At 46.6% G+C, this 57,671-nt stretch carries 41 protein-coding genes and 3 riboswitches (1 of these 44 running past the window's edge); of the genes, 37 read left to right on the forward strand and 4 right to left on the reverse strand.

Annotation, left to right across the window (positions count from 1 at the left end; genetic code table 11):
* The first annotated feature begins 377 nt into the window (after positions 1-377).
* The 16 genes from HGO97_RS09995 (at position 378) to HGO97_RS10070 (ending at position 31,045) form a co-directional block, all read left to right on the forward strand.
* A complete protein-coding gene (locus tag HGO97_RS09995) occupies positions 378-1,118 on the forward strand; it encodes a LytR/AlgR family response regulator transcription factor (protein WP_168866509.1) in 741 nt (246 codons plus the stop codon).
* Positions 1,118-2,404, forward strand: a complete 1,287-nt coding sequence (locus HGO97_RS10000) for a sensor histidine kinase (RefSeq protein ID WP_246597402.1) — start codon at positions 1,118-1,120, stop codon at positions 2,402-2,404. Before HGO97_RS09995 ends, HGO97_RS10000 begins: the two co-directional genes overlap by 1 nt.
* A gap of 298 nt (positions 2,405-2,702) precedes the next feature.
* Positions 2,703-14,216, forward strand: a complete 11,514-nt coding sequence (locus HGO97_RS10005; RefSeq protein WP_216241166.1) for an MSCRAMM family protein — start codon at positions 2,703-2,705, stop codon at positions 14,214-14,216.
* A gap of 215 nt (positions 14,217-14,431) precedes the next feature.
* On the forward strand, positions 14,432-16,486 hold the full coding sequence (locus tag HGO97_RS10010; RefSeq protein WP_216241167.1) for an oxidoreductase: 2,055 nt from the start codon (positions 14,432-14,434) through the stop codon (positions 16,484-16,486).
* A gap of 26 nt (positions 16,487-16,512) precedes the next feature.
* Positions 16,513-17,223, forward strand: a complete 711-nt coding sequence (locus HGO97_RS10015) for a MurR/RpiR family transcriptional regulator (RefSeq protein ID WP_216241168.1) — start codon at positions 16,513-16,515, stop codon at positions 17,221-17,223.
* 185 nt (positions 17,224-17,408) lie between these two features.
* Complete coding sequence (locus tag HGO97_RS10020) at positions 17,409-19,271, forward strand: beta-glucoside-specific PTS transporter subunit IIABC (protein ID WP_216241169.1); 1,863 nt, start codon at positions 17,409-17,411, stop codon at positions 19,269-19,271.
* A gap of 13 nt (positions 19,272-19,284) precedes the next feature.
* Complete coding sequence (locus tag HGO97_RS10025) at positions 19,285-20,718, forward strand: 6-phospho-beta-glucosidase (protein ID WP_216241170.1); 1,434 nt, start codon at positions 19,285-19,287, stop codon at positions 20,716-20,718.
* Positions 20,719-20,907: 189 nt separating this feature from the next.
* Positions 20,908-21,007: riboswitch (glycine riboswitch) on the forward strand.
* A 120-nt stretch (positions 21,008-21,127) separates the two neighbouring features.
* Positions 21,128-22,216: a glycine cleavage system aminomethyltransferase GcvT gene (gene gcvT / locus HGO97_RS10030; RefSeq protein WP_216241171.1), complete on the forward strand. Its 1,089-nt coding sequence runs from the start codon at positions 21,128-21,130 to the stop codon at positions 22,214-22,216.
* 32 nt (positions 22,217-22,248) lie between these two features.
* Positions 22,249-22,629, forward strand: a complete 381-nt coding sequence (gene gcvH / locus HGO97_RS10035) for a glycine cleavage system protein GcvH (protein ID WP_216241172.1) — start codon at positions 22,249-22,251, stop codon at positions 22,627-22,629.
* A 19-nt stretch (positions 22,630-22,648) separates the two neighbouring features.
* Positions 22,649-23,959 (forward strand): aminomethyl-transferring glycine dehydrogenase subunit GcvPA, encoded by a 1,311-nt coding sequence (gene gcvPA / locus HGO97_RS10040; RefSeq protein WP_216241173.1) that lies wholly within the window; start codon positions 22,649-22,651, stop codon positions 23,957-23,959.
* Between the two features lie 3 nt (positions 23,960-23,962).
* Positions 23,963-25,393 carry an aminomethyl-transferring glycine dehydrogenase subunit GcvPB gene (gene gcvPB, locus HGO97_RS10045; protein WP_216241174.1) on the forward strand — a complete coding sequence of 477 codons (1,431 nt, stop codon included), beginning with the start codon at positions 23,963-23,965 and terminating at the stop codon, positions 25,391-25,393.
* An 18-nt stretch (positions 25,394-25,411) separates the two neighbouring features.
* Complete coding sequence (locus tag HGO97_RS10050; protein WP_216241175.1) at positions 25,412-26,410, forward strand: lipoate--protein ligase; 999 nt, start codon at positions 25,412-25,414, stop codon at positions 26,408-26,410.
* 11 nt (positions 26,411-26,421) lie between these two features.
* Entirely contained in the window at positions 26,422-27,828 is a 1,407-nt protein-coding gene (lpdA, locus tag HGO97_RS10055) for a dihydrolipoyl dehydrogenase (protein WP_216241176.1), read from the forward strand.
* Positions 27,829-27,849: 21 nt separating this feature from the next.
* Positions 27,850-29,529, forward strand: a complete 1,680-nt coding sequence (locus tag HGO97_RS10060) for a formate--tetrahydrofolate ligase (protein WP_216241177.1) — start codon at positions 27,850-27,852, stop codon at positions 29,527-29,529.
* Between the two features lie 16 nt (positions 29,530-29,545).
* Positions 29,546-30,169, forward strand: a complete 624-nt coding sequence (locus tag HGO97_RS10065; RefSeq protein WP_216241436.1) for a cyclodeaminase/cyclohydrolase family protein — start codon at positions 29,546-29,548, stop codon at positions 30,167-30,169.
* A gap of 18 nt (positions 30,170-30,187) precedes the next feature.
* Positions 30,188-31,045 carry a bifunctional 5,10-methylenetetrahydrofolate dehydrogenase/5,10-methenyltetrahydrofolate cyclohydrolase gene (locus HGO97_RS10070; protein ID WP_216241178.1) on the forward strand — a complete coding sequence of 286 codons (858 nt, stop codon included), beginning with the start codon at positions 30,188-30,190 and terminating at the stop codon, positions 31,043-31,045.
* A 96-nt stretch (positions 31,046-31,141) separates the two neighbouring features.
* On the opposite strand, the gene HGO97_RS10075 is transcribed toward HGO97_RS10070, so the two are convergent.
* Positions 31,142-32,068 (reverse strand): alpha/beta fold hydrolase, encoded by a 927-nt coding sequence (locus tag HGO97_RS10075; protein WP_216241179.1) that lies wholly within the window; start codon positions 32,066-32,068, stop codon positions 31,142-31,144.
* A gap of 208 nt (positions 32,069-32,276) precedes the next feature.
* Here HGO97_RS10075 and HGO97_RS10080 point away from each other — a divergent pair, with 208 nt between their 5' ends.
* The 13 genes from HGO97_RS10080 to HGO97_RS10140 all read left to right on the forward strand — a co-directional run bounded on the left by HGO97_RS10080 (position 32,277) and on the right by HGO97_RS10140 (position 45,808).
* Complete coding sequence (locus tag HGO97_RS10080) at positions 32,277-32,603, forward strand: cysteine-rich small domain-containing protein (protein WP_216241180.1); 327 nt, start codon at positions 32,277-32,279, stop codon at positions 32,601-32,603.
* A gap of 40 nt (positions 32,604-32,643) precedes the next feature.
* On the forward strand, positions 32,644-33,828 hold the full coding sequence (locus tag HGO97_RS10085) for a ThiF family adenylyltransferase (RefSeq protein WP_216241181.1): 1,185 nt from the start codon (positions 32,644-32,646) through the stop codon (positions 33,826-33,828).
* Between the two features lie 176 nt (positions 33,829-34,004).
* Positions 34,005-34,137, forward strand: a riboswitch (molybdenum cofactor riboswitch).
* A 43-nt stretch (positions 34,138-34,180) separates the two neighbouring features.
* Positions 34,181-34,660, forward strand: a complete 480-nt coding sequence (locus HGO97_RS10090) for a 4Fe-4S dicluster domain-containing protein (protein ID WP_216241182.1) — start codon at positions 34,181-34,183, stop codon at positions 34,658-34,660.
* A complete protein-coding gene (locus HGO97_RS10095; protein ID WP_330654229.1) occupies positions 34,657-36,459 on the forward strand; it encodes an aldehyde ferredoxin oxidoreductase family protein in 1,803 nt (600 codons plus the stop codon). Before HGO97_RS10090 ends, HGO97_RS10095 begins: the two co-directional genes overlap by 4 nt.
* Before the next feature lie 58 nt (positions 36,460-36,517).
* On the forward strand, positions 36,518-36,793 hold the full coding sequence (locus tag HGO97_RS10100; protein ID WP_216241183.1) for a MoaD family protein: 276 nt from the start codon (positions 36,518-36,520) through the stop codon (positions 36,791-36,793).
* Positions 36,794-36,798: 5 nt separating this feature from the next.
* Positions 36,799-37,281, forward strand: coding sequence for an NADH-quinone oxidoreductase subunit NuoE family protein (locus HGO97_RS10105; protein ID WP_287841234.1), 483 nt, complete (start codon positions 36,799-36,801; stop codon positions 37,279-37,281).
* Positions 37,282-39,102 carry an NADH-ubiquinone oxidoreductase-F iron-sulfur binding region domain-containing protein gene (locus tag HGO97_RS10110; protein WP_216241185.1) on the forward strand — a complete coding sequence of 607 codons (1,821 nt, stop codon included), beginning with the start codon at positions 37,282-37,284 and terminating at the stop codon, positions 39,100-39,102. It abuts the gene before it with no gap.
* Complete coding sequence (locus HGO97_RS10115) at positions 39,099-39,851, forward strand: 2Fe-2S iron-sulfur cluster-binding protein (protein ID WP_216241186.1); 753 nt, start codon at positions 39,099-39,101, stop codon at positions 39,849-39,851. The genes HGO97_RS10110 and HGO97_RS10115 overlap by 4 nt, the downstream gene beginning before the upstream one ends.
* 202 nt (positions 39,852-40,053) lie before the next feature.
* Positions 40,054-40,177: riboswitch (molybdenum cofactor riboswitch) on the forward strand.
* A gap of 260 nt (positions 40,178-40,437) precedes the next feature.
* On the forward strand, positions 40,438-41,361 hold the full coding sequence (locus HGO97_RS10120; RefSeq protein ID WP_216241187.1) for a substrate-binding domain-containing protein: 924 nt from the start codon (positions 40,438-40,440) through the stop codon (positions 41,359-41,361).
* A 17-nt stretch (positions 41,362-41,378) separates the two neighbouring features.
* Positions 41,379-42,062: an ABC transporter permease gene (locus HGO97_RS10125; protein ID WP_216241188.1), complete on the forward strand. Its 684-nt coding sequence runs from the start codon at positions 41,379-41,381 to the stop codon at positions 42,060-42,062.
* A complete protein-coding gene (locus HGO97_RS10130) occupies positions 42,049-42,654 on the forward strand; it encodes an ATP-binding cassette domain-containing protein (protein ID WP_216241189.1) in 606 nt (201 codons plus the stop codon). The genes HGO97_RS10125 and HGO97_RS10130 overlap by 14 nt, the downstream gene beginning before the upstream one ends.
* Positions 42,651-43,883, forward strand: coding sequence for a molybdopterin molybdotransferase MoeA (locus HGO97_RS10135; RefSeq protein WP_216241190.1), 1,233 nt, complete (start codon positions 42,651-42,653; stop codon positions 43,881-43,883). The genes HGO97_RS10130 and HGO97_RS10135 overlap by 4 nt, the downstream gene beginning before the upstream one ends.
* 17 nt (positions 43,884-43,900) lie before the next feature.
* Positions 43,901-45,808, forward strand: coding sequence for a molybdopterin biosynthesis protein (locus tag HGO97_RS10140; protein ID WP_216241191.1), 1,908 nt, complete (start codon positions 43,901-43,903; stop codon positions 45,806-45,808).
* Positions 45,809-45,957: 149 nt separating this feature from the next.
* Here the strand turns inward: HGO97_RS10140 and HGO97_RS10145 are convergent, their stop codons facing one another.
* A complete protein-coding gene (locus HGO97_RS10145) occupies positions 45,958-46,575 on the reverse strand; it encodes a TlpA disulfide reductase family protein (protein WP_216241192.1) in 618 nt (205 codons plus the stop codon).
* 256 nt (positions 46,576-46,831) lie between these two features.
* Between HGO97_RS10145 and HGO97_RS10150 the strand changes: the two genes are divergently transcribed.
* From HGO97_RS10150 to HGO97_RS10165, 4 genes are read left to right on the forward strand one after another with little or no spacing between them, the layout of a single operon-like run.
* On the forward strand, positions 46,832-47,770 hold the full coding sequence (locus HGO97_RS10150; RefSeq protein WP_216241193.1) for a ketopantoate reductase family protein: 939 nt from the start codon (positions 46,832-46,834) through the stop codon (positions 47,768-47,770).
* Positions 47,771-47,782: 12 nt separating this feature from the next.
* The gene (gene udp / locus HGO97_RS10155; protein ID WP_216241194.1) at positions 47,783-48,559 is read left to right on the forward strand and encodes a uridine phosphorylase; all 777 of its coding nucleotides are present in this window, start codon (positions 47,783-47,785) and stop codon (positions 48,557-48,559) included.
* Between the two features lie 54 nt (positions 48,560-48,613).
* Positions 48,614-49,027 (forward strand): cytidine deaminase, encoded by a 414-nt coding sequence (locus tag HGO97_RS10160; RefSeq protein WP_216241196.1) that lies wholly within the window; start codon positions 48,614-48,616, stop codon positions 49,025-49,027.
* Between the two features lie 47 nt (positions 49,028-49,074).
* A complete protein-coding gene (locus tag HGO97_RS10165; protein WP_216241198.1) occupies positions 49,075-50,268 on the forward strand; it encodes a phosphopentomutase in 1,194 nt (397 codons plus the stop codon).
* An 82-nt stretch (positions 50,269-50,350) separates the two neighbouring features.
* Here the strand turns inward: HGO97_RS10165 and HGO97_RS10170 are convergent, their stop codons facing one another.
* A complete protein-coding gene (locus HGO97_RS10170) occupies positions 50,351-50,836 on the reverse strand; it encodes a CarD family transcriptional regulator (protein WP_216241200.1) in 486 nt (161 codons plus the stop codon).
* A gap of 259 nt (positions 50,837-51,095) precedes the next feature.
* Here HGO97_RS10170 and HGO97_RS10175 point away from each other — a divergent pair, with 259 nt between their 5' ends.
* From HGO97_RS10175 to HGO97_RS10190, 4 genes are all read left to right on the forward strand, one after another.
* Positions 51,096-51,533, forward strand: a complete 438-nt coding sequence (locus tag HGO97_RS10175) for a MarR family winged helix-turn-helix transcriptional regulator (protein ID WP_216241202.1) — start codon at positions 51,096-51,098, stop codon at positions 51,531-51,533.
* Positions 51,526-52,884, forward strand: a complete 1,359-nt coding sequence (locus tag HGO97_RS10180) for an MATE family efflux transporter (RefSeq protein WP_216241204.1) — start codon at positions 51,526-51,528, stop codon at positions 52,882-52,884. Before HGO97_RS10175 ends, HGO97_RS10180 begins: the two co-directional genes overlap by 8 nt.
* 123 nt (positions 52,885-53,007) lie before the next feature.
* Positions 53,008-53,688, forward strand: coding sequence for a response regulator transcription factor (locus tag HGO97_RS10185; protein WP_216241206.1), 681 nt, complete (start codon positions 53,008-53,010; stop codon positions 53,686-53,688).
* The gene (locus HGO97_RS10190) at positions 53,685-54,905 is read left to right on the forward strand and encodes a sensor histidine kinase (protein ID WP_216241208.1); all 1,221 of its coding nucleotides are present in this window, start codon (positions 53,685-53,687) and stop codon (positions 54,903-54,905) included. The genes HGO97_RS10185 and HGO97_RS10190 overlap by 4 nt, the downstream gene beginning before the upstream one ends.
* Positions 54,906-55,004: 99 nt before the next feature.
* On the opposite strand, the gene HGO97_RS10195 is transcribed toward HGO97_RS10190, so the two are convergent.
* A protein-coding gene (locus tag HGO97_RS10195; RefSeq protein ID WP_216241210.1) for an ABC transporter permease crosses the window boundary here: on the reverse strand, positions 55,005-57,671 show its 3' portion. Its footprint extends 15 nt past the window's final position; only the last 2,667 of its 2,682 coding nucleotides appear in the window; the start codon falls outside the window, past its right edge; it ends in the stop codon at positions 55,005-55,007.

Raw genomic sequence — 57,671 nt, forward strand, 5'->3', positions numbered from 1 at the left:
TCTATCACATGCTTGATGACCTGGGCTGAACTGCGACCAGCCTTTGCTAAACGGCGATACCCATGCGCTGAACGCGCTTCAGCGCATGGGCTAATCGCCCGGAATAATCAAGAAACTGTATTTACAGCCGTCCCAGGGATTCCTATTCCAAACATATGTAATTATTCGTCTGCAGCTTATCGGAAAGAAAATCCATAAAATAATGTCTGGTATTTCACGATTCTGTATCAAAATGTTTACAGGAGGATTTTTCCTGTGTTAAACTATAGACATCCAACCTTGTCAAATTTTGTCGGATAACGAATTCGGTACTATGATATCTGTACTATGAATTCCTGATTACGAATTTGAGGGGAGAGAACTCAGGAGGCATAGTGATGTTGGAGATTGCTATATGTGATAATGACGAGGCAGATTTGGAACTGCTTGATCAGTATGTGACGGGATATTTCAAAAAGAATCGGGATAGGAACGGGAATATTGAGACTTTTCTTTCTTCGGAGAAGTTGAAAAGCAGACTGGAAGAGAAGCGTTTTGACATTTTTGTGCTGGACATTATGATGCCTCAAATCAATGGAATTGAATTGGGAAGGTTGATTCGGGAATCAGATGATCAGGCAGAGATTATCTATACGACCTTTTCTAAGGAATTTGCCTTTGATGCCTATGGAATCCATGCCCTCCGTTATCTGGAAAAACCTATCGTACCGGAGAAGCTAGAGGAAGCTATGAATGTCGGAATATTGTCTGTCGAGCGAAACAAGATTCAGAAGGTAAGTGTGAATGCAAAGAACGGGCTGATTGCAGTTAAGGTCTCCGATATTATTTATATTGAAAATATTTCCCGATGTGCAGTCTATGTGCTAAAGGATGGGACGGAGATTGTTGGTACCTATAATCGTAAGACCTTTGAAGACAGTATCTATCCGTTGAACGAACATCCAGATTTTTTGCAGCCGCATAAATCATTTTTTGTAAATATGAAATATATACAGGCAATACAGGGCGGGACATTGTCACTGGATAATGGAAGGCAGGTATTCATCAGCAGGAACCGGTCTGCCGAAACCAAAAAACGCTACCTGAAATACCTGTCACAGAGGGGGGCGGGAGTTTGATGTACCAATTGTCATTCATGCGGGCACAGGTTTCCATGGTTTTTATGCAGATATTTATCTGGTACTTTGTTCCCACTAATCTGCGGCTTTCACGCAGGATTATCATCATGGCGGAAATTTATGTGGGCTGTATATTTTTAGACTATATGCAGTATTTTGTTGTAAAACAGGATATTACACAGATTCTGCAGGCGTTCTTTGGAGCGGTTATCGTGCAGGGGTCTCTCTATAGACTGTGCAAATATAAAGATTTTCGTGCATTGTTTTCCGGTCTGACAACGGCTGTGGTTCTAATTGTCGGGGATACGCTAGGAATGATCGCATTTTTGGCAACCAAAAGTATAATCGTGTCCCTGGCGAGTCAGATTCTGGTACATAGTTTGGTCATCTTGATTCTGGTTCATTTCTGCCGAGAGAACTGGTTATGGCTGTTGGAAGGAAAATGGAAGTTCTGGGGAGTTCTGTGCCTGATTCCCTTCCTGTTCTGGCTGGTTACCTATGCATTGACGATATGGCCTCAGAGTGTATGGAACGGGGATAATTACAGGAATCTGCTGGGAGTCATGATTTTGCTGATTCTGTTGGAGACTTCTTATTTCATTATACTGGCAGGGGTTGCGCACCAGTTTAAAATGGGAGAAATAGAGCAGGAAAATGCATATCTTGAGACTTATGCATCCCGATTAAAGAATGAAGCAGAACGTTTAAGAGAGCACGAGGCCGAAACAGCGGTATTTCGTCATGATCTGCGGCATTATTTTAGACAGATTCAGTCCTACGCTGCCGAGGGAGACATAGAGGAAATAAATAAAGTCATGGGGCAGTTGGACCAGAAGGTGTTGGAAATCACACCCAAACGGTACTGCGATAACCTTGCAGTCAATGGTGTCATTACACATTGTAATACCGTTGCCGAGCGGGAGGGGGTAAGTCTGACAATAGAGACAGAAGTTCCCAGGAAGATTTCAATCAATGAATTTGAATTCGCTACGGTCGTTTCCAATCTTTTGGAAAATGCTGTACAAGCTGCCGCTAAGGTGCCCAATCCAGACAGACGCAGGGCAGCTATTTCCATGCATGGAGTCAAAGGGAAGCTGATGCTGGAAATCAGCAACAGTTATGTGGGAGACTTGGAGATTTCCCCGGATACAGGGGTGCCTGTTTCGAAAGAGGAAAAAGGACACGGTTATGGAGTGAAAAGCGTGCTGGCATTCGCAAGAAAGAATCACGCTATATTCGATTATGAGGTGGAAAAGGAGACTGTGTCAGTCAGATTATTAGTATAAAGATGTCTATAAAGGTATCCCTATGCGGTATCCTGCAACGCATGGCCTGCGGGAGGGTCTGCAGTTTTGCTGCAAATAAAGATAGATAGAAAAGAAAAAATAGAATCAATAAATGGAACAGACTGCGGTAATGCGGTCTGTTTTTTTGACGCCTGAAAGCGGGACATTTTAGATGCGAAAAAATGGTGATTTTTTGAGAAAAGGTGGAAATTAAGAAGTCTTACCACATGATATAATTAATTTTAATCAAGGAAGAACCTATGATGTGATTCTCAGATTATAATAGAGGGAGGTAGTTATGTTTAACAAATATTACAAAGGGATAAAAAAACGTGTGGTGCCCTTTATCCTGATATTGGCTATGCTGATGCAGACTGGTGTGGGAGAGGTGGTCCTGGCCAGTGATACAAAGGGGAATACGGCTGTGGACCAGACCGATAAGGTGTCTGTTCCGGTTAAGACGAATGATCTGCCAGATAAACAGACAGAGGACACAGCATCCAAAGGTGCACAGGAGTCTTTGACAGGAGCCGGCAAAGAGGAGGAACAGCAAGAAGTACAAGATAAAGGTGCTGCAAATCCATCTCAAGAGCCATCGGTGCAGCCGGCCCCGGAGAATACAGGGCAGGAATCTGAACAGGCTGAAGACCCAAAACAGACCGGTGAAGAAAATGGACAGCCTGATTTAGAAAAGAGAGCGCCCATTGACTGGACGCAGAGGCTGGAGAGTCTTTCGTTAGCTCTCGATAAGATTGTTTATCAGGAAGAAGGACAGCAAGCAGTTACGGTGAAGAATATGGACAACAGGCTGGATCTGTCTAAAGTGAAATCGGATACAGTAAAGGCACAGCAGTTATTCATACGGTTTGCTTTTGACCAGGCTAAGATGGATGACCAACTAAAAGAGGGAGATACATTTTCCTTTTATGTTCCACGTGAGTATATGGCGCTGACGGATACAGGAGGCCCGGCGGCAGTGTCTGTATGCACCCGGGAAGCATACGAAGCAGAGCCGTCAGAATACAGAGATACCGAGAGTTTTGGAACTTATGAGATCCGGGATAATGTGGTGACATTTACGGTGACAGAGCTTCCAGCTTCCGGGAATCTGTTTGGTGTGATCGCCCTCGATTTCCAGTGGAAACAAGAGAATATTACGGAAGAAGGGACCGTCTGCGCTCTGACGCTCCAGGAAGGAATCAAGACGGAGGTACTGCTTCCAAAGATGTCTGTGGAGGTCAAGGAAGAATCCAATCAGTCGGATGGAACGAAAGCAGATTCAAAAGAAGAGGAAAAGCATCAGAATGCACAGGAGAGCAACGATAAAGAACAGGATAGTCAGAAGGAGGATGTAAAATCCCAGGACGTTCAAAAGGACCATACGCAGAGCAGTCAGAAGGAGGACACCATCCTCAATTTGGAGGGAAAGCATGATGAGAAGGAGAATGTCATAGAGGACGGTAATATATTCAAACGTCTTTACAGAAGTGTTGTCAGCTTTTTCACTGGTGAAGGAAAGGAAGCAGAGCAGAATTATGCAGGCGGACATTCCTTTAGTCACACGTTCAATGCAGAAGACCTTCCAGAGGGATTTTCCCGGGTTCAGGTGACTGCTTCGAATAAGAATGGGGGCTACAAAAAGGGAGATGATCTCAGAGTCCATTTCAAGTTCAATATCACACTGGATGAGGATCATCTTTATAAGACTTTAGAAAATGAGATTATGAAGCGGCCGGATTATCCGGTACAGGGAAGCCTGTCTGATAAGGAATATGAAGACAAGGTAACTGCGTATCTGAATCAGCTTGAGGAAAGCGGTGAGTTGGCAGCGTTGGAGTATCGCTTTGATCTTGGACAAGATTTCAGAAATTATTCGAGTGCTGAGGATATAGAACTGACGGATGATGCAGGTGATCCATGCGGAAAGGTCATAGTGAAGGATGGAACCGTAACCTTCCACTTTTATGGCTCTTGCTATTATTATGAAGGCATTGTGGCCTTATATAGTATGGAAGCAATGTTAAATGCAGATGCAGTTAGTGACGACCCGATCGATGTGGCGTTCGGGGATCATGGGGAATTGATTCACCAGTCAGCAGGAGGCATTGACGATGGAACAGGCGGAACGGAGGATTCTAACTATTATATAGAAAAGGAAGCGCCTGCGCGTGTCTCTAATTCAGAAATTACTTATACAGTCAAGTCAGGAGTCCTGAAAGATGGGAAGATGCTGAACGGCCTTTTGGTGACAGATACATTGCCGGAAGGGCTGGAATTGAAATCGGTCACTTACCAAGACAGGGAGCTGGCATTAAAAAATGTCTATGATGATGCCACACGTACATTCCAATATCAGTTTCCAGCGTTGAATGATAAGAAGACCAATCAGGTCACAGAGGCAGAATTCACGCTTCAGACAAAATTAACAGATGTCAGATATCAGGACGTAATTCTTGCAGGTGAGATGAATGAAGCGTTCAAGAATCAGGCAGAGTTAAGAAAAAAGGACGATCCGAATCCTCTGAACATATCGGATGAAGTCACGACCAATATGAAGTTTACGTTTCTGAGCAAACAGGGACAGCAGGAGCAGTTGAATGGAGCCCGGTATTCATGGACCATTACGGCCAATACACAGCTTCCTTATCTGGAATATGGATATCTGGTGGATACACTCTGCTGGACAGATCATCAGTATGATTTTAACAGCGGAATCACGGTCCATACATCAAATGGGGATATCGTATATAAGAGCGGAGATATTAAGCCAGTAACCGGCGGACCAAAATGGGAGGATCTGTCGGCAGAAGGATTGAAGTCCTTCCTTGATACGGCGGGAATTACAGGACCATGTTACTATCTTTATGATACAGCCGATGCCAATCCATTTTATGTGAGTGAGGAGGCAACACCGGATGAACCAGAGATGAAACAGATGGCTCTTTTGGTGCTTCCTTTCGGTTCGGGAGATGGATGGACTGGTTCGGACACACAGATACCTCTGCGGGTAAAATATTTTACAGATTTAAATCTGCATGGACTGAGCGTGGATGACTATCTGGTGAAAGTACAGACGGATAAAACGCTCAATCCGGAAATCACGAACCGGGCAACGCTGCTTTGGTATAACAGAGACGGAAAAGGTCCTGGACCAGCTCTTCCAGAGAATATTACATGGGATAAGACCGGGACCTCCCATGTAAAAGCAATGAGCAAAAAGGGGGTGTCTTATAAGGAAAGCACCCAGGAACTGACCTGGCGAATGGATGTCAACCATTATGGCGCAAGTCTGCAGAATGTCGTGATTGAGGATGTGCTTTCGGATACCTATGACCTGGATGTGGATCAGGGCCTGACGATCAATATGAGAAGGTATAACCAGGAAAATTCTGTTGAGGAAGCAGATTCTCCGACGGTATTAAAAAGGGTACAAGACTTGGATCAGATGGTTCCGGGGACTTACATGGTCTACCAGAATGCAGAAAAGAAAAAGGTCATTCAGATTGCTTTGGGAGATCTGGTTACCTGGGAGAACGGTACGGCTGAACATATTTACTGCGTCCTGGATTTTAAACTAAAATTAAAAGATCCTAAATATCTTGCTGTACACAGTGCCGATCAGATCATATCAAATATGGCAAAAATCACAGCAACATTAAATGGAAAGCCATTTGAAGATACGGCAGAGGGATCTATTCAGGTCCCGAACCGACTGATCGATAAAACGGCAGTGGGAAGCTATAACTATCAGACCCATATGCTGACCTGGCAGATCGAGGTGAATCCGAATAAACTGCCGATTGAAGCTGCCAAGATTACAGATACGCTGCCAAAGGATATCTCCTGGAAGCAGTTGACGGACATCAAAAAGGATGGAAAGTCCTTAGCCCAGGACCAGTACAAGAGCGTAATTAAGGATCCGGTGATCCAAAAGCAGACTGCTGATTCAGGGGATAAGATAACGATCGAGTTCCAGAATCTGATAGAGGAAACTTATACATTCACATTTGAGAGCGAAGTGACGGATGAATGGATCAAAGTCAATCAAGTGGATGCAAATGGAATCGCCAAGGACGGTATCGTTCTCAATCATGTTCAATTGGATGGGAAGATTTATGGACAATCTATCTCTAAAGCAGAGGATACCGCAGAGCATGTGGTAGGGCATGTGAAGGTCGGGAAATCCGGCGTTTATAACAAGGATGAAGGAATTATCACATGGACGGTCCTCATGAATGTTGACAAGGCAGATATCAGTGGAATGCATTTGGTGGAGGATCTGACTCATAATGCGGATATTCATGAGCTGGATATGAACTCGATCAAGGTGGAGAAGGTTTCTATTGATCAAGAAGGGAATGTGGATGTAAATGTTCCGGCAGTAGAGGTCACAGCTCCAGATCTGCGTTCTATTGATTCCAATTCCAAGCCTGGTGATCAGCCGGATGTAAGAGGTTTTGCATTTTATGTACCAACAGGAAGTGAAGACCACAATACATACCGTATTACCTTTCAGACAGAATTGCTGGTAGATGCGCCGAAAGGGAATCTGATTGAGAACAAGGTGTATCTGAACCGTGCACAAAACGGAGATTATGATGAAAGCGGCACCAGTGACGGTGGTTATAATGGGGATTTTGAGGCCCAAAATATGGTGACTAAGAGCACACGCCCAAAGGTCACGATGACAAAAGCGAGCGGCAATAGTGTGGATCTCTCAGTGGATCAGGATGCAAAACTTTTGCTTGAGGACGCAGACTTCCAACTGACAGCATATACATTCGAAGCAGATAGTGTCAAGAATACCATTCAATTAAAGGATGAGGTAGGAAAATATAATAAGGATCGGACGACAGATCATTCTGGCGATGCATTATTCCTGAATATCAAAGCAAAATCAAGTACAGGAGAGGTATTAGTCTATAAGTTAGTTGAGACAAAGGCCCCTGCAGGATATAAGACGACTGAACCGACGTATATCATCTTTACAGAGAATCCAGATAACTATGCCGGTTATACGAGTATCGTAGAGGCGGGCAGTCGGGTATCACTGAATTCAGAGAACTACTTCGTACGCAAAGCTGTTTCCGATGTACCCAAAGAGACAACGGCATCCCTGACCTTGACGGATGAACCGCTTGACAGTACCTTTACCTTTGGGAAGAAGGTCGCTGTAGATGTGAACTATGACAAAGGTAATATTTCATATACGTATGGTACCCCTGCCGAGAAGAGTGTTGTGTTTAAAATTACACCTGGTGGAAACTTAAAGGATAAGATCAAGACGCAGTATGTATCGAATGATGTAAATGGGAACTTTACGATAAAGAACCTGGATCCGGGAACCTATACATTGACTGAGGTCGCGTCCCCGGCTTATATGACCATTGGTGCAGAGTATACCTTGACAGTCGAGGCGGATGGCGCAAATTCCTGCAAGTATACGATCAGCGGAAGTGCGAACCATAATACTCAACTGACAAAAGAAGTAGTATCAGGAAGCGTGGGAGGGCAGGAAATCCAAATGATACAGGATGGCTATCTGCTGGGAGATTTCTCCTTTACCAAACAGGTAAAATACGAAGATTCTCCAGCGAATGGAGAGAATCCACAGGGGAATACAGAAAAGTTAGATCAGATCGCATTCCAACTGAAAAGCACGGAAATTGCGGGAAAACCAAATTCTACATTTGTTCAGGTACAGACATCTGGCACAGACGGGAAAGTTCATTTTACCGATGTTCCGGTGGGAGTCTATCTTCTGTCAGAGGGGATGAAAACGGACACCGGGTTTGTGGAAAAGGTGGATGGATATGTCCAAAAGGATCACGTTAAGGTGATTGTGAATGAAGCAGTGGATAAAGACAAGGTGCTGGGAACAGACAGTAAAGATCAACCATATTATGCAAAGAAGATTCTGGTAACGTATGAGAAGAAGGATACGTCAGCCGATGCACTGGACTTCATTCAGAATGGCGTATATTCGAACACAGCGATTAAAGGAACGATTGCATTTACAAAAGTGGCAGATGCAGGTAGTACAGGACTTACAGCATTCCATGACAATAAAATAGTTCTGGATGGTGCAAAATTCGGACTATTCCGTAAGATTGGTACAGACATTGCAAATAGCCCTACATACTTAGCCACATCCAATGCAGATGGCAAGGTCGTATTTAATGATGTAGAATATAGCAATTATGTACTGAAGGAGATAGAGACACCGACAGGTTACAAAAAGGCAGAATCCATTGAAATCAAGAGAGAAAACTTTTCACTCAGCACGAATTCGAGCGGAACACCTGTTTTCTCCTATGAAGTGACAGGCCTGAATGCGGTTCCTGGATATGTGAAGAATAGTCTGAACGCATACGCTGTCAAATTCATGAAACAGGATCAGGATGGGAACCCACTGGCAGATAAGGAGTTTTATGTTTACCGCCGCAATAGCAAAGCGATTGGGACTGACGGAGCAGGATTAGAGGTAGACGCAAAGAGCGCGGACAGCTATTATCAATATCAGCCCTTCACTCAGAATTCTGCGGCAGGTCAAATCACGACTCCGATGACGGGCCTGGATGGAAGTCTTGAATTAAAGAATCTGCCATATGGTGATTATCTGCTTGTGGAAAATACGGCAGGAGGCAATCTTTTGGATAGCTACGGTAAACCTGCGATCCATATATCCATAGGGGCAGGCGTCGGTTCAGATCTGACAGAGGTCCGTATGACACAGAGTTTTGATGGAGAATTGCAGACAGATCACTATGTCGGCTTTACACCAAAAATGACTGGGAAATGGACCAAATTGGTACTGCAGGGTGGAGGCTATACCGTAGTCAATCAGATACAGCACTTCTATGTGCAGGTTCAAAAAACAGCAGGAAATGAAAATGCCGATGGGACATTACAGGCAAAAGCAGATCAAAAAGCATCGGGTGCCAGGTTTGCGGTCTATGAAGGTGACAAGGCATCAGGTGCACCATATCTGACCCTGGATACGAACAGTCAGGGACAGTTTGCACCAGATGCAGACGGTGCGTACAAGGATGCAAAAAACCCAGATGTATCCAAACATCTCTGGGTGGGAAAGACCTATTCCATAAAAGAAATATCTGCACCAGACGGATTGGATATGGTAACAGATACAAACGCCTTCGCGGTCATTGACGGAACAAACGCCGGGCAGGGAGACAGCTTCTATGTTTGGAGGGACAGGATCTTGTCAGGGGATGGATGTGGAGACCAGCTCAAGGTGGATCATGTGAAAGAAGGCAAAGAGGCTTTAAAGGACCATCTTTTTGTGAATAGCCTGATTCGTGGAAAAGTGATACTGACGAAGGTAGATGCGACAAAACAGAATCTCAAAGTGACAGGCGCAGAATTCCAGCTCAAAGAAACAGAAGGGCAGAATCAGGGCAAGGTGGTCGGAATGTTGAAGGATTCTGGTGATGGCGAATATGTCCTGGCACCTATACCGGACACCGTATCTGAAAGTGTCCAAGTAAAAGAGATGAAAAATGGTGTGAAGGCCGATTATCTCTATAATGCGGGCTCAAAAGAGGTGCCGGATTACCGGATACTGGCAGGAAAGTATACAATTGAGGAGACAAAAGCACCTGATGGTTATGAAAAGGCTGAGCAGATCTGTCAGAATAACACGATAGAAGTAAGCGCTTCTGGAGACCGTGAGATTAGAATGACATTAGAAGAGACTCCAGTCAGCTTGAAGATTATAAAGAAATCTACGGATACAGACGTAGAATTAAGCGGTGCAGAATTTGACATAATAGGAAAATTTAAAGATTATCAGGATAAAACAGATACAGTCAAAACACTGGAACAGGCGAATAACGAAAGAGGTTTCCTGGTCGGTGAGACTTATACACTGCATGAAAAAACGGCATCAGACGGGTTCCTTCTGGGACTGGATGTCAAGGTGAAGTTCAATGAAAAGGGAGAGGTAAAAATCACAGCCCCGATAGAAAATTGTCCGGCACAGTTAGATCCTGCAGATTTGCAGAAGCAGACTCTGATTTATCGGGACGATCCCATCGATATTAAACTTCGGAAAGTGAATGAATCCGGGAAGATACTGGCAGGAGCAGTCTTCCAATTAGAAGGAAGGTTTGTACAGGACGGAGTGCTTGAGGATGCTTTGCGTGTATTGACAGTGACCAGCAAGGAGGAAGATCTTTCTCTCACCAGTGCATTGAATGAGACATTCCATACGAAAGGCATGAACCTTGCGCAGGGACAGTCCTATAGTCTGACCGAGATCACAGCACCCGAAGGGTATGTCCGTGAGAAGACAGTAGTCAAATTTACACTGAATCAGGACGGAACAATCGCAGAACTGGATCAGGATGCATGGAAGAACACGGGATATAGTGTTGGTAAGGATGCATCGAAGGAATCAGTCGTCGTTCAATTAAAAAACGAACCAATCGTATTTTCATTGAAAAAGACAACAGAGTCCGGGGCCCCTCAGGAAGGTGTTGGATTCGTCGTGACACCGAAGGCAGGAAGCTCATTCATGGACGGCAGTAAAAAGGAGATAAAGCTGACAACTGGAGAAAATGGAACAGCAGAGCTTTCTTATCAGTTAAAACACGAAAATACCTATACTGTCCATGAGGAAAGGGCGCTGGCAGGCTACAGCTATGCAGCGGACTTTGAGATTTTTGTGGACAAGGATGGTGTTGTAAAGGCCGGGGAGACAACAGTGACAGCTGACCAGCCATATCTGGTTGTGGATCAGTCACTAAAGATTCGTATCTGCAAGAAGGATGATGCAGGAACAGCAATTCAGGGAATCCTGTTTACGCTGACAAAAGAATCAGATAGCGGGAAAAAATCGTGGAGCTTAAGTTCAAATGCAGAGGGATTCTTAGAAGTGGCGGACAGCAAGGGCAGCAGGATAGAGGAACTTAACTCCATACTGGAAGCAGGGCAGCGTTATCTGTTGACAGAGAATGTAAAAGTTGGATCGCCATATGTGGCATTGGAGGCACCTGTTAAATTTCAGATCAGCAGGGATGGCAGAATCGTTGAGGAGAGCCTGATAGCAGAAAATACGGTGCTCAAGGACCAAATTACCTTAGACCAGAACGGTCTGACCTTGGAGATTCAGAATCGCAGGACCGATTTGGGAATACGAAAGGTGGATGAGAAGGGACAGCCGCTTGATGGTGCTAAGCTTGGAATTTACAGTGACGATCAGGGGAAAATCGGCAGCCTTGTCTCCTTGAACAAAACAAAGCTGAACTGGACCAGCAAAGCAGATGAGGTATATAAGCTGCGTGGTCTTCCGACAGGTACGTACTGGTTAAAGGAAACAAAAGCACCGACAGGGTATGTGACAGCAGAGCCGATTTGTTTCGAACTTAAGAGTGATAATACCATAGAAATCAAGCAGACCGCAAACACAAAGAAGCAAAAGGGCAGAGTAGATGGAAATATAATTACCATGACAGATGAACGAGTGGTTGGGACATTTACACTGGTCAAGACGCAGAACGGAACGAATACACCGATTGAGGGTGCAGTATTTTCACTTTATCAGCAGGCTGGAGAAGCACCGGCTGATACGGATGTGCTTCTTGCATCCGGAATCACTACCACAGCAGATGGGACCTGGAGCATGAAAGGTTCTGATATCCAGAGACAGGATGACAGTACAAAGACATTGGACGACGGCCTTTTCTATGGCAGATATTATCTGAAAGAGACGAGCACGCCAGATGGATATCAGTTAGATGAAACTCCGATTTTGTTTACAATAGAAGGGAAGCAGAACGAAGATGTGGTCAGCCAGCCGGATACAAAGATCGTAAGAGCGGAGAATAGCGAATACAGAAGGCAGCTCAGGCTTGAAAAGCAGGATAAAGAGAATCAAAGCGTCCTCGCAGGTGCGGTATTTAGTCTGACGAGAATCCAGGATGCCAAGGGAAATCAGGTGACAGAAGCTGCGGCGGAGGCAACGACGGACAGCACCGGTACGGCAGTCTTTACGATCGGAAAGAAAGGAACATACAGACTCGCTGAGATCAAGGCACCGAAGGGATATGTGGATGCATCCAGTGAGGCTTTGGTATATGTGAAGGAATTTACTGTAGATGACCATACAGAGGATTCCATCCTCCTGGAGCCGGATACGACGAAGAATGTGGTGGCAAATGAAAGGAAGACCGGGACTCTGAGACTTACCAAGCAGGACAGCCTGGATGGACAAAAGCTGGATGATGTAGTATTTACACTCTATCAGAAGGACGAGGAAGATCGTTTTCAGATGACAGGGGAATTTTCTACAGGAAACAACTATACAAGGACTGCCGGGCAGGAATGGAAGGCAGAACCAGGCGAAGCAGGAGAACTGACTGTCAGCGGGCTTACGTGGGGCGAGTATTATATTGAGGAGACTTTGCCATTAGACGGATATGTGACCAATGACACAAGATATGAATTTTATATCGGCAGATATCAATCTGATCTGGTCTTGAGTGTAGATCAGGGCGTAATTACCAATACTCAGACTGAAATCCGGTTCAACAAGGTCGGCATTTATAACGAGAACTGTTCTGATACCGCGATTGGAGCACCGTCGCCAGATGCAGCGGAAATTATGGAAGGCGTGACGTTTACGGCCTACACCGATCCAGAAACTCAAGAGGCATCCAAAGTGGCAGAGGCGGTCAGTGACTCGAGTGGTGAGGTAGTATTTCAGAAATTAGCGATTGGAACCTATTACATCAAAGAAACGGCTCTGCCTAAGGAGGCTGTATCTAAACACTATAAGCTGGACGAAAAGACATACATGGCTGTCCTTGATCAGAACGGCCAGTTCGCCGGATTACAGATGGCGGATGCAACACAAGTGGCAGATAATACAGTGATTAATGATGTAGAGCGGACCGATATCGTGATCGAGAAGGTCGATGAGAAGAATCCAGACCGGAAGCTGCCGGGATCTACTTACGGACTGTATAAGCGGGCAGTTTCTGCAAAGGGAATTTCTACATTCGCATTTACAGAAAATGATGGAAGTGACGGATGGATACAGATCGCGAAGTCCACAACAGATGAGAAGGGAATCTTAAGATTTACCGGAGTCCTGATGGATACCGAATATCAGGTCCGGGAACTGGCTGCACCGGATGGATGCTATATATCTGAACAGCCGTTTACGATTTCCTTTAAGATGGAAAATGGCACCGTCATGATCCAGTCATTTGATGATGGGAAGGGGACTGCAGAAGTAGATCCAAAGACTGGCGGAATTGTCTGGAAAGAGCCTCAGGTCCAGGTAGAATTTGCCAAGAAGGACGAGGACGGTAATCTGTTGAAAGGGGCCGAACTGCAAGTGCAGGATGAGGAAGGAAACGTAGTGGAGTCCTGGACCTCCAAGGCAGGGGAGACCTATACCTCATATGGAAAATTGATTATCGGAAAGACTTATCGCCTGGTTGAGACTAAGGCACCAGCAGGTTATGAGATTGCAGAGCCTGTTACGTTCACTATACCAACAGAGACTGTGGGACCAAACGAGAATAAGATGCTTCAGATCGAGATGATCGATAAGAAGACACCAAAAAAGGAGGACCCATCTAAGGAGCCCGGGAAGGATGATAAGACAGAACAGCCAAAGAAGCCGGGAACAGATGAGAAACCGAAGAAACCAGACTCACTGGTACAGAAGCTTGAAAAGAAAGTCAAGACAGGAGATGTCACAGATATATGGACTTATATCCTGATGCTGACAGCGGCAGCACTGGTAATCTCAGTTGCGGCCTATAAGAAGAAACGCAGATAAATCAAACCCACAGGGCATCTCATAACGCATGTCCTGTGGACGGATCTACAGCGATGCAGTAAATGAAAGAACAAGAAAGGAACGGGGAACCTCAACGGGGAGCCGTTCCTTTTTTGGCTATCATAAATACCAAAAGAGGAGCATTTAAGACTGATATGTGATACAATCATTACAAAAGACACGTGAAAAGAATCGCATCACAAGGAGGAATGAGAATGGACCCTAGACTGGAACCGTTATTTACCCCGTGGAAGATTGGAAATTGTGAAATCAAGAACCGTATTGTGTTGACCTCAATGGGAGGAACGAACCTTTTGGGCTGGATGGAGAAACACCACTTTGATCAAGAGGGGGCACGCTTTATCATGGAGGTGGCGAAGAACAATGCAGGTTTGGTGCTGCCAGGATGCCAGCCGGTCTATAACCCGATGTATGGGCAGTGGCTGTATAAAAATGAGAAGATGTATGAGGATCTAAAGAACTGGCTCCCGAAGTTCCACGAGACAGGTGCGAAGTTGTTCGTGCAGTTGACCGCGGGATTTGGACGCTCCTTCACGATCAGTACGATGATGGAGACTCTTTATACGAACAAGCTGCTGCGTGTGCTTTCGAAGCCATTTATGGATTTGGATAAGATCACAGCAACGGCAAGTCCATCTCCGAACCGTTGGTCCGATAAGGTTCCGTCCAGAGAACTTACGGTAGAAGAAATCAAGGAATATGTGGCAGCATTTGCGAGGTGTGCGAAGCTTCTTAAGGAGGCAGGCGTGGACGGTGTGGAGATTCATGCAGTGCATGAAGGATATCTGCTGGATCAGTTTACTTTAAAATACGTGAATCACCGTACAGACCAGTATGGCGGCTCCTTCGAGAACCGCTATCGTTTCCCAGTGGAGATCGTACAGGCAATCAAGAAAGAGTGTGGAGATGACTTTCCGGTGTCATTAAGATACAGCGTCCGTTCTATGACGAAAGGATTCCGGGAAGGTGCGCTGCCGGGAGAAACATTCACAGAGGCGGGCAGAGACATGGAGGAGTCCGAAAAGGCTGCAAAATACCTTCAGGATGCAGGATATGATATGCTCAATTGTGATAACGGCACATATGATGCATGGTATTGGGCGCATCCTCCAATCTATATGCCGGAGAATTGTAATTTAACGGACGTGGAGCACATCAAACGCTTCGTTGATATTCCAGTGGTCTGTGCAGGACGGATGGACCCACGCGCAGCGGCAGCCTCTATTGCAGAGGGAAAGATAGACGGTGCAGGTTTTGCACGTCAATTCCTGGCGGATCAGGAATGGGTCACAAAGATGATGGAAGGCAGAGAAGAGGATATCCGCCCCTGCATCTTATGTCATAATGGATGCTTTAACATGTGCCATTATAAAGGGGTGCCAAATGACCAGGATCTGTCAGACAGTCTGCATCTGTCCCGGTGTGCGGTCAATGCCGAGACCATGCAGTGGGACAAGCATTATATACAGAAGACATCATCGCCGAAGACTGTACACATCATTGGAGGAGGAATCGCCGGCATGGAGGCTGCCAGAGTCTTGAAGTTAAAAGGGCATGAACCTGTGATTCACGAGCGAAGTGGAATTTTGGGCGGAACCTTTATTCCTGCGAGTGCAGAATCTTATAAGGAGAAGCTCAGGGATCTGCTTACCTGGTACAGACGACAGATGGGATTACTGAATGTGGAGGTCCATCTGCGGGAGGAAATCATGGATACCTCACAGTTCGGGAATGCTCCGGTCATCATTGCAACGGGAGCTGCACCAAGGCTGTTAAAAGGTGTACCCGGTTATGAACTGATGATCGAGGCTTGTGAATATCTAAATGGCAGAGAGGTAGGAGAAGTGGTGGCAGTAATCGGCGGAGGTCTGACAGGAAGTGAGATCGCATATGAGCTGGCACTAAAGGGCAAGAAGCCGATCATCATAGAGATGAAGGATGACCTTATTTCCCAGAAAGGGGTCTGCCTTGCCAACAGTTCCTATTTACGTGAATGGTTCGCGCTCCACAAGGTTCCAGTCTACTTAGAGACCACGCTCAAAGAGGTCAGGGAAGGCTCCATCATCTGCAGGACCAAGGATGGAAAGGAGGTGGAGATCCCATGTGATTCTGTCATCAGCTCTGCGGGATATATCTCCACGCCGCTGGTGGATCAGAGAAAGAATACCTATCTGGTCGGAGACTGTAAAAAGGTCGGGAATCTAAGGTCTGTAGTCTGGAGCGCATATGAGGCGGCAATGAAGATCTAAAAAAGAGTACTGGAGGATTTTACGGGATGTTCCGTTATGAAGTAATCAAGTCATTGAATGAATTAGAAATGCTGGTGTATGATTATATTATGAAGAATCAGCAGACAGTCGGGTATATGACCGTGCGTGAATTGGCGGATGCTGTCCATGTCTCTACATCCACAGTCATGCGATTTTGTAAGAAGGCGGGGTTCGACGGATATTCGGAATTTAAAGTGAAGTTCAAGATGTATGTAGAGCAGGAAAAACGACATCAGAATGTAGAAGACCTTATCGAGATGCAGGAGTATTTCGAAAAAGTGGGAACGGAGACGTTTCAAAAAGCCATTTATGGGGCGGCCGATATTGTAAGGGCGGCGAAGCAGGTCATCTTTATCGGGCTTGGGACCTCAGGTATTTTGGGGAAATATGGAGCCAGATACTTTTCAAATCTTGGCAAATTCAGCCAGTATATTGAAGACCCATACTTCCCTGTATTGGGAGGCGTGGAGGATCTGGTAGTCATTGCACTGTCCGTATCAGGGGAGACCGAACAGGTCATAGAGATGGTGAACCGGTTCAAGCAGAACAACTGTAAAATAATCAGTATCACAAACAGGAATTCTACAACACTTGCGAAAATTTCGGATTTTAACCTTTCGTATTATGTAATGGAATCAGATATTGGGAATCATGTGAATATGACAACACAGGTTCCTGTGATTTATCTAATAGAGGCAATTGGAAGACGGCTGTAGAAGCCGTCTTTTCAATTATAGCTGATAATATCCGATATCTTATTTGATACAGCCTGTATCAGAAATGTAACAAATTCTTTTGGATTTGTACATGTTCCGGCATTTGAAATATTGTAGAAAAGAAAAAACAGAAATGCTACAATGCACTCAGATAAAAAACAGGAACAAAAAAGGAGAGAGATAAGATGGCTATTGACTATCGCAAAACAGCGGGTGAATTAGTAAAAGAACTCGGCGGAAACGAAAACATCACGAATGTGACGCACTGTGCAACAAGGCTCAGATTTATTTTAAAAAATGAATCACTTGTAGACAAAGACAAAGTCGCCAAAATCCCGGGAGTCATTACTACAGTACAGGCATCAGGCCAGTTTCAGGTAGTAATTGGAAACCACGTAAAAGATGCATATGGATTTGTTACAGAGCTGGTAACAATTGATGAAAATGCAGACAGCAAGGGTGGCCAGAAGGTCAGTGTATTCAGCAGGATCGTGGACGTCATTTCTGCAATTTTTGCCCCATTTCTTTATACATTGGCGGCATGTGGTATCTTACAGGGAATTCTAGGTGTCCTGGTGGCACTAAATGCGATCGATACAACAGGGGGAACCTACCAGATTTTGAATTTTATTTCATGGACAGCATTTACCTTCCTTCCTGTGCTGATCGCTGTCACTGCATCAAAGAAATTTGGAATGAATACCTTTATCGCAGTGGTTATTGCATGTGCCTTAGTATCACCGGATTATATCGCAATGGTAAATGCGGGGGAAGCCATCCATTTTCTAGGGCTTCCGGTACAGCTTTTAAGCTATACTTCTTCTGTAATACCGATCATCCTGGCTGTATGGGCAGCCTCTTATGTGGAGAAGTTTTTTGAGAAGCATTTACCTCTGGTTGTCAGGAATCTATTTACACCGATGTTCACGATTGCGATTATGGTTCCACTTACCTTGCTGGCATTTGGTCCCATTGGAAATACAATCGGCGGTGCGATTGGAGGAATCTACAATACACTTTATGATTTAAGCCCAATTGTGGCAGGAATCGTTGTCGGCGGTTTTTGGGAAGTATTGGTGATCTTTGGGGTACACTGGGGAATTACGCCCGTTACAGTCGGCAATTATGCGTCCCTTGGGTATGATACTTTTACGGGATTGCAGGCAGCAGCCGCATTGGGAGTATTCTTGAAAACAAAAGATAAAGAAATGAAAGGTGTTTCCGCATCTGCAGCACTTACCGGGCTTTTCGGAATCACAGAGCCTGCCATCTATGGAGTCAATCTGCGATTGAAAAAGCCGATGATCTGCGGTTGTATTGCTGGTGCCGTGGGCGGCGCCATAGGAGGTGCGTTCCATGCAGTATCCTGGGGATACAATATGCCGGGTATTGCTACACTTCCAGCATATTTTAAAACTGGACATACGACACAGTTTATCGGATTGTTAGTATCCATTTTAGTTGCATTCGTATTAGGAGCTGTGCTCACATTTATTGTTGGATTTAAAGAGGAAGCACCAGATTCTGTGACAGAAGACCAGCAGAAAAAAGAAAAACTGATCAAAGATAGTATGCCGGCAGTGCAGGCGGAAGAGACAGTGGAAAGCTTTGCATTTACGGCTCCTGTTACAGGAAATGTGATTTCAGTAAAGAATGTAAAAGATGAAGCATTTGCATCAGAGGCCATGGGAAAGGGCGTCGGCATCCAGCCAGAAGATGGAAAGGTCTATGCCCCATTCGATGGGATTGCGGAGGTTGTTTTTCCGACAGGGCATGCAGTTGGATTGAACGATGGAAAGGGACATGAATTCTTGATTCACATCGGGCTTGATACTGTAGAGTTAAATGGGAAGGGATTTATAGTACACATTCAGCAGGGGGCATCTGTGAAAACAGGTGATCTGCTTGTAGAATTTGATAAAGCTGAGATTGAAAGAGCTGGGTATGACAGCACAGTTATTTACATCTTGACAAATACCAAAGAGAACATTGAGATTGTAGAAGGCAGACATAAGGCTTTGTCTGACACCGTGATGAGAATGAGGTAGGAGGACTTTAAAAATGCGTACATTACCAAAGGAGTTTTTGTGGGGAGGGGCAGTTGCGGCCCATCAGGTCGAAGGAGGATGGGATAAAGGCGGGAAAGGCGTAAGCATTGCAGATGTCCTGACTGCCGGTGCCCACGGTGTTGACCGAAAGATAACAGATGGTGTTTTAGAAGGTTATTATTATCCAAATCACGAGGCGTCCGATTTTTATGGACATTACAAGGAAGATATCAAACTGTTTGCAGAGATGGGATTCAAGTGTTTCCGTACCTCAATTGCTTGGACCAGAATTTTCCCAAATGGAGACGAGGAATTTCCAAATGAAGAAGGGCTTAGATTCTATGATGATCTGTTCAATGAGCTGTTAAAGTATCATATTGAGCCGGTCGTAACGCTGTCACATTTTGAAATGCCGTATCATTTGGTAAAAAGGTATGGTGGGTGGAAGAATCGAAAAGTAATTGATTTTTTTGTGAAATATGCTCTGACAGTAATGGAACGGTATCGGGATAAAGTCAAATACTGGATGACATTTAATGAAATCAATAACCAGAAAAACTATAAATACCCACTATTCGGTTATACCTGCTCCGGTGTGATATTTAACCAAGAAGCGAACCCGGAAGAGTGTATGTACCAGGTGGTCCATCATGAATTAGTTGCAAGTGCCCTTGTGGTGAGGGAAGGCCATAAAATTAATCCAGGTTTCAAAATAGGCTGTATGATGGCATGTGTGCCGCTCTACCCATATTCCTGCAACCCAGATGACATGATGTTTTCTGTGGAGGCCATGCATGACAGATTCCTGTTCGGAGATGTTCATGTCAGAGGAAAATATCCTTCTTATGTTTGGCCGGAGTGGGAGCGCAGAGGGATTCATGTGGAAATGGAACCAGAAGACGAGAGGATACTGCGTGAAGGTATCGTGGATTATGTCGGGCTTAGCTATTATATGACAAATGCAGTAAAAGCAGATGCTTCTGTAGAAGGAAATGGAGTAGATGGATTCCCTGGAAGCGTACCGAATCCTTATGTGAAGGCAAGTGACTGGGGATGGCAGATCGATCCGGTGGGGCTGCGCTATGCATTGAATCTGTTATATGAGCGGTATCAAATTCCACTTTTCATTGTAGAAAATGGTTTTGGTGCGATAGATAAAGTAGAAGAGGATGGAAGTATTCGTGATGATTATCGTATTGAATACTTGAGAGCACATATTCAGGAGATGAAGAAGGCGGTCATTGAAGATGGGGTAGACTTGTTGGGGTATACCCCTTGGGGATGTCTCGACTGCGTATCCTTTACGACCGGTGAGATGAAAAAGCGGTATGGATTCATTTATGTGGATAAGGATAATGACGGAAATGGCAGCTTAAAACGAACGCGGAAAAAGTCATTCTATTGGTATAAAAAAGTGATTGAGACGAATGGGGAAGAACTTGGATAAATAATTTGAAAATAAACAGCTGTGAATAAAAGCAGTGTAATAGAGTAGATTGTGAGAAAATTGAAAATAAAGAGCGTATAGAAAGATAATTTTGAAAATTGCATATAATTTTAGGGCAACGTTAAAAAATAAACTTTCATTGACAAATAATTTCAGTCGCATTATACTAAAGTCCATAAAAGTAATCGGTTGATATGTCTAAGAGAGATTATTATAAGCTTTTATATAATAACGCCGAAGGTGCAAGAGATAACTCGAAACTCTCAGGCAACAGAATTAGGCATGGACGAAGCTCTGGAGGATGAACAGGGAGATAAAGATTTCTAAGGAAGTGTTAGGAATGTTTATCTCCCTGTTTTGTTAAATCTGATCCATAACAGAGTCAAACAAATCAAAGGAGGGTAAGATTATGGAACTGAAGACCCCGCTTTATGAAGCACATGTAAAAGCAGGAGGAAAGATGGTACCGTTTGGAGGATATCTCCTGCCGGTGCAGTACAAGACAGGTGTTATCAAGGAACACATGGCAGTCCGTACACAGGCAGGATTGTTCGATGTGTCCCATATGGGTGAGATTCTCTGCGAAGGTACAGATGCACTCGCGAATCTGCAGATGCTTCTTACGAACAATTTTGACAATTTGGTGGATGGGCAGGCAAGGTACAGTCCGATGTGTAATGAAAAAGGAGGAACAGTGGACGACTTGATTGTGTACAAACAATCCGATCATCATTACTTTATTGTTGTAAATGCTTCAAATAAAGATAAGGATTATCAGTGGATGCTGGATCATCAGTTTGGTGAGGTTACATTTACGGATGTGTCTAAGGACTATGCACAGCTTGCACTGCAGGGACCAAAAGCAATGGATATCCTAAGAAAGCTGACTACAGAGGAGAATATCCCAAAGAAATATTATCATGCCATATTCGATGCTAAGGTTGCCGGGATTCCCTGTATTGTATCGAAAACAGGTTATACAGGTGAAGATGGGGTGGAGCTATATCTGCCAAGTAGTAAAGCAGAAGAGATGTGGGATATCCTGCTGGAGAATGGAAAAGAAGAAGGGTTGATTCCATGCGGCCTCGGGGCGAGAGATACACTTCGAATGGAGGCAGCAATGCCGCTATATGGTCATGAGATGGATGACGAGGTGACTCCGCTCGAGACGGGACTTGGATTCGCTGTTAAGATGGCAAAGGAAGAATTTATCGGAAAGAAGGCTCTGGAAGAAAAGGGGGAATTAACGAGGAAAAGAGTCGGACTCAAGGTCACGGGAAGAGGTGTGATTCGCGAACATCAGGACGTATATGTGGATGGAAAGGTAATCGGACATACAACATCCGGTACGCATTGCCCATATCTTGGATATCCGGCAGCAATGGCAATGTTAGAGACTGCATATACAGAAGTAGGAACGCAGGTAAGTGTAGAGGTAAGAGGCCGTATGGTGGAAGCAGAGGTGGTTGCCTTACCATTTTATAAGAGAAGCAAATAAGAAAAATAAAAGAGGACAAGGAGAGCAAAATTATGGAGTTAAGAGCAGAATTAAAGTATTCAAAATCACACGAGTGGGTAAAAGAAGAGGGAGATATCGTAGTAATCGGGCTGACAGATTATGCACAGTCTGAATTGGGTGACCTGGTATTTGTAAATCTGCCGGAAGAAGGCGACGAAGTCAATGTAGGCGACTCCTTCGCAGATGTAGAGTCTGTAAAGGCGGTATCGGATGTTTATGCACCAGTATCCGGTGTGATATGTGAGGTGAATGAAGAGCTGCTGGATGCCCCCGAAAAAATGAATGAAGCGCCTTATGATGCATGGCTGGTAAAAGTGAAAGATATTACGGAGAAAGAGGAATTATTAACAGCAGAAGAGTATCAGGCTTTTGTAGAGAGCGAACAGGACTAATAGAAAGGCGGTGACCTGTATGGGAAGCTATGTTCCGAATACGAAAGAAGAAAGAACGGCGATGTTGTCCGAGATTGGTTTCCAGTCAATGGAAGAATTATTTGGGCATATTCCAGATGAAGTGAAGGTCAAAGACGGGCTTAAGATTCCAGAGGGAATGTCTGAATTAGAAGTGCGCCGGGCAATGAAAAAAATTGCAGATAAGAATCAGATATTCCCAACGATTTTCCGGGGAGCTGGAGCGTATCGCCATTACATTCCAGCCATGGTAAATAATGTGATTTCAAAGGAGAACCTTCAGACCGCTTATACCCCTTATCAGGCCGAGATCAGTCAGGGAATCCTTCAGTCTATATTTGAATATCAGACCATGATCTGTGATCTGACAGGAATGGATGCATCCAATGCGTCGGTCTATGATGGTGCTACGGCAGCGGCGGAAGGTATCGCAATGTGCAGAGAGAGGAAAAGAAATAAGGCATTTATCTCAGCGGCAGTTCTTCCGGCAACATTGGAGGTCGTTAAGACCTATTGCTTCGGAAATGAAATCGAACTGGAAGTGATTCCAGAGAAAAACGGGGTGACCGATATCGAGTATTTAAAGGAGCATATTGATACGGCAGCAGCCTGTGTCTATATCCAGCATCCCAACTATTATGGCAATCTGGAAGACGCGGCTGCAATCGGTAACATTGTCCACGAAGCAGGTGCAAAATTTATTATGGGAGTAAATCCAATCTCACTCGGTATTCTGAAGACGCCAAAGGAGTATGGCGCAGATGTGGCAGTGGGAGACGGACAGCCCTTAGGGCTTCCGCTTGCATTTGGCGGACCATATCTTGGATTTATGGCATGTGTGGGAAGTATGACAAGAAAGCTCCCGGGAAGAATTGTTGGTCAGACGACAGACCAGAAAGGAAATACGGGATATGTACTGACCCTTCAGGCAAGGGAGCAGCATATTCGAAGAGAAAAAGCTTCCAGTAACATATGTTCTAATCAGGCACTGTGTGCGCTGGCGGTAGGTGTTTACCTTGCATCTATGGGAAGCAAAGGATTGGAAAATGCTGCAGTACAGTGTACTTCTAAGGCGCACTATATGGCACGCAGACTCGAGGAAATCGGATTTTGTGTAGAGAACCAGACAGAATTTTTCCATGAATTTGTGACCGTATCAGAAAAACCGGCAAAGGAGATACTGTCTGCGCTGGAAAAACAGGGCATTCTGGGAGGGTATCCGCTGGATGACCACCGAATCTTGTGGTGTTGTACAGAAATGAACACAAAAGAAGAAATCGATGGGACGATTTCAATCTTAAAGGAGGTGTAATGTATGTTAATATTTGAAAAAAGCAGACCGGGCAGGGGATGCAGTACACTTCCTGCATGTGATGTAGAAGTCGTTCGGCCAAAAGAGAGAGATAAAAGAGAGTTAAAACTGCATATGCCGGAGCTGTCGGAGGTGGAACTTAGCAGACATTACACAGAACTGGCTAAAAAGTCCCATGGCGTGAACGATGGATTTTATCCGCTTGGATCTTGTACCATGAAGTACAACCCAAGAATCAATGAAGAGATTGCAGCACTTCCAGGGTTCAAAGAGATTCATCCGCTGCAGCCGGAGCATACGGTTCAGGGATGTCTGGAGGTGTTAAAGCGTTCCGAAGAAGCACTCTGTGAGATTACAGGAATGGATGCCATGACGCTGCAGCCGGCAGCAGGAGCTCACGGAGAGTTTACAGGGTTGCTTCTGATGAAAGCTTATCATCACAGCAGAGGAGATCAGAAGAGGACAAAAATTATTGTCCCGGATTCTGCACATGGAACGAACCCGGCAAGTGCGGCTATGGCAGGATATTCTGTAGTGAGTATCCCATCCGGTCCGGATGGTTGTGTCGATCTTAAAAAGTTAAGGGAAGCAGTGGGCGACGACATAGCCGGCCTGATGCTGACGAATCCGAATACAGTCGGTCTTTTCGATAAGAACATTTTGGAAATTACGGATATTGTACATGAGTGCGGCGGACTCTGCTATTATGACGGGGCGAACCTGAATGCAGTGATGGGAACAGTACGCCCTGGGGACATGGGATTTGACGTGATTCATCTCAATCTGCATAAAACATTTTCTACCCCGCATGGCGGAGGCGGACCGGGAAGCGGACCAGTCGGATGTAAGGCATGTCTCGCAGAATTTTTGCCATCAGTGCGTGTGGATGGGGAAGAAGTGTTAAGACTTACGAAGGCAGAGCACGGCATCGGTGAGGTAAAGAGTTTTTACGGGAACTTCCTTGTTGTAGTGAGGGCATTGACCTATATCATGACACTGGGAAGGGAAGGAATCACAGAGGCCAGCCAGAATGCAGTACTCAATGCGAACTATATGATGCACAAATTAAAGGAGCAGTATCAGATGGCATATGACGAAGTGTGCATGCATGAGTTCGTAATGAGCCTTTCTGATCTTAAGAAATCAACAGGTGTTTCCGCTATGGATATTGCAAAAGGACTTTTGGATCATGAGATTCATCCACCGACAATGTATTTCCCGTTGATCGTGGAGGAAGCGCTTATGGTGGAGCCTACAGAAACAGAATCCAAGGAAACGATCGATGAGGCAGTCGGTGTGTTCAGAGAATTATATGAGCTTGCAGTCAAGGATGCAGAACGTCTTCACAATGCTCCGGTCAGTACGCCGGTAGGCAGATTGGATGAAGTAAAAGCTGCAAGACATCCGGTGCTTCGTTATTCATTTGATGTGTAGAAGACAGGGGCTAAGGCAGTGATCAGGAAAATAACATATATAGAAAGTAAACAGTATGATCCTTACGAGAATCTGGCGGTGGAGGAATATTTGCTGCTAAATTGCAGGGAAGATCAATGTATTCTGTATTTGTGGCAGAATCAGAATACGGTCGTGATCGGACGCAATCAGAATGCCTGGAAAGAATGCCTTGTCAGCAAGCTGGAGGAGGACGGCGGACATTTGGCCCGCCGTCTGTCCGGTGGAGGGGCAGTCTATCATGATCTGGGGAATCTGAATTTCACATTTTTGGCAGGCAAAGAAAATTATAATGTAGACCGACAACTGGAGGTTATTTTAAAGGCCGTCAGCAGGCTGGGGATTCAGGCAGAAAAGTCTGGACGCAATGATGTCCTGATTCATGGAAAAAAATTTTCTGGAAATGCATTCTATGAACAAGGAGCTCATTGCTGTCATCATGGCACCTTGATGGTGAATGTGAATCTGGGAGAACTGTCAAAGTATCTAACAGTCTCCAAAGAAAAACTGCAGTCTAAAGGGGTCGATTCAGTGAAGTCGCGAGTGGCGAATTTAACGGAGTTTCTTCCAGAGCTCTCAATAGAACAGTTGAAACTGGCATTAAAGTATGCATTTGATGAGGTTTATGGGTTACAGGCAGAAGTCATTGGGATAGAGGATCTTGAACAGGACAAGGTGCAGGCAGCGAAAAAGCGTTTTTCATCATGGAAATGGCTGTATGGCAGAAAAATAGATTTTCAATATGAACTGTCTCATCGGTTTTCATGGGGACAGATGAATATCCAGTTAAAGGTCGCAGATGGAAGAATTGAGGATGTGGCGGTATATTCTGATTCATTAGTACCGGGCTTCATTGAAAATATACCCAAATATCTAAAGAAAGTCCGCTACAACAAGAACAGTATTTGTGCAGAGCTAGGCCTGTATTGGTCCAGAAATCAGCAGGAAGAAGAAATGATAAAAGACATAATAGCATGGATCAAAACAGTAGATTTATAGAGGAGAGAAAAATGGAGAACAAATATGACCTGATTGTGATCGGTGCCGGGCCGGGAGGATATGTAGCGGCAATCAAGGCGGCGAAGTTAGGATTGAGAACAGCAGTGATCGAGGCTGGAAGAGTAGGCGGGACTTGTCTGAACAGAGGTTGTATTCCGGCTAAAGCAATGCTGCATGCGTCTTCTTTGTACCGGGAGATACAGGAAGGAGAAAGGTTCGGAATCCTGGCTTTGGATGTGTCATTTGATTATGAAAAGATTCTGGCTTATAAAGAAGGAACAACAGAGAAGCTGGTTCAAGGTGTAGATAAGCTTTTAAAAGCCAATGGAGTCGCATTGATTTCTGGAAGAGGAACGCTCCTTTCTAAGAGACAGGTACAGGTAACCGATCAAGGAACACAAGAAATCTACAGTGCCCAGAACATCATCCTGGCAACGGGCTCCAAGCCATTGCTCCTGCCAATCCAGGGAATGGATCTGCCAGGAGTACTGACCAGTGATGAGTTGTTCCAGTTGAAAAAGCTGCCGGAAAGTCTGGTCATTATTGGCGGCGGTGTGATCAGTGTGGAGTTTGCAACAGCATTTGCCGCATTTGGCTGTAAAATCACGATTTTAGAAGCGCTTCCAAGATTGATTCCGAATATGGAAAAAGAAATCTCCCAGAATCTGAAATTGATTTTGAAGAAACGGGGGATAGATATTCATACCTCTGCTTCGGTACAGAGCGTGGTGGAAGACAACGGGGCTTATGCATGCAGATTCATAGAAAAGGAAAAGGAGATGTCTGTGTCTGCTCAATATGTATTGTGTGCAGTTGGACGTATCCCGAATACGGAAGGGCTGTTTGGAGAAGGGATACAACCAGAGATGGAGCGTGGAAGAGTGGTTGTAGACGAACATTTCAAGACCAGCCTGGAGGGCGTCTATGCAATCGGTGATCTGATCAAGGGCATGCAGCTTGCACATACGGCCAGCGCACAGGGCATGGTGACGGCAGAATATCTGGCGGGAAAGGAAGCCTCTATCGACCTTAATGTTGTTCCGAGTTGTGTATATACATCCCCGGAGATCGCATCTGTGGGGCTTACTGAGGATGAGGCAAAAGAAAAGGGAATCCCGGTGAGAGTCGGAAAGTTTATTATGAGTGCGAATGGAAAGTCGTTGATCACCCAGGAAGAACGTGGATTTGTAAAGGTCGTGGTACAAGAAAAAACGGATCAGATACTGGGGGCACAGATGATGTGTGCAAGAGCTACGGATATGATTGGAGAATTTAGTACAGCGATAGCAAATCATATGTCAGCCGGCCAACTATTAAAAGGGATGCGTGCTCATCCGACATACAACGAGGGCGTCGGGGAAGCGTTGGAAGAGCTTTTTGATGGTGCTATTCATGTAGCTCCGAAAAAGAGACGATAAAAGGCCAAGGAGAACGAGAAAATGGGATTTAAAAGTGATATAGAGATTGCACAGGAAACGAAGCTGCAAGTGATTAATGAAATCGCAGAAGCCGCCGGGATACCGGATCAATATGTAGAGAATTATGGAAAATATAAAGCGAAGATCGACTACCGTTATTATGAAGATGAACTGGCTAAACGCCCGGATGCGAAGGTGATTCTGGTAACTGCCATCAATCCGACGCCAGCAGGAGAAGGCAAAACAACGACAACGATCGGGGTGGCCGATGCTATGAACCGATTGGGAAAGAAAACAATGGTCGCATTAAGAGAGCCTTCACTCGGACCGGTCTTTGGAGTGAAGGGCGGTGCAGCCGGAGGCGGTTACGCACAGGTCGTGCCGATGGAAGATATCAATCTGCATTTCACAGGAGATCTGCATGCCATTGGTGCGGCAAATAACCTGATTGCAGCGATGCTTGACAATCACATCCATCAAGGCAATGCATTGGATATTGATACGAACCGCGTGACATGGAGAAGATGCGTGGACATGAATGACCGTCAACTGCGCAGTATTGTAGACGGACTTGGAGCAAAGGCGGACGGTGTGACAAGACAGGATGGATTTGATATTACGGTGGCCTCGGAGATTATGGCAGTATTCTGTCTGGCAAATGATATTTTAGATTTAAAGAGACGTGTGGCGAAGATCATTGTAGCTTATTCCAGAACTGGCGAACCGGTAACTGCGGGAGACCTGCATGCAGAAGGGGCAGTTGCAGCGCTTTTAAAGGATGCCTTGAAGCCGAACCTGGTGCAGACCCTGGAAGGAACACCGGCATTTATCCACGGAGGACCGTTCGCAAATATTGCTCATGGATGTAACAGCGTCATTGCCACAAAAATGGGAATCAAGATGGCAGATTATATGGTGACAGAGGCAGGATTTGGTGCAGACCTTGGAGCAGAAAAATTTGTCGATATTAAGTGCCGTATGTCAGGAATCCGTCCCAATGCTGTTATCCTGGTAGCAACCATTAAGGCATTGAAATATAATGGCGGCGTGCCAAAGACAGAACTACAGGCAGAGAATCTGCAAGCTCTGGAAAAGGGAATCCCGAATCTGCTCAAGCATATTGAAAATATTACGAAAGTCTATCATCTGCCAGCGGTAGTTGCCATTAACAAGTTCCCGACAGATACGGATGCGGAGCTTGCATTGGTAAAAGAAAAATGTAAAGAATTAGGCGTGAATGTTGCCCTGTCAGATGTGTGGGCAAATGGAGGTGCAGGAGGCGAGGAACTGGCCCGGGAAGTAATCCGCCTGTGTGAAGGGGAAAGTACCATGGAATTTGTCTATGATGTAAAAGCCTCTATTAAAGAGAAGATTGAAGCAATTGCTACGAAGGTATATGGGGCTGATGGTGTGGATTATACTCCAAAGGCTGAGAAAGAAATAAAGAATCTGGAGAGAATTGGATTAGGAGACCTTCCGATTTGTATGGCAAAGAATCAATATTCTCTGACAGATGATGCTAAGAAACTGGGACGACCAGAAGGTTTTCGTATTACGATCCGTGATATCACAGCATCTGCCGGGGCCGGTTTTTTGGTGGCATTGACCGGTGATATCATGAAGATGCCGGGACTTCCAAAGGTACCCGCGGCAGAGAAAATCGATGTGGATGCTGATGGTGTGATATCAGGACTCTTCTAGGAGGAATGAAAAAATGATGCTAGAGAAAAAGACAACAGATTTTCTGGAGGTACTTTCTTCAGCAGCACCAGTACCGGGCGGAGGCGGGACCTCCGCCGCGGTAGGAGCATTTGCGTCCGCGCTGGGCATGATGGTAGCGAATCTGACTGTAGGGAAGAAAAAATATGCAGATGTCGAGGAAGAAATAAAAGAAGTAAGAGGTCAGCTAAAACATTTGCAGGATAAGCTGGTGGAGCTGACAGATGAGGATGCAAAGGCATTTGAACCATTGTCAAGGGCTTATGGACTCCCGAAAGATACGAAGGAGCAAAAGGCAGAGAAAGAACGGATATTGGAAGATGCCTTGTATGAGGCGAGTGTAGTTCCGATGCAGATCATGGAGACGATTCTCCAGGTGGTACATCTGTTGGAGGTTCTGGGAGAGAAAGGAAGCCGGATCGCGATCAGTGACGTGGGCGTCGGTATCCTGTTTGCACAGGCGGCACTGGAGGGCGCCTCTCTCAATGTATTTATCAATACGAAACTGATGAAAAACCGGGAGCGTGCAGAACAGATGAATCAGCGCACTGAGGCTATGATCGAAGAAGGGCGCGAATGGAAAAAGCGTATTTATCAATGCGTGCTTGAAAAGATCAAATAAGGGCCGGAGGAAAAGTATATGAGTACAGCTATGATGGGATCGGACGTGGCAAAAGCCATGAAGGAGCATCTGATTCAGGAAGTTATAGAATTGAAAGAAAAAGGAATAGAACCATGTCTGACGATTATCCGAGTAGGTAACAGGGAAGACGATCTTGCCTATGAGCGCGGAGCAAAGAAAAGAATGGAACTGGTCGGCATCAAATGCCAAGTGCTGGAATTGCCGGAGAATATCCATCAGGCAGAGTTTGAGGAGGCATTCCAGAAGGTGAATGAGGATCCGAAGGTCCATGGAATCTTATTGTTCCGGCCGCTTCCGGGGAACTTAGATGAAGGGCCGGTAAAAGCAATGATCCATCCGTTTAAGGATGTAGACTGTATGAGTGATATTAACGTTGCCAGGATATTTTCAGGAGACGAAAAAGGATTTGCACCATGTACGGCAGAGGCGGTCATGGAGATGCTGGACTATTACGGCATCGATCCGAAAGGGAAGCGTGTTACAATTGTAGGGAGAAGTATGGTAGTCGGAAAACCGCTTTCTATGCTGCTTTTGAAGAAACATGCTACGATTACGATCTGCCACACACGGACAGAAGATCTTGCAGGAACGTGCCGCAATGCAGAGATATTAGTGGCGGCTGCAGGAAAAGCAAAGCTGATTACAAAAGAAATGGTGGGGGACGGTGCGGTTGTTGTGGATGTAGGAATTCATCTTGATGAGTCAGGAAATCTCTGCGGAGATGTGGATTTTGACGCTGTAAAGGAGAGGGCTTCTTACATCAGTCCAGTGCCTAAGGGAGTCGGAAGCGTGACAACTTCGGTGCTGGCAAATCATGTAGTCCGTGCCGCTAGGTATTTGACCACATCTTGCTGAGATATATAAAAAGGTTCTTCTATCATGAAAAGAAAATGATAGAAGAACCTTTTCGATTATGAGCTTTTGATGTATGAAGTCTATACAGTTTCTAAATTAGCCAAGTACTCCATCCATAAATGCAATAATCCCTGCCTCCACTTCATTTTTGATTGCTGCATAGTTATGGATCTCATGCCGATAGCCAGAGTATACTTTCGTAGTTACCTGATGTCCAGTGTCGCACAGCCAGTTAGACACTTCATAGATTCCTTTTCCATACTCGCCGACGGGATCCTGGTCCCCTCCGATATTATAAATCGAAAGCGTCTTCGGAACCTTTTGGGCCCATTGTGTCCCCTTAATGGCTTCCATCATCTGTGTGAAATCATAGAGAGAACGGTTGCTGGTCGGTCTGGTGAAAGCATCAAATGGATCATCAGCATGGTCGCGCTGTACATAAGGGTCTGCGCAGATCCATTCATTTCCGATCGTGATCTCTCCGCAGCGTTCCCCCATCCATCCCATCAATGCACCCGTAAATTCCGGGTTGGATTCTGTGCCGTGTCCATCCTCACAGGTCTTTTTTAAAAGTTCTGCTGTTTCAGCCGCGCCGCGGAATGTTCCGGTAGTACCGCAGATCGTGATTCCAGCCAGATCATCCCCATATTTGGCTGCATAGTCTCTGGTGATAAAGGAGCCCATACTGTGTCCGAACAGGAAATAAGGCAGGTTCGGATATTTCTCACAGACCAGTTCTTTCAGGGTATGCTCGTCTTCCATCATGGTGCGGAATCCGGCATCGCCCCAGTCCCCCCATGCATCATTGACAATTGCAGTTTTGCCATGTCCGACATGGTCATCCGCTGCAACGATGTAGCCTGCGTCCATGAAGCTGACGATCATATGCAGATACCGTCTGGAATGCTCGCCAAATCCGTGGATGATCTGGACGATTCCCTTCGGTTTGGCTGCCGGAACATAGATCCAGCCCTGGACCTCATCGCGTTTGTTGTAGGATGGGAAACTAACCTCATGTAACATAATAACACCTCCGCTTTTAGGATAAATTTTATGCTACTTTCATTGTAGGGGGTATAGTAGAAAGTGTCAAATGGATTCTTAAGATATGTTAGGAAGGATTAGAGTGCAGGAGGAATTGAACTGCCTATCCACACGTGCTATAGTAGGAACAAAGAAAAGGAAGAAAAGAATGTCATAAGTAAAAGCATTTTCAAAGGAGTGTGAAGCCATGAGTCAGGAAAAACAAGATTGGAAGGTAAAAAAATATTCTTTCTTCTGCCACAAGGAATGTGAATATTTCCCCTGCCATAAAACAAATGATCCAGAGAACTTTAATTGTCTGTTCTGCTATTGTCCATTATATGCACTGGGGGATGGATGCGGCGGGAATTTTCGGTATACAGAGAAAGGAGTCAAGGACTGTACAAACTGTCTGCTGCCGCATAAGAGAGAGAATTATGCATATGTTACTGGAAAGTATCAGGAGATTAAAGAGCTTGCACTGCGTCAGCGGACACAGAACGATAAGGAGCAGCCAGATGATACACAGGCATAGGAAAATTGGTGTGAGTAGTTATAGGAAGGAGTGAGATAGGATGGAGATGCTAAAGAAGACGACAGTCCATATCAGCAGACTGCAGATATTTGAAGAGAAGAAGGCACCCGGCAGGCAGGTGGAGTCTGTACAGGTGGTGAAGAACGGCGGGATGAAAGGAGACCTTCACTGCGTGGATGACAAAAAGCCAATCAGTATCATGACAGAAGATGTCTTACGTTTCCTGGAAGAGGAAGAAATCAAAGGCCTCTGCTTTCAGAGATTCAAGGCAAATCTGGTCATCAAAGGACGGTTGCAGCTTGAACCAGGGGACCAAGTCAAAGTGGGGAGTACGACACTGTTGATCACAGAGAAAAAAGGTCCCTGCTTTGAGGAATGCAGCCGTTATCAAAAGGACCTGGACTGTAAACTTAGGGAATCCTGCTGGTTCGCTCAAGCCCTGGAGGAGGGTGAAATCCACGTGGGCGATCTACTGGAAAAGCAAGAGGCGTTCTCATTTACTTACGACTGGGACCGCTACACAAGGCAGATGATGGTACCTGGCATGGGAAGAGAGAATCAGGAGCGTCTTAAGAATGCATCCGTCCTGGTAGTGGGAGCAGGAGGCCTGGGATGTCCCGTCCTGACCGCTCTCGCAGAGGCTGGAATCGGGAGAATCGGAGTGATGGACGGGGATGTGATCGAGCGGACCAACTTAAACCGTCAATATCTGTATACTCCTGCGGATATTGGGAAGAAGAAGGCTGTCTGTGCCGGAGCGTGGCTCAGGCGTTTCCGCCCGGATATAAAAGTACAGATCTGGGAGGAGCGCATGACAGAAGAAAATGGCAGAGAGATTGTACCTTCCTTTGATCTGGTCATGTGTGCGGTAGACCAGGTGCAGACCCGCATGATGATCAACCGGATTGCCATGGAATGCAAAAAACCGTTGATTGATGGGGCTATCGATGGAGCTTATGGTACAGTAACGGCGGTGACGGATGAGAATGCCCCCTGTCTTGCCTGCATGAATCCGGAAGGGAAAGAACAGGAGCATGTAAGCAGCTCTCTGGGGACGACTACGATGATTGTGGGTGCCCTAGAGGCACAGTTTGCAATCAGCTATCTCACGGGACAGGAACGAAAGGGCAGCAGTATGCTGAGTTATGATGGAATCTATGGCAGTGTCGAGGAAATCCCTGTGGTGAAAAACCCAGAATGCCCGGTCTGCAGCTGGATCAAATAGTCCAAATAAAATACCTTAAGCTATTATAAAGTCAACAATCACGGGAGGACTAGGTCAGAAAAGAAAAAACATTTGATAAAAAATTAACATAATTCGACATAAAATATGAAAATTAACAAAAATTTAAAAAATTCCCTAGCATTATCAGTTAACTTATATTATAATATTTACAGAAACATGTAAATAAACTCCGAGTCCCGGAGTTCTGACGTATGAGGGCCGATTAAGCATACGGGAAGGCGGGACCAATGGGTAGCACGGGTAACGGTGCTGCCTGCCGAATTGCAAAGGAGTCCATTATTATGCCGGCCGGCGTAGTAATGGATTTTTTTAATGAAGGAGGTATTGGCTAATGGGAAAACAGTTATTGATTAAGCCCGAGAAATGCCTGGGATGCAGAACCTGCGAACTGGTCTGCTCCTTTGGGCACAATGGAGCATTTAATCCAAGATTTGCCAACGTCAGTGTTATGGCGTATGAGGAGGCAGCCATCTGTATTCCGGTCATGTGTATGCAGTGCGAAGATCCATGCTGCCTGGAAGTATGCCCGGTAGGTGCAATTTCCAGAGATGACAAGGATGCAGTTGTGATCAATCAGGATAAGTGCATCGGCTGCAAGATGTGTATGAACGCATGTCCACTTGGCAACATCGGATTCAATACGGAGAGAAGGCAGGTACATAAGTGTGACTTGTGCGGCGGAGACCCGAAGTGCGCGAAGTTCTGTCCGACAGGAGCAATTTCCTATGAAGACCCGGAAGAGGGCATTGACAGGAAGCGTGCAATTGCCGATCACTTTAAAGATGTATTTGGAGAGGAGGCAAAAGCATGATGTACGGATATATGGGACAGATTATCAGAGTGAATTTATCAGATGGCACAGTGAAAAAAGAACCGCTGAACATGCAGTCTGCAAAGGATTACATAGGTGCAAGAGGACTGGGGACCAAGTATTTTTGCGATGAAGTAGATCCGAAGGTTGAGCCGCTGGGACCGGACAACAAACTGATCTTTATGACAGGACCGCTGACCGGAACGGCAGCTTCCTGCAGCGGACGTTTTGAAGTCGTTGCGAAGGCACCTCTTACCGGGACCATAGGTGCAGCCAATTCCGGCGGACATTTCGGACCGGAGCTTAAGTTTGCAGGCTATGACGGAATTATTTTCGAGGGGGTCAGTGACCACCCGGTTTATCTGTATATCAATGATGATGTGGTAGAGTTAAGAGATGCGAAGGATCTGTGGGGCAGGACCGTCTATGATACGACAGATGAGCTGAACAGAATCTGCGGCCCGTCATTCCGGGTTTCCTGTATCGGACCGACAGGCGAGAACCTGTGTCTGTATGCGGGGGTTATGAATGATAAGCACCGTGCAGCAGGACGAGGCGGCATGGGCGCTGTAATGGGAAGCAAGATGCTGAAAGCCGTAGTGGTAAAAGGAACGAAGTCCATTTACGTTGCAAGGCCGGAGGGCTTCATGGATGCAATCGAGAATGCAAGGAAGGTATTAAAGGCTCATCCGGTTACCGGAGAAGGGCTTGGAGCATATGGAACGGAGATTCTGGTCAATATCATCAATGAATCAGGAGCACTGCCGAAGAACAACGGACGTGACGGCTCTGTCTATGCAGATGCAGATAATATTTCCGGCGAGACACTGGCAGAGAAGTATCTAATCCGCAACAAGGGCTGCTTTGGATGCTGCATCGGCTGCGGACGTGTGGTAGATATCCCGAACGGACAGTTCAAGTCCAGAGGAGAGGGACCGGAGTATGAGGCAGCATGGTCCTTTGGTGCGGACTGTGGAATCGATGACCTGGAGGCAGTATGTAAGGCGAACTTCACCTGTAATGAATATGGATTTGATCCGATCACACTTGGAGCGACCATCGCCTGTGCGATGGAATTATTCGAAGCAGGTTATCTGACAGAAGAGGATACGGGAGGAATCCCGATTCGTTTCGGTGATGCACCGACCATGGTCAAACTGGCAGAGATGACAGGAAAGAACGAGGGCTTTGGCGCTCAGCTTGCTCTTGGTTCCTACCGTCTGGCAGAGAAGTACGGACACCCAGAATTATCCATGTCTGTGAAGAAGCAGGAGATGCCGGCCTATGACGGCCGTGCAATGCAGGGAATCGGTCTGGAGTATGCAACTTCCAACCGCGGCGGCTGCCATGTACGTGGTTACATGACTTCACCGGAGGTCCTTGGGCTTCCAGTCAAGATGGATCCGCTGGTAACAGAAGGAAAGGCTTCCATGCTGAAGGTCTTCCAGGATCTGACGGCATTGATCGATTCCGTAGGAATCTGTCTGTTTACCTCCTTTGCAATTGGGCTGCCGGAGGTGGCAGCACAGTACCGCGAGGCAGTTGGAAGCGACGAATCAGATGCGGATATCCTGCTCAAAGGCGAGCGTGTATGGAATCTGGAGAAGAAGTTCAACATCGCTGCTGGAGTGGAGAAGGATACGCTTCCGCCGAGGCTTTTAAGAGAGCAGCTGCCGGAAGGACCTGCAAAGGGCAAGGTCAACGATCTCTATACGATGCTGGCAGAATATTATCAGGTAAGAGGCTGGGATGCAGAAGGGATTCCGACACCTGAGAAGGAACAGGAATTAGGTTTATAGAAAAAGGCTGCGGCAGGGGCTTAGAAAACCTCTGCCGTATAAAAAAGGAGATGAAGCAATGCAGATCAAGTTTTTTGCTTATCTCAGAGATTATACCGGCTGCAAGACGACAGATTTCCCCTATGAGGAAGATCTCTACCATCTGGCACATTCCCTCTGTGATGTTTACGGGGAAAAGCTGAGGAAGAAGATGCTTACAGCCGATGGAGAGGACCTGGGAGAAGAGATCATCATTCTGGTCAACGGCAGACATGTGGCACATCTGGGAGGGATTCATGCAAAGCTTCTCCCGGATGATGTGGTTTCGATATTCCCTGTTGTTGCAGGCGGGTAAAGGTGGTGGAATTTTTGGAAGTATCCATAGAAAGTATCGATCAGATCATTCATTCTTATGAATGCAGCCAGAGATATGCACTGGCTATCATGCAGGATATGCAGAGGACTTACCAGTATGTGCCCAGAGAGGGCATGGAGGCGCTGGCACAGTATCTGGACTGTCCGGTGTCGGCGTTATATGCCATGGCTACTTTTTATAAGGCATTGAGCCTGGTGCCAAAAGGCGAGCATATTATCAAATGCTGCGACGGTACGGCATGCCATATCAGAGGTGCATCGACACTGATAGACGGAGTGAAAAGGGAACTGGGCATTGAGCCGGGTGAGACCACAGAGGACGGTTTTTTCTCCTTTGAGACGGTCAACTGCTTGGGCTCCTGCGCACTGGCCCCGGTGCTGGTCGTAGATGACGTATATTATGGAAAAGTAACGCTTGAGAAATTAAAAGAGATTATAGCGGATGTCCGGAAAGGTGGTGCTGCATAGATGGAAAAGCAGATTCTGATATGTTGTGGTACCGGATGCCGGGCAAACGGCAGTATGAAGGTCGTGGAGGCTCTGAATGAGGCGGCCAGGGAACAGGGAGCAGACGCCCGGGTGATCGCGGACGTGAAGACAACCGGGTGCAATGGTTTCTGTGAGAACGGACCGATCGTAAAGATCCTGCCGGACAATCTTGTATACTATAAAGTAAAGCCCGCAGATGCGAAGGAAATCATAGAAAAGACGGTACAAAGCGGGGAAGAGATTCCGCGGCTTATGTATAAGGATGATACCGGGACCCGGGTACGTTCCCAGGAGGAAAACCCGTTCTACGCCCATCAGCATAAGGTGGCCCTGAGGCACATCGGGCGGATCGACCCGGAGAATATTGAGGATTATTTAAAGGAAGGCGGATATGAAGCACTTAAGAGGGCTGTATCCATGACTTCCGATGAGATTATTACAGAGGTGGAGAAGTCCGGGCTGCGCGGAAGAGGCGGTGCAGGCTTCCCGGCGGGAAGAAAGTGGCGGACCGCCGCATCCTATGAACACTTCCCAAAATATGTAGCATGCAATGGAGATGAGGGTGATCCCGGTGCATTCATGGACCGCTCGATCCTGGAAGGAGATCCCCACTGTGTGATCGAAGGACTGGCAATTGCTGCAGTCGCAGTCGGAGCGGAGGAAGGATTTTTCTATATCCGTGATGAGTATGACCTGGCAGTGAAGCATATCAAAAAGGCAATTCAGGATGCCGAGGAGAGAGGAATCATCGGGGAATCGGTGATGGGATCTTCCCACAGACTGAAGCTTTCTGTGGTACGGGGCGGCGGAGCTTTCGTATGCGGAGAGTCCACGGCGTTGATGGCATCCATCGAAGGCAGGGTGGGAGAGCCGAGAGCCAAGTATATCCGTTCTGTACAGAGAGGCCTGTGGAATCAGCCGACTGTACTGAACAATGTGGAGACACTGGCGAATATCCCGGTCATTATCCAGGAGGGCGGAGATGCGTTCGCCAGGATCGGGACAAAGAACAGCAGCGGCACAAAGGTATTTGCTCTGGTCGGTAAGGTCAAGAGGACCGGACTGGTGGAAGTGCCGATGGGTACAACGCTGCGTCATCTGATCTATGACATCGGCGGTGGAATCCTGAACAACCGTGCATTTAAGGCGGTGCAGACAGGAGGTCCGTCAGGAGGCTGTATCCCGGAATCCATGCTGGATCTGGAGGTGGATTTTGATTCTCTGGCCGAGTATGGGGCCATGATGGGGTCCGGCGGTATGATCGTCATGGATGACAGAAGCTGTATGGTGGAGGTTGCCAGATATTATACCAACTTCCTGTGTGAGGAGAGCTGTGGAAAATGTACCCCATGCCGTGAGGGCTTGAGAAGGACGCTTGAGATCCTGACCGATATCTGCGAAGGCAGAGGCCGGGAAGGTGATATTGAACTTCTGGAGCGTTTAGGACACGCGATGCAGGATGCATCCCTGTGCAGCCTTGGCAAGACGGCGGCCAACCCGGTACTGACGACGATTCAGTATTTTCGGGAGGAATATGAGGCACATATCCGTGAGAAGAGATGTCCTGCGGGCGTGTGCAAGGAGCTGACCAGATTCGCGATCCAGCCGGAGAAATGTATCGGCTGTGACATGTGTGCAAGAGGATGTCCGGCGTATGCGATCAGTGGCGGCAAGAAGGAAGTACATACCATTGACCAGACGAAGTGTATCGCCTGCGGAAGCTGCCGGGAGGCATGTAAGTTTGACGCGGTGGTCACTCTGGGAAGAAATGACGTGGCAGAAAGGGGGCAGCAGGCATGATTGAGATTACGATAAATGGAAAAGCCTGTACCTGCGAGAAGGGAGAGTTCCTTCTTGATGTTGCCAGGAGGAATGGTTTTTATATCCCGACTTTGTGCCATCATCCCGGTCTTGCGGAGCAGGGCTGCTGCAGAGTGTGTCTGGTGGAGGTCGTGGAACGTGGAAAGAGCAAGATCGTGGTATCCTGTGTGTATCCTGTGGAACGGCCCTGTGAAGTCTATACGGACAGTGACCGGGTCAGAGAGGACCGGGGCGCAGTCCTGATGCTTCTGGCTATGAGAGCGCCGGAGAGTCCTGAGATTGCAGCACTGTGCAGACAGTATGGTGCCATAGACGGCAGCCGTTTCAAGCCCATTCAGGGAGAAAAGTGCATCATGTGCGGCTTGTGTGCAAGAGCCTGCGCAAGCCTGGGAACAGGTGCCATTTCTACGGTCATGAGGGGAACAGCGAAAAAGATTTCCACCCCGTATGATGAGCCGAGCAGTGCCTGTATCGGATGCTTAAGCTGTGTGAAGGTCTGCCCGACCAGCGCGATCTCATTTACAGACGGCCCTGAAAAACGGAGCATCTGGGGACGGGAGTTCGAACTGGTCCACTGCCGGGAATGCGGCACTGTGATCGGGACCAGGGAAGAAATCGAATATGCGGCTAAACGCTGCGGCGAGGAGCCAGAGGAAATCTGTCCGGAATGCCGGAAGAAAAAGATGGCAGATGTGATGGCGCATACCTATGGAGAGTGTGAGATATAACAAGGTATTTGTAGAGCCTAGCAAGACATATACCTGAATTCTTAGCGAGGTATTTCATGAGCTTAGTATTCATGGTATAATAGAATTAATATTTTGCATCAGGATTAAAGTACTGCCGGCGAATTTGGGTAAGAGGTAAAGGAGGTATTATAAAGCTGCCGGCGGTATTTTAAATAAATAACAGCAGAATTAAAATTACATATCAGTTGCAGGAATTCGAGCCTGGCTGTCTAAAGCGGCGATGAAAGCAATGACAGCGGGCCAATGGGTACTTTTTGAAAAGAAAGTGCCTTCCGTATTTGAAAAGAATATCCGCAGAAATTCATCAGGTTTATTTTGCGTGGTCTTCTTTTTCAGAGGCCATTTTTTTGTAACTATTCAGCCATGTGGGAAGATCTATGCAGTTTCTGTGTGGGAGCTTGCTCACTAAGCAGAAACTGCATAAATCTTTCCATACGGCGTTTAGCCGAAGCGAGATGAAGCGGTTTTAGCGGAATCGAGCTTGCATGGCTGAATAGTTACCAGTTTTTCATATGGAAAGATGGCCGGATAATGTAATGGGCATGCTGAAAAGGAGGAAAAGTTTATGAAGAAAAAAGTTTTGGCAGTGATGCTGGTTATGGCAATGGGAATGGGACTTGTCGCATGCGGCGGTCAGAAGGATGAGAAGAAGGAAGATACAAAGACAGAGGCGCCGGCCGAGACCAAGAAGGATGAAGCAGAAGATACTAAGAAGGATGAGGTTAAGGACAAGGGAAAACTGATGATGGCCACCACGACGAGTACGGAGGATACGGGACTTCTGGATTACTTGAAACCGCTGTTCAAGGAAGATACCGGCTGGGACCTGGAATGGAATGCAGTTGGAACCGGAGAGGCCTTAAAGATGGGCGAAAATGGTGACGTGGATGTTGTTCTTGTTCATGCAAAATCCAGTGAGGAAGAATTTATTGGGAACGGTTATGGAGTCGAGAGATTCCCAGTCATGTACAATGACTTTGTAGTCATCGGACCAAAGGAACCAATTGCTAAGACCGATGACATCAATGCAGTCTTTACCCAGATCATCAATGATCAGCTCCCATTTGTATCCAGAGGGGATGATTCTGGTACAGATAAGAAGGAAAAGAAAATCTGGACGGAACTGAATCTGGACCCGTCAGCTGATCCGAACTATGTGGAATCTGGACAGGGCATGGGCGCTACCATCACCATGGCAGACGAGCAGAAGGCATACTGCCTGACTGACAGAGGAACCTGGTTAAAACAGAGCAAGGATGCAACGCTTAAGAGTGAGCTTGATATTGTCTGCGAAGGAGATAAGAATCTGTTGAACCAGTACGGTGTGATCGCAGTGAATCCAGAGAAATATCCAGAGCTTAATAATGAAGGAGCCAATGATTTTATCGAGTGGATCTGCTCTGACAAAGTACAGAAGCTGATCGGTGAATACGGAATCGATGAGTATGGACAGGCATTATTTACACCAAATGCCGGAACTGATTCATAGACAGGAGGAAATTGCGGATGATAGAGTGGCTGAAAAGCGTGATATCAGATCCAGGGATTCTAAGTGCCATCGAGGTGACTTTTACGATGGCAGTCTGTTCTACCGCCATATCATCTGTGCTGGGAATCATGCTGGGGCTTCTGCTTGAGAAGTTCCAGTTCCCGGGGAAGAGGATCATTGTTCGAATGAACCGGACGTTGATGGGAGTACCACCCGTGGTCGTAGGCCTGGTCGTGTATCTCCTGATTATGCGCAGAGGGCCGTTGGGCCCTTTGTCGCTTTTATTTACCATTAAGGGAATGGTGATCGCGCAGACGCTGATCATTACTCCGATTATCTGCGGGATGATCTATTCTTATGCCAGGAAAGCGGCACCGGGAATCCGGGTGTTTGCAGTGACCATGGGAGCCAGCCGTGCTCAGAGCGTGCTCCTTACCATCCGTGAGATGAGGCGGGAAATCTACTTCTGTATGGTCACTGGTTTTGGACGCTCCATCAGTGAGGTGGGCGCGGTCATGCTGGTAGGTGGCAACATCAAGGGAAGAACGAGGACCATGACGACGACCATCTCCCTGCTGAAAAGCCAGGGGATTTTTACAGAGGGTGTCGCGCTTGGAATTCTGCTGCTGGTGATGGCGTTTATTCTGCAGTGGGTCTGTGATATGCTCCAAAAAGAGGAGGAACAGGATGAGAATTACTGATTTGGAAAAGACGATCGGAAAGTTTTGTCTGAAAGTGGACGATTTGTATATAGAGCCTGGGAAGATCCATGGAATCGTCGGTCCGAACGGCTGTGGGAAGACGGTCTTTTTAAAAACAGCGGCAGGCATCTTAAAGCCGGATAAGGGCAGTATCGACTATGAGGGATTGACCAGCCGTGAGATTACCATGATGTTCCAGAGGCCTTATCTCATGGATACATCCGTCTACCAGAACCTGATCTATCCCCTGACCATCCGCAAGATAAAACCGGATGAGGCCGAGGTCGACCGGATGCTTGAGAAGGTGGGACTTCTGGGGCAGAAAAAGCAGTATGCAAAGTCTCTGTCCAGTGGGGAGCGGCAGAAGCTTTCTTTCCTTAGGGCACTGATTTTTCACCCGAAGTTGATTATGGTAGATGAGACATTGTCGAACCTGGACCCGGAAAGTGAAGAGCTGTTCGAGGAGATGATTCTGGAGGTGCAGAAGAAGGAGCCTGTGACATGGCTGATCGTGAACCATCAGTTGGATCATATCAATCAGATCTGCTATCAGATCCATCATATGGAAAAAGGAAGGTTTTTAAAATCATGAGATTGCTGAATGTAGATACGGTGGAGGAAGCCCGCCAAAAAATGATAAGTGCTATGGAGTGCCATGAGCCCGAAACGATAGAAAAAGAGCTTCTGGATGCTAAGGGTGCCACCCTGGCAGAGGACATCTGTGCGGGAGAAAATGTTCCATTTTTCAGGAGATCCACAGTCGACGGCTACGCGGTAAAGGCAGCAGATACACAGGGCGCGGGGGAAAGCATCCCTGTGTTTTTGAACATCGCTGGGGAAGTAGAGATGGGGAAGGGGTGCGATCAGACTGTTACATCCGGGACCTGTGTTTATGTGCCAACAGGGGGAATGATTCCAGAAGGAGCTGACGGTGTTGTGATGGTGGAATACTGTGAACTGTTCTCTGATTCCCAGGCAGCCATTTATCAGAGCGTGCCTGTGGGCGCTAATATTGTGGAAGCCGGGGATGATATGAAGGAGGGGGAGATAGTCCTTAAAAGAGGCACAAAACTTACCCCTCAATCTATCGGGGTTCTGGCAGCCTTAGGAATCACACGTGTCCGGGTATATCATCCGTGGAGGATTTCCATTATCTCCACAGGAGATGAGCTGGTAGCACCAAAGGAAAAGCCTGGTCCCGGGCAGGTGAGGGACATCAATACATATGGAATCTATGCCATGTCCAGGCAGTTGGGATTCGAAGTGTCGGGATATGCGGTCCTTAAGGATGAACGAAGCCTGCTTTTTAAAACGGCAGAGAAAGCTATGGAAAACAGCGACATCGTGGTAGTATCCGGGGGGAGTTCCCAAGGGAAAAAGGATGAGACAAATTCTGTGATCGATGAGCTTGCAAGTGAGGGGGCTTTCACCCACGGACTTGCACTAAAGCCCGGAAAACCAACAATTCTTGGATATGACAAGCCATCGAAGACTCTGCTTGTGGGGCTGCCGGGGCATCCTGCGGCGGCGATGCTCGTTTTCAAACTGCTCGTGGGCTGGCTGTGGCGCACCAGGACGGGCGGAAAAGAACCCTATCCCTGGACAGCAGAGATATCTACCAATCTCCCTGCTGCACCGGGGAAACTTACCTGCCAGTTGGTACATCTTGAGAGGATGGAGGATGGAAGACTGCTGGCCTGCCCGGTGTTCGGGCGTTCCGGCCTGATCAGTACACTTTCCAGGGCAGATGGATATGTCCTGATCGAAGAGAATAAAGAAGGGCTGAAAAAGGGAGAACAGGTGTCTGTATTTGAGATTTAGGGCCCGAAGGAGGAAGTATGGGAAAGCGTAATTTATACTTAAAAACGATACCGGTGAAGGAGGCGCAGGAACAGTATATGCAGGCACTTCTGGATATTGTTGTTTCGAAGACCGAAGTGATACCAGCAGAGGACTCTCTGGGTCGGATGACGGCAAAGGCGGTCTACGCCAGATGCTGTTCCCCTCTTTTTAATGCCGCAGCCATGGACGGAATCGCAGTGACGGCGAAACAGACCCAGGGGGCGTCTCAGGAGAATCCGTTGACACTCACAAAGGGAGTAGATTTCCAGATCGTAGATACCGGCGACCCGGTACGTCCTCCGTATGATGCAGTCATCATGGCGGAAGACCTGCTGGAGACAGATGAGGAGCATGTACAGATTTTAGAGGCGGTAAGCGGCTGGCAGCATGTGCGGCCGATTGGCGAAGATATTGTGGCAGGAGAAATGTTGATTCCGGGCGGTCATAAGATTCGGCCGATCGACATCGGTGTGTTGATAAGTGGTGGAATCCTTAAGGTGGAAGTGGCCAAAAAGCCCAAGATTGGGCTGATTCCGACGGGAACAGAAATCATTGAGCCGGACAAGGAACCTAAGGAAGGGGATATCATTGAGTCCAACAGCCGGATGTTTGCAGCAATGACGGTGAATTATGGGGGAATTCCCCGCCGTTATTCTCCGGTAGTAGACGATTATGAGAAAATCAAGGCGGCCATCAAAAGAGCACTAGATGAAAATGATATTGTGGTCGTGAACGCAGGCTCCAGCGCAGGGACAGAGGATTATACGGTACACATCTTAAGAGAAATGGGAGAAGTACTCGTCCATGGAGTTGCAATAAAACCGGGCAAACCGGTCATTCTTTCAATTGTAGAAGGCAAGCCTGTCATCGGACTTCCAGGTTACCCTGTTTCCGCCTATATTGATTTTGAAAACTTTGTCAGACCTGTCATGGATCTGATGTCAGGAGAACGGCATTTATCCGGTCATACCGTCAAGGCGGTGCTCTCCAAGCGTTTGGTCTCCTCTTTAAAGCATCAGGAATATGTGCGGGTGAAGGTCGGAAAAGTAGGGGACAAGCTGATAGCCTCCCCTCTGGCAAGAGGTGCGGGCGCGGCCATGAGCCTGGTACGTGCGGATGGATTCTGTATCATCGGTCAGAACTGTGAAGGCGTCGAGGCCGGGGAGACGGTGGAGGTGGAGTTATATCGAAGTCTGGATGAGATCGAGCATACGGTGGTATCTATCGGGAGCCATGATCTGATTCTCGATTTTTTGGCTGACCTCATGCCGCTTTCTTATACGGGAAGCTTTTTATCCAGCACCCATGTGGGAAGTATGGCTGGCCTGATGGCATTAAAACGTGGTGAGACACATATTGCCCCGACCCATCTTTTGGATGAGGAGACGGGGATCTATAATATATCCTACCTAAAGAGGCTGTTTCCAGAGCAGGAAATGGCGCTGATCAAGGGCGTTAAACGGATACAGGGAATCATCGTCCAGAAAGGGAATCCAAAGGGAATCCAGGGAATCGAGGACTTAAGAAGGGTGACTTATGTAAACCGCCAGCGGGGTGCCGGGACAAGGGTACTTTTGGACTACCTGCTGAAGACGGCGGGAATCTGTCCGGAAGAGATTGATGGTTATGAGAAGGAAGCAGCCACTCATATGGCCGTGGCAGCCATGGTTAAAAGTGGCGGGGCGGATGCCGGGATGGGAGTCTACTCAGCGGCACATGCAATGGATCTGGACTTCATCCCCGTTGGGGAAGAAGAATATGACTTTGCCATCCGAAAGGAGACACTAAAGCTGGAAGAGATTAGACAGTTCCTTCACGTACTGAAAAGTGACGAATTCCGAAAGAAAGCGGAAGCAGCGGGGGGATATGACCTCGCTCATACAGGGGAGATCGTAGAGCTGTAGAAAAGAAGGATCAAAAGCGGTTCCTGAAAAAACTTCATACAGATAAAAAATCGGCGCTGTTTACAAAATGATTCTTTTCGTTTGTAAACAGCGCCTTTATCAGACTCATTTAATTGTACGAAAGCAGCAGCCTGCTGCTACCAGGGCGTTCACCCAGTAGCACAGTCTGCGGGATGATCATTTACACATACCTGACTGTGATATTTTTCGATCTCCTGTTCCCAGAAAGCCTGATCTTTTGCTCCGGTATAGACATCTCCAAGCAGTTCTCCATCGCGGTTCAAGAAAAGAGTCGTTGGAGTCTCGGTATATTGATTGAGTATCTTTTGGTCCAGCTCTGTTGTATCTAACAGCTGAAGATAGTGGGCATCGGTCTTTGTGATGACCGCAAGCGCGTCCTGATCCTGCTTTTCTGTGACACCCCGCACAATTCCTACAATCTGGACTCCCTTTCCAGAATATTGTCCCGAAATCGTGGAGAATGCCTTCATCTCGTCCACACAGCTTTCGCAGGATGGGTCCCAGATATTGAGGACAGTCAGCTCAGCATTCTGTAGTAGACGAGTCAATTCTGTCTGCGTCCCATCAAATTTTGTGAGTTTAAAATTCCCAAATGCCGAGACGGCATCTGATTTCGAAATCTCGGAGGTCTTGAGTTCAGAAGGCTTCGTTCTGACAGCCTCTTTCCCTTTCCCAGAGTTTCCACAGGCTGTAAGGGATAAAGCCGAAATAAGCAGTGCTGTTAATAGGATCGTCTTTTTCTTCATGGAAGGTTCACCTCTTTCTGTAATTTCAATTAATACAGTTTATACTGTAATCATAACAGTTACAGAAAGCGTTGTCAAGAAAAACCTGCAGAAGAGACATATGACAAGAAAAAGCAGGATATCAGGGACAGATTTAGACATCGTCTTAAGACAGTTTTCTTCCAAGAGTTTTAGATTCGTGATATAATACAAACAAAATGAAAATACTAATGAAGCCATATTAGGGTATCATCAGTCAGGCAAAGGAGGCAGATTTATGATGGAAATGAAAAGTGTGGCACTGATCGGGCTGGGAGCGATGGGTGTGTTTTTTGCACCCCGCATGGAGGAGCACCTGGGAAGGGATAACTTCTGTGTGATTGCACAGGGCAAAAGAAAAGAACGTCTGGAGAAGAAAGGGGTAGTCGTTAATGGGGAGACCTACCGTTTTCCAATCTGTACACCTCAGGACGGGACGCCGAAGGATCTGATTATCATGGCAGTAAAAGATATGGGGCTGAATCAGGCAATCGAAGATATTCGGGCATTTGTCGGAGAGAAGACGCAGATTTTATGTGTCATGAATGGTGTGGACAGTGAGGAGCGTGTTGCGGCGGTCTATGGCTGGGATCATGTCCTTTATTCTTATATGAGGATGTCCATTGTCATGAAGAACGGCAAGGCAGATTTTGATCCTTACTGGGGCAAGATTTATTTCGGGGAGGCTAAAAATGATGTCTTGACAGAACGGGTACAGGCAGTCATGGATCTGATGGAACGCTGTGATATCCCATATAAAGTAGAGAAGGATATGATGTGGGGACTTTGGTTCAAATATATGTGCAATGTAGGGGAGAACTTGACCTGTGCAATGCTCGGAATCCCCTTCGGTATGTTCCGGGACTGTGAGCCGGCAAATGAGATTCGCTGGGCAGCCATGAAGGAAGTGCAGGCCGTGGCCCAGGCAAAGGGGATCATGATTACAGATGAACAGATGCGTAAGCAGTATGAGACAATCTGCAGAATTCCATATGGGAACAAACCATCCACGTTACAAGATCTGGAAGCAAAGAAAAAGACGGAAGTCGAGATGTTTGCGGGCAGCATGGTAAGGATGGGAAAAGAGCTGGGGATTGATACGCCGGTGTGCTGGGTATTTCTACAGGCGGTGAAGGTGCTGGAGGAGAAGAATCTGGCCGCACTCAAAGAAAAGTAAGGAGCAGGATGTATGATCAATTATTCAGAAAATGAAGGAAAACAGTATCATATCCAGGTAGGAAAAGGGGATGTGGGCAGATATGTCATTCTGCCTGGGGATCCCAAACGGTGCGCCCTGATTGCCAAGTATCTGGATTCTCCGGTCCTAATGGCAGATAACCGGGAGTATGTGACCTATACAGGAACACTTGATGGTGCGAAGGTAAGTGTGACTTCCACAGGAATTGGCGGACCGTCTGCATCCATCGCTATGGAAGAGCTGGTCATGTCAGGTGCGGATACATTCATCCGCATTGGGACCAGCGGCGGGATGGATCTGGAAGTGAAAAGCGGGGATCTGGTCATTGCTAACGGAGCCATCCGGGCGGAGGGAACGAGCAGGGAATACGCTCCGATCGAGTTCCCAGCGGTGCCGGATTTTGATGTAACGAATGCACTTGTGGGGGCAGCTAAGGAGCTTAAGATGCCATATCACGTCGGTGTTGTACAGTGCAAGGATTCCTTCTATGGACAGCATTCACCTAAGACAAAGCCGGCAGGGTATGAGCTGCTTAATAAGTGGGATGCCTGGTTGAAGCTTGGGTGTAAAGCATCCGAGATGGAATCCGCAGCACTTTTTATAGTGGCAAGCAGTCTAAAGGTACGGGCAGGCTCTGTACTTCTGGTCCTGGCAAACCAGGAGCGGGCCAAGCAGGGGCTTGAGAATCCAATAGTACATGATACGGATGCAGCGATTCGTGTGGCAATAGAGGCCGTGAGGGAGCTGATTCAAAAGGACAAAAAATAGCAGGGATATCCGGCTTTTAAATAGAAGGAGTATCGGGAAAGGGAGTGATATAAAATGCTGCAGGCGAAAGAGCTGATCGAGCAGGCAGTGGACGCAATGCACAGGGCTTATGCCCCTTATTCTCATTTTAAGGTGGGGGCTGCCCTTCTGGCGAAGAATGGGAGGGTCTATCAGGGCTGTAATATTGAGAATGCGGCATACACTCCCAGTAACTGTGCAGAGAGGACTGCATTTTTTAAGGCTGTGAGTGAGGGCGTGAAGGAGTTTGAGGCAATCTGCATTGTGGGAGGAAAGGATGGTGTCTTATCTGGATTCACGGCACCATGTGGTGTGTGCAGACAGGTGATGAGGGAGTTCTGCGATCCGAAAGAATTTAAAATCATTCTGGCAGACGGTACCGGACATTATGAAACATTTATTTTGGAAGAATTATTCCCTATGGGGTTTGGTCCGGCCGATCTTGCATAGAATAGAAGCAGGCCCGATTGGGCCATGGATAGAAAAGAGGATGATTTATGAGTAAATATCAGCGGGTTTTTGTGATTGTCGTGGACTCTCTGGGAGCCGGAGCAGCAAAAGATGCGGCAGATTATGGGGATGCAGGTGCAGATACCCTGGGTCATATTTCGCAGAGCGTGGAACACTTTTACATTCCTCATCTTCAAAAGCTGGGAATAGGAAATCTCCATCCACTTTGTCAGGTACCACCGGTAGAGCATCCGCTTGCTTACTATACCCGTCTCAACGAGACCAGCAGGGGCAAGGATACGATGACCGGACACTGGGAGATCATGGGATTAAAGACGGAAAAGCCATTTATCACATTTACGGAGAATGGATTTCCAAAGGAGTTGATCGAGGAGCTCGAAAAAAGAACCGGGCATAAAGTCATTGGCAATAAAAGTGCCAGCGGGACACAGATTCTGGATGAATTGGGGGAAGAAGAGATTGCGACAGGGCATATGATTGTCTATACCTCCGCGGATTCGGTGCTTCAGATTTGTGGAAATGAGGAGACCTTCGATTTAAAGGAATTGTACCGCTGCTGTGAGATTGCCAGGGAATTGACGATGCGGGATGAATGGAAGGTGGGCCGGGTCATTGCAAGACCTTATATCGGGCGTAAAAAGGGAGAATTTAAACGGACCAGTAATCGGCACGATTATGCGGTGAAGCCTTTTGGAAAGACAGCGCTTGATGCCTTGAAAGAGAATGGATTTGACGTGATTTCCATTGGAAAGATCAATGATATCTTTGCGGGGGAAGGTATTACGAAGGTACTGAAATCAAAAAGTTCCGTACATGGGATGGAGCAGACGATTGAGACAGCACAGACAGAGGAGTTCCATGGATTGTGTTTTGTCAATCTGGTGGATTTCGATGCACTCTGGGGACACAGAAGAGATCCTAAGGGATATGCCCAGGAAATCGAGCGGTTCGATGAAAAATTAGGAGAACTGTTAAAGAATCTGCGCAAGGATGATCTTCTGATCATCACCGCAGATCACGGGAATGACCCCACTTACACAGGAACCGACCATACAAGGGAAAAGGTGCCGTTTCTGGCATATTCCAAGGCCATGGAGGGTGGCAGAGAACTGCCGGAGGGGGACACCTTTGCAGTGATCGGTGCGACCGTTGCAGAAAACTTTGGTGTGCCGATGCCCCAGGGTACTATTGGAACCTCAATGCTTTCCTATCTGAAATAGAGCTGGAATCTAAAATACCGGTACAGGGCAGAGAAGCGTCTGCCTTGTACCGGTATTTTTATACAGAATCTTTATGTAGAGACTAAAGCGCATCAGTAATCTTCTCATGCAGCTCCGTGATCGGCATGTCGAGCGCTACTGAGAACTCATAGTCGATCAGTTTCCCGACCTTCTGAAGGTATCTGTCATCACTGACACAGAGATGCTTTCCATTCTTCACACGCCGGTCCTTCTCCTGGAGAATCCCCTTGAACATTTTCAGTCTTGTGAGGCAGCAGCCGTTCTTTAAGACATCCAAATATTCCTTATCACGCAGCTTTGCATTTGGGTTATACTGGCCTTCCAGGTCAGGAAGCTTTGCAAGACAGCTTTTGGCGGTCTCTCTGGAGATGACCGGGCGCAGCTTTGCCTCTTGGGCAAGCGTGACGTAGACTACGTTTTTAGAATTCTCAAGCGATTCTAATGTATAGTACTTCCGGTCTGATGTGATAAAATCGGGAGTTCCGATATCTTTAATCTGGTACAAGTCGCCATTTTCGTAAACTACAATTTCATTGATCTGATACATTCTTCACCTTTACTTTCTATAAATATGACTAAAAAGGAATAAGCTACGATGTTACCGCGAAAGAGTAACCAGACGTAGCTTATTTATCTATTATAGCACAAAAATGAAAGAAAGAACAGAAAAAAAGAAATTGGAAGTTTCTTGACATCAGAAAATATTTCATATATAATAGTTGTGATTTACAACAGTTGCATAATACAACAAAAATATTACGTTTTTGATGTTGTTAATTTGGATGCAATTTATCAAAGGAGCGTTTATGAAAAATTATTACGTAAGTATTATCAGGCGTGGTGAGCTTTCCTACATACGCAGTGAGTTAGAACAGTTCGGACTGATCCCTTTGGAGGGGCGTCTCATCTGTCTGTTAAAGGACCGGTGCTGCAGTCAGGAGGAGTTAGGCGTCTGTCTGGACCTCGATAAGGGACGCATTGCCAGGACGGTTTCTATGCTAGAGGAAAAGGGACTGGTGTGTAGAAATACGGATGATCAGAACCGCCGTAAGAAGCTTGTCTCATTGACGGAAAAAGGGGAGGAGACCTACGGACGGATCTGTGAGATCTATCAAGCATGGAACGATATTTGTTACCGCGGCTTCTCTGAGGACGAAAGGAATCTGAACCGCGCGTTTATTGAACGGATCTCTCAGAATGTATTGGAATTTAAAAAAGAGAATGGGGGAAGGAAAAATGGTTAAGAATCTAACGGAAGGCAGGCCTTTGAAGCTGTTGTTCTTCTTTGCCCTGCCGATGGTGCTGGGAAATCTGTTCCAGCAGCTCTATAATATGGTGGACTCTATGGTCGTTGGAAAATTCGTCGGGGAGGATGCTCTGGCGGCGGTCGGTTCTTCTTTTCCCGTCGTGTTCCTTGCTGTAGCGATTGCGGCAGGATTATCCATGGGATGTACCGTCGTGATTTCACAATTATTCGGTGCTGGACAGATCAAAGAGATGAAGACAACGATTTTCACGGCTTTGATTGCTCTGGGAGTGATTGGACTGCTGATTATGGCAGCGGGAGAACTGATTTCTTCCCCGCTTTTAAAGCTTTTGGGTACAGACCAGGATATTATGGCAGACTCCTTGATTTATCTGCGGATTTATTTTGGCGGAGCAGTGTTTTTGTTTCTATATAATACACTGAATGGTATCTACAATGCTCTTGGGGATAGTAATACGCCGCTGAAGTTTTTGATGGTTTCTGCGCTGACCAATATTGGCCTGGACCTATTATTCGTCATCCGCTTCAACATGGGAGTCGCCGGAGTAGCATGGGCGACCCTGATCGCACAGGGGATGTGTGCGGTGATTTCTTTCTTTGTTCTGATGAAACGGATTAGAAAGATGGAAAATGAACCACCTTACACAGATGTGAAGCCCGCACTCTTTGAAATGGCGGCGGTGAAGCGGATCGCGAAGATCGGAGTTCCTTCTATGATCCAGCAGTCCATTGTCTCATTGAGCATGATGCTGATGCAGGGGCTGGTCAATTCCTATGGGAAGGTATTTGTTGCAGGATATACGGCAGCCACAAAGATCGATACACTTGCGATGATGCCAAATATGAACTTCTCCAACGCGATGTCCAGCTACACTGCGCAGAATATCGGTGCAGGAAAAGAGGAACGGGTGACAGAAGGATATAAAGCGAGCCTTTTGATGGTCCTGATTTTTTCTGTTGTCATTACAGTCATTATCTTCCTGTTCGGGCCGGATCTTCTGGGCCTTTTCCTGAATGCAGGCTCTGCAGGCAGCGCCATGGCATATGGACTGAAATATATGAAGACGGTTTCGGTATTTTATGTCCTGATGGGCTTTTTATTTGTTGGAAACGGCCTGCTTCGTGGAGCAGGAGATATGGGGGCATTCATGCTCAGTTCTATGTCCAACCTGTTCATGCGTGTGCTCATTGCCTACCTTCTGGCACACTTTATCGGCGCTAGTGCAATCTGGTGGTCCATCCCGATTGGCTGGGGCGTCGGATCTGTCTTTTCGTTCCTGCGGATTAAAAGTGGGAAATGGAAAGCAAATAAGCTTCTGGAAAAATAAAAGATATGGTACAGCTTTTGATTGTAGAATTCCCCTGGATAGGATAAGATAGATTCCAGGGGAATTTTTTGTGATCTGGGAACCTTTATTTGTTCCCGGATACAATATTTTCAGGAGGGAATCATGATTCAGATTTTATTAGTGGAAGATGATGAGAACATCTCGTTCGGAATCAAAGCAGCGCTGAAACGAAAGGAGTATGCCTGCACATCTTGTACGACGATAGAAGAGGCGAAAAGGGTATTTACGGACAGCTTTCAATTAGTCCTTCTGGATTTAAATCTGCCGGATGGGACAGGGTATGAATTCTGTAGCTGGGTAAAGGAACGCTCCCAGATGCCAATCATCTTTCTGACCGTCAGAGATGATGTAAAAGATATTACCAGAGGGCTGGACATGGGGGCCGATGATTATATAACAAAACCATTCCACATTGCGGTCTTGGAATCCAGAATCGCAGCGGTCTTACGCAGGATTGGGTCGGAACAGAATACAGAAGAGAAAAAAGGACTCCTTTCCTGTGGGGATATCCAGCTTGATACGGAGAAGATGCAGGCCTATCTGGACGGCAGTCCGGTGGATCTAACGGCATTGGAATACCGTCTTCTCTATGTCATGATGGAAAATAAGGGACGCACCCTGCCACGGAATCTGATCCTGGAGAAATTATGGGATGCGGAAGGCAATTTTGTCAATGACAATACACTGACCGTCACGGTAAAGCGGCTGCGGAAAAAGCTGCTTGATACGAAATATATTGTCACAATACGTGGAATCGGCTACCGGATGGAGGAATGTGTATGAAAAATGGGAGCATGAAGTCATTTTTGATCTCCTGTATTTTCTGGCTGATGCCCGGGCTGGCAGCAGGGATTTTATCGGCGGCTTTTTTATGTATGCATGAGTATCATACAACGGCGCGTTTGGTCGGGGCGTTACAGGAGGGGGAGCAATTTCCCGCGGTTTTAAAAAGTTTGGACGAGTCCAAAAGAGAAGAAAAAACGAGAGGTGTCTTCGGGAATGATGATGGAAAGGAGAAGGGATTTGAGGAAAAAGGAATGCAGTATCTGGAAAAGTATGGACATAGGGAATTCCGTAAAATATGGGAATATCTTCCCTTTACCTTTTCCATCACTCTGATTCTTTTTGAAGCTGCCGGCTGTATGTTATTTTGGTTGAGAAAGAAGGAAAAGGATTCCAACGAAGGCCGCATTGTGGAATTGACGGAATACTTAAAATCTGTGGACCGGGGGGAGGCGGCTGTACTCACACGCCATGAGGACTCGTTTTCCCACTTAGAGGATGAGATATATAAGACGGTCGCAGAGCTCACTTGTACGAAAGAAAAGGCTGTGAAGGATCATGAGCTTTTAGCTGCGAGGATTGCGGATATTGCCCATCAGCTTAAGACGCCGCTTACATCCATGTCTTTGATGACAGAGCTGTTGGAGCCGGCTAAGAGGGAGGAACAGGAATATCTGGACAGGCTCAAGCACCAGGTAGAACGACTGAAGAGTCTTGTGGAGGGGCTCTTGGCATTGGCAAAATTAGATTCTCACACCATTGAGTTCCAAAGGGAGGTAATCTCATTGGAAGATTTGATCTGGGGGGCCGTCGAGCCTATTTGGGAGCAGCTTGACAGAAGGTCGATTACATTGGAAATGGAAGAGACAGAAGAGCTGTGGATAAAAGCCGATATCCAATGGACGACAGAGGCTTTTCTGAATGTTTTGAAAAATTGTATGGAACACACGCCGGATGAGGGGAAAATTAAAATTACCTGCAGTCAAAATCCATTATATACGGAATTCGTGATTGAGGATGGTGGAAATGGATTTTCCAGAAAAGATCTTCCTCATCTGTTTGAAAGGTTCTACAGGGGAGAGCAGGCAGCAAAGGACAGCGCTGGAATCGGCTTGGCTCTGGCGAAACTGATTCTGGAAGCACAGAATGGACAGATTACGGCAGAAAATTCTGAGAGCGGACATGCCAGATTTCGGATTAAAATATATGCTTCTTGAACGTTTTATCATTCAAGAAGCATTTTTTAGGATTGGAGGCTTTCTTAAGAAAGCTGTTGTGAAACAGATTTAGACGATCTGCTTTGGGCCACAAGCGTATTAAAGGGTGTCATCTTTGATCGCTTCGATGATATTCTGTTTCTGGATCCTCCTGCCGCCCGCGAAATAAGCGCCTATAATGGTCAGAAGGACCAATGCCGTATATCCGACCAAGATCTTGAATGGTGCAAAAGGCAGGTATTCTGCCAGGGTAATCTCGTTAATGGATAAAAAGGCTGCCAGGATGGCAATCTGGAGCGGCAGGCTGTAGAGCAGCGGTTTTAATCCCAGGGTCAGCCCCTCTAAAAAGAGCATCCGCCAGAGTTGATTAGGGGAGAGCCCGGTTGATTTGAGCATGGCGAACTCTCTGCTCCTCTGACGCAGATTGCCGGAAATGCTTGCCCAGATATTCGAGATTCCGATCAGTGCCAGCAGTCCGGTCAGAAAGCCAACGACCGTGCTCATGACGCTGTTAGTTTCCTTTCGCATTTCTTCCTCTTCTGCAATATTTGTGATCATGTAATCTCCGCTGCCATAGTAGTGGTCCAGGATCTGCTTTAAATCTTCGGAAGACGTCTCGATCTTCGGATAGGATACTTCGTCGGCTGCGCTGGTCATGAACCTGCCAAGCACTGTGGAAGCATTCATTCGTCTCTTATCACTGCAGGATGCGGCCAGGTTCATGACATGATCCATAGGCATGATTGCCGTCAGCGTAAAACGCGGCAGCTCATTTAGCACCGGTAAGGGCAGTTCTTCTACAATGTCTCCTACAGTCAGGTCGAATTGAAAGTTTCCGGTATCCTCATCATATGCCTGTTCTGTGAAGGGGACCACCTGTCCTTTCTCAAGCTTTAAAATATCCCGGTATACATTCTTACGCCTTGTGCTGGCATGTGGGTCCGCAGTTTTATTATAAAACAGGGCTTGAGAAGGATCGCTTAAGTATGGTTCTGGATCAATGCCTATTTTGCTGCAGTATTCAAGGAAGCTTTCTCGTTCCAGACCGATAAGGACGCTGTAGATACGGTATTTTCCGTCCCGCTCAATCGGGGTATATTTCTTTTCTGAAACAATCTGGTCAAAACCGCCCAGATAGGTCTCAATATCATCGGATGCCTGGTCGGCTGTAATCCAGGTGGCGCAAGGCATCTTGTCATAAAATACATAGCTTGCTATGCCTGGGACTTCCTTCATTTCATCGAGTGCCTTTTGTTCCGGCTCTCTGCCATCACTGATAGATAGTAAGATATGTCCTTTTTGATTGTTCTGCGCCCGATAGACCTCACTGGCAGCCTCCTGTGCAGTCGTGATGTACAAAAATCCGGTGAGCAGCACGAAGGAAAGACAAAGGGAAATCGTGGCGGTACGGTAAGATTTTCTGCGGGCCGTGAGTGCATTGGAGGCCAGTTCGCCGCTGATGCCGAATCGGCCGGATATCCGGCTGCGTCTGATTTTCTTCCCTTTTAAGGTTTCGGTATGTCTCAACGCCTCTACGGGCATCATCTTTGCCACCTTTTTTGCAGGAATCCTTGCAGAAAGCCAGGCTGTGATGGCGGATAGCAGGATGGCCGGCAGGACGGCGGGCAGCCCGAAGGACATCACAATATCTGGAGCACTCCTTCCGATATCATTATTCGCATTGATCAGGTCGAACAGCTTCGCATCCAGGAGCCAGCCACAAAAAAGACCGAGCGGCAGTGGAGGCAGTAAAAGTATCAGAGCCTCAGAAGACACCGCGGCCTTGATCTGTTTTGGAGAAGCACCGATTCCTGCCAATGTCCCGAGCTGGGCCAGCTTTTCATTTGCTGAGAGGGCAAATGCGTTATGGATAACTATGACAAATACAGAAATCAAAAGGACAGCCAGTATGAGAAACATAAGAGGCACGGAAAGAATTGCCAGGTTGTCAATACTGGTAATCTGTTCAGGCGGAAGAACGGCATATTTGGTAAGCAGATCCACATTATATCTGAGCAGGTATTTTCCATATTCGTCTTTCTCATAGCCAATGGATTCTGCCAGGGCAGGCAGTTCCTTATAGGTACTTCGAATGGAATTAAAACGCAGGTAAACGGTGAGCTCATCCTCTGGCTTGATCTTCTTTTCGTCCAGAAAACTCATTGCTGTATAAGCAGGAACAGAGGATGAAGTGGTAACATCCATAATGCCTACCAGGCGGTAGGTCTTGGTTCCTGTTTGACGGAAATCTTCATTCTCATGGAATACATCTGTTTCTTTGCAGACCTGTCCCTGATAGATACGCTGGCCGACAGGAAGTGTGAGCTCATCACCTAAAGAGATATCTGGGTGGTCGTCAAAATATTGTTTGGAGACAGCCAATTCATTTTCATTTTCCGGCAGCCGTCCATCGGTCACCAGTTTTTTCTCCGGCATGGAATCCCAATATTCGGCATTCGCACCGCGGGATAGCAGATAATTCCTTTTGCCGGTATCACTTAGTTTTGCGACTTCCCAGTTTCCCTTGATCATGACTGCGGATACTGACGCATAATTCTTGACCTGCTCCAGATCACTGCCTTTAGTCGTATCAAAAAGTTCTCCATGCCAGTTTCCGTTCTCATTGACGGAGAGTGCGATGGCATCGGTCCACATAGTGTAGACAAAGCCGCAAAAGCATGACATCAGCGTGGTCATGAGGAATAAAGCGGTCATGATGGCGAGGCTGGTTCTTTTATTGCGTCTCAGTGAATCCCATACATATTC

The sequence above is a fragment of the Faecalicatena faecalis genome (genome assembly GCF_012524165.2).
GTDB classification, from domain to species: domain Bacteria; phylum Bacillota; class Clostridia; order Lachnospirales; family Lachnospiraceae; genus Faecalicatena_A; species Faecalicatena_A faecalis.

Coding starts and splice junctions, on each gene's coding strand:
- HGO97_RS10145 (WP_216241192.1), bottom strand. CDS start 46,575: ATGAAGAAAAAGACGATCCTATTAACAGCACTGCTTATTTCGGCTTTA.
- HGO97_RS10140 (WP_216241191.1), top strand. CDS start 43,901: ATGGGAAAGCGTAATTTATACTTAAAAACGATACCGGTGAAGGAGGCG.
- HGO97_RS10010 (WP_216241167.1), top strand. CDS start 14,432: ATGGACCCTAGACTGGAACCGTTATTTACCCCGTGGAAGATTGGAAAT.
- gcvPA (WP_216241173.1), top strand. CDS start 22,649: ATGGGAAGCTATGTTCCGAATACGAAAGAAGAAAGAACGGCGATGTTG.
- HGO97_RS10075 (WP_216241179.1), bottom strand. CDS start 32,068: ATGTTACATGAGGTTAGTTTCCCATCCTACAACAAACGCGATGAGGTC.
- HGO97_RS10110 (WP_216241185.1), top strand. CDS start 37,282: ATGGAAAAGCAGATTCTGATATGTTGTGGTACCGGATGCCGGGCAAAC.
- HGO97_RS10100 (WP_216241183.1), top strand. CDS start 36,518: ATGCAGATCAAGTTTTTTGCTTATCTCAGAGATTATACCGGCTGCAAG.
- HGO97_RS10015 (WP_216241168.1), top strand. CDS start 16,513: ATGTTCCGTTATGAAGTAATCAAGTCATTGAATGAATTAGAAATGCTG.
- gcvH (WP_216241172.1), top strand. CDS start 22,249: ATGGAGTTAAGAGCAGAATTAAAGTATTCAAAATCACACGAGTGGGTA.
- HGO97_RS10080 (WP_216241180.1), top strand. CDS start 32,277: ATGAGTCAGGAAAAACAAGATTGGAAGGTAAAAAAATATTCTTTCTTC.
- HGO97_RS10095 (WP_330654229.1), top strand. CDS start 34,657: ATGATGTACGGATATATGGGACAGATTATCAGAGTGAATTTATCAGAT.
- udp (WP_216241194.1), top strand. CDS start 47,783: ATGATCAATTATTCAGAAAATGAAGGAAAACAGTATCATATCCAGGTA.
- HGO97_RS10160 (WP_216241196.1), top strand. CDS start 48,614: ATGCTGCAGGCGAAAGAGCTGATCGAGCAGGCAGTGGACGCAATGCAC.
- HGO97_RS10165 (WP_216241198.1), top strand. CDS start 49,075: ATGAGTAAATATCAGCGGGTTTTTGTGATTGTCGTGGACTCTCTGGGA.
- HGO97_RS10070 (WP_216241178.1), top strand. CDS start 30,188: ATGAGTACAGCTATGATGGGATCGGACGTGGCAAAAGCCATGAAGGAG.
- HGO97_RS10065 (WP_216241436.1), top strand. CDS start 29,546: ATGCTAGAGAAAAAGACAACAGATTTTCTGGAGGTACTTTCTTCAGCA.
- HGO97_RS10115 (WP_216241186.1), top strand. CDS start 39,099: ATGATTGAGATTACGATAAATGGAAAAGCCTGTACCTGCGAGAAGGGA.
- HGO97_RS10130 (WP_216241189.1), top strand. CDS start 42,049: ATGAGAATTACTGATTTGGAAAAGACGATCGGAAAGTTTTGTCTGAAA.
- HGO97_RS10175 (WP_216241202.1), top strand. CDS start 51,096: ATGAAAAATTATTACGTAAGTATTATCAGGCGTGGTGAGCTTTCCTAC.
- lpdA (WP_216241176.1), top strand. CDS start 26,422: ATGGAGAACAAATATGACCTGATTGTGATCGGTGCCGGGCCGGGAGGA.
- HGO97_RS10090 (WP_216241182.1), top strand. CDS start 34,181: ATGGGAAAACAGTTATTGATTAAGCCCGAGAAATGCCTGGGATGCAGA.
- HGO97_RS10125 (WP_216241188.1), top strand. CDS start 41,379: ATGATAGAGTGGCTGAAAAGCGTGATATCAGATCCAGGGATTCTAAGT.
- HGO97_RS10000 (WP_246597402.1), top strand. CDS start 1,118: ATGTACCAATTGTCATTCATGCGGGCACAGGTTTCCATGGTTTTTATG.
- HGO97_RS10060 (WP_216241177.1), top strand. CDS start 27,850: ATGGGATTTAAAAGTGATATAGAGATTGCACAGGAAACGAAGCTGCAA.
- HGO97_RS10180 (WP_216241204.1), top strand. CDS start 51,526: ATGGTTAAGAATCTAACGGAAGGCAGGCCTTTGAAGCTGTTGTTCTTC.
- HGO97_RS10170 (WP_216241200.1), bottom strand. CDS start 50,836: ATGTATCAGATCAATGAAATTGTAGTTTACGAAAATGGCGACTTGTAC.
- HGO97_RS10150 (WP_216241193.1), top strand. CDS start 46,832: ATGATGGAAATGAAAAGTGTGGCACTGATCGGGCTGGGAGCGATGGGT.
- HGO97_RS10025 (WP_216241170.1), top strand. CDS start 19,285: ATGCGTACATTACCAAAGGAGTTTTTGTGGGGAGGGGCAGTTGCGGCC.
- HGO97_RS09995 (WP_168866509.1), top strand. CDS start 378: ATGTTGGAGATTGCTATATGTGATAATGACGAGGCAGATTTGGAACTG.
- HGO97_RS10190 (WP_216241208.1), top strand. CDS start 53,685: ATGAAAAATGGGAGCATGAAGTCATTTTTGATCTCCTGTATTTTCTGG.
- HGO97_RS10185 (WP_216241206.1), top strand. CDS start 53,008: ATGATTCAGATTTTATTAGTGGAAGATGATGAGAACATCTCGTTCGGA.
- gcvPB (WP_216241174.1), top strand. CDS start 23,963: ATGTTAATATTTGAAAAAAGCAGACCGGGCAGGGGATGCAGTACACTT.
- HGO97_RS10120 (WP_216241187.1), top strand. CDS start 40,438: ATGAAGAAAAAAGTTTTGGCAGTGATGCTGGTTATGGCAATGGGAATG.
- HGO97_RS10020 (WP_216241169.1), top strand. CDS start 17,409: ATGGCTATTGACTATCGCAAAACAGCGGGTGAATTAGTAAAAGAACTC.
- gcvT (WP_216241171.1), top strand. CDS start 21,128: ATGGAACTGAAGACCCCGCTTTATGAAGCACATGTAAAAGCAGGAGGA.
- HGO97_RS10005 (WP_216241166.1), top strand. CDS start 2,703: ATGTTTAACAAATATTACAAAGGGATAAAAAAACGTGTGGTGCCCTTT.
- HGO97_RS10135 (WP_216241190.1), top strand. CDS start 42,651: ATGAGATTGCTGAATGTAGATACGGTGGAGGAAGCCCGCCAAAAAATG.
- HGO97_RS10085 (WP_216241181.1), top strand. CDS start 32,644: ATGGAGATGCTAAAGAAGACGACAGTCCATATCAGCAGACTGCAGATA.